Source organism: Pontibacillus litoralis JSM 072002 (assembly GCF_000775615.1).
GTDB lineage: Bacteria > Bacillota > Bacilli > Bacillales > BH030062 > Pontibacillus > Pontibacillus litoralis.
In genome coordinates this window covers 1-57,671 of record NZ_AVPG01000012.1, presented here as the reverse complement: position 1 = coordinate 57,671, position 57,671 = coordinate 1, and the positions used below count along the sequence as shown (strand labels likewise).

Annotated in this window: 64 protein-coding genes, 2 tRNA genes and 1 pseudogene (1 of these 67 running past the window's edge); 44 read left to right on the top strand and 23 right to left on the bottom strand. The window is 38.7% G+C overall.

Annotated elements, in window-relative coordinates:
• The 8 genes from N784_RS09185 to N784_RS09145 form a co-directional block, all read left to right on the top strand.
• Positions 1-371: the 3' portion of an ABC transporter permease gene (locus N784_RS09185; protein WP_052127229.1), read on the top strand. It extends 415 nt beyond the left edge of the window; 371 of the gene's 786 nt are visible here — the last part of the coding sequence; the start codon falls outside the window, past its left edge; the stop codon is at positions 369-371.
• A 17-nt stretch (positions 372-388) separates the two neighbouring features.
• On the top strand, positions 389-1,465 hold the full coding sequence (locus N784_RS09180; protein ID WP_232306000.1) for an ABC transporter ATP-binding protein: 1,077 nt from the start codon (positions 389-391) through the stop codon (positions 1,463-1,465).
• Positions 1,450-2,616 carry an extracellular solute-binding protein gene (locus N784_RS09175; RefSeq protein ID WP_036834339.1) on the top strand — a complete coding sequence of 389 codons (1,167 nt, stop codon included), beginning with the start codon at positions 1,450-1,452 and terminating at the stop codon, positions 2,614-2,616. The genes N784_RS09180 and N784_RS09175 overlap by 16 nt, the downstream gene beginning before the upstream one ends.
• The gene (locus tag N784_RS09170) at positions 2,613-3,434 is read left to right on the top strand and encodes an ABC transporter permease (protein WP_036834338.1); all 822 of its coding nucleotides are present in this window, start codon (positions 2,613-2,615) and stop codon (positions 3,432-3,434) included. The genes N784_RS09175 and N784_RS09170 overlap by 4 nt, the downstream gene beginning before the upstream one ends.
• 19 nt (positions 3,435-3,453) lie before the next feature.
• On the top strand, positions 3,454-4,731 hold the full coding sequence (locus N784_RS09165) for a hypothetical protein (RefSeq protein ID WP_036834337.1): 1,278 nt from the start codon (positions 3,454-3,456) through the stop codon (positions 4,729-4,731).
• The gene (locus tag N784_RS09160) at positions 4,731-6,239 is read left to right on the top strand and encodes a CehA/McbA family metallohydrolase (protein ID WP_036834336.1); all 1,509 of its coding nucleotides are present in this window, start codon (positions 4,731-4,733) and stop codon (positions 6,237-6,239) included. Before N784_RS09165 ends, N784_RS09160 begins: the two co-directional genes overlap by 1 nt.
• Positions 6,239-7,561 (top strand): MATE family efflux transporter, encoded by a 1,323-nt coding sequence (locus tag N784_RS09155; protein WP_036834333.1) that lies wholly within the window; start codon positions 6,239-6,241, stop codon positions 7,559-7,561. Before N784_RS09160 ends, N784_RS09155 begins: the two co-directional genes overlap by 1 nt.
• A 389-nt stretch (positions 7,562-7,950) precedes the next feature.
• Positions 7,951-9,000 (top strand): 2,3-butanediol dehydrogenase, encoded by a 1,050-nt coding sequence (locus N784_RS09145; protein ID WP_036834329.1) that lies wholly within the window; start codon positions 7,951-7,953, stop codon positions 8,998-9,000.
• Positions 9,001-9,118: 118 nt separating this feature from the next.
• Here the strand turns inward: N784_RS09145 and N784_RS09140 are convergent, their stop codons facing one another.
• The 9 genes from N784_RS09140 to N784_RS09100 all read right to left on the bottom strand — a co-directional run bounded on the left by N784_RS09140 (position 9,119) and on the right by N784_RS09100 (position 19,410).
• Positions 9,119-10,786: a glycerol-3-phosphate dehydrogenase/oxidase gene (locus tag N784_RS09140; protein ID WP_036834327.1), complete on the bottom strand. Its 1,668-nt coding sequence runs from the start codon at positions 10,784-10,786 to the stop codon at positions 9,119-9,121.
• A 225-nt stretch (positions 10,787-11,011) separates the two neighbouring features.
• Positions 11,012-12,127 (bottom strand): ABC transporter permease, encoded by a 1,116-nt coding sequence (locus N784_RS09135; protein ID WP_036834326.1) that lies wholly within the window; start codon positions 12,125-12,127, stop codon positions 11,012-11,014.
• Positions 12,124-13,368: an ABC transporter permease gene (locus N784_RS09130; protein ID WP_036834325.1), complete on the bottom strand. Its 1,245-nt coding sequence runs from the start codon at positions 13,366-13,368 to the stop codon at positions 12,124-12,126. The genes N784_RS09135 and N784_RS09130 overlap by 4 nt, the downstream gene beginning before the upstream one ends.
• Positions 13,369-13,379: 11 nt before the next feature.
• The gene (locus N784_RS09125; RefSeq protein WP_036834324.1) at positions 13,380-14,312 is read right to left on the bottom strand and encodes an ABC transporter ATP-binding protein; all 933 of its coding nucleotides are present in this window, start codon (positions 14,310-14,312) and stop codon (positions 13,380-13,382) included.
• A 111-nt stretch (positions 14,313-14,423) separates the two neighbouring features.
• Positions 14,424-15,065, bottom strand: coding sequence for a response regulator transcription factor (locus tag N784_RS09120; protein WP_036834323.1), 642 nt, complete (start codon positions 15,063-15,065; stop codon positions 14,424-14,426).
• 17 nt (positions 15,066-15,082) lie between these two features.
• Positions 15,083-16,156, bottom strand: a complete 1,074-nt coding sequence (locus tag N784_RS09115) for a sensor histidine kinase (RefSeq protein ID WP_036834322.1) — start codon at positions 16,154-16,156, stop codon at positions 15,083-15,085.
• A gap of 126 nt (positions 16,157-16,282) precedes the next feature.
• Entirely contained in the window at positions 16,283-17,773 is a 1,491-nt protein-coding gene (glpK, locus tag N784_RS09110) for a glycerol kinase GlpK (protein ID WP_036834320.1), read from the bottom strand.
• A 39-nt stretch (positions 17,774-17,812) separates the two neighbouring features.
• Positions 17,813-18,643 (bottom strand): MIP/aquaporin family protein, encoded by an 831-nt coding sequence (locus N784_RS09105; protein WP_036834317.1) that lies wholly within the window; start codon positions 18,641-18,643, stop codon positions 17,813-17,815.
• Between the two features lie 221 nt (positions 18,644-18,864).
• On the bottom strand, positions 18,865-19,410 hold the full coding sequence (locus tag N784_RS09100) for a glycerol-3-phosphate responsive antiterminator (protein ID WP_036834316.1): 546 nt from the start codon (positions 19,408-19,410) through the stop codon (positions 18,865-18,867).
• Positions 19,411-19,559: 149 nt separating this feature from the next.
• On the opposite strand from N784_RS09100, the gene N784_RS09095 reads away from it, so the two are divergent.
• The 3 genes from N784_RS09095 (at position 19,560) to N784_RS09090 (ending at position 21,741) form a co-directional block, all read left to right on the top strand.
• Positions 19,560-20,672 (top strand): NAD(P)/FAD-dependent oxidoreductase, encoded by a 1,113-nt coding sequence (locus tag N784_RS09095; protein ID WP_036834314.1) that lies wholly within the window; start codon positions 19,560-19,562, stop codon positions 20,670-20,672.
• Between the two features lie 99 nt (positions 20,673-20,771).
• Positions 20,772-20,942, top strand: a complete 171-nt coding sequence (locus N784_RS16820; protein WP_198134414.1) for a hypothetical protein — start codon at positions 20,772-20,774, stop codon at positions 20,940-20,942.
• Positions 20,943-21,015: 73 nt separating this feature from the next.
• Entirely contained in the window at positions 21,016-21,741 is a 726-nt protein-coding gene (locus N784_RS09090) for a ZIP family metal transporter (RefSeq protein ID WP_036834312.1), read from the top strand.
• Positions 21,742-21,774: 33 nt separating this feature from the next.
• Here N784_RS09090 and N784_RS09085 read toward each other — a convergent pair whose 3' ends face one another.
• A complete protein-coding gene (locus N784_RS09085; RefSeq protein ID WP_036834311.1) occupies positions 21,775-22,533 on the bottom strand; it encodes a TrmB family transcriptional regulator in 759 nt (252 codons plus the stop codon).
• Between the two features lie 144 nt (positions 22,534-22,677).
• Here N784_RS09085 and N784_RS09080 point away from each other — a divergent pair, with 144 nt between their 5' ends.
• Positions 22,678-23,856, top strand: coding sequence for an MFS transporter (locus N784_RS09080; RefSeq protein WP_036834310.1), 1,179 nt, complete (start codon positions 22,678-22,680; stop codon positions 23,854-23,856).
• Between the two features lie 84 nt (positions 23,857-23,940).
• On the opposite strand, the gene N784_RS17245 is transcribed toward N784_RS09080, so the two are convergent.
• Positions 23,941-24,243, bottom strand: a complete 303-nt coding sequence (locus N784_RS17245; RefSeq protein WP_456299396.1) for a sunset domain-containing protein — start codon at positions 24,241-24,243, stop codon at positions 23,941-23,943.
• Between the two features lie 204 nt (positions 24,244-24,447).
• Here N784_RS17245 and N784_RS09070 point away from each other — a divergent pair, with 204 nt between their 5' ends.
• Together N784_RS09070 and N784_RS09065 are read left to right on the top strand one after the other, a co-directional pair.
• A complete protein-coding gene (locus tag N784_RS09070) occupies positions 24,448-24,993 on the top strand; it encodes an LOG family protein (protein ID WP_036834308.1) in 546 nt (181 codons plus the stop codon).
• A gap of 98 nt (positions 24,994-25,091) precedes the next feature.
• The gene (locus N784_RS09065) at positions 25,092-25,382 is read left to right on the top strand and encodes a YkvA family protein (protein WP_036834306.1); all 291 of its coding nucleotides are present in this window, start codon (positions 25,092-25,094) and stop codon (positions 25,380-25,382) included.
• Here the strand turns inward: N784_RS09065 and N784_RS09060 are convergent.
• Positions 25,354-25,950, bottom strand: coding sequence for a hypothetical protein (locus tag N784_RS09060; RefSeq protein ID WP_036834304.1), 597 nt, complete (start codon positions 25,948-25,950; stop codon positions 25,354-25,356). The two genes, N784_RS09065 and N784_RS09060, sit on opposite strands and share 29 nt — an antisense overlap.
• A 165-nt stretch (positions 25,951-26,115) precedes the next feature.
• Here N784_RS09060 and N784_RS09055 point away from each other — a divergent pair, with 165 nt between their 5' ends.
• The 4 genes and pseudogenes from N784_RS09055 to N784_RS09045 all read left to right on the top strand — a co-directional run bounded on the left by N784_RS09055 (position 26,116) and on the right by N784_RS09045 (position 28,660).
• Entirely contained in the window at positions 26,116-26,925 is an 810-nt protein-coding gene (locus tag N784_RS09055) for a ZIP family metal transporter (RefSeq protein WP_036834303.1), read from the top strand.
• A gap of 252 nt (positions 26,926-27,177) precedes the next feature.
• Positions 27,178-27,627: pseudogene (locus N784_RS16920) on the top strand (DUF2254 family protein).
• A complete protein-coding gene (locus N784_RS15980) occupies positions 27,581-27,838 on the top strand; it encodes a hypothetical protein (protein WP_052127225.1) in 258 nt (85 codons plus the stop codon). The pseudogene N784_RS16920 and the gene N784_RS15980 overlap by 47 nt, the downstream one beginning before the upstream one ends.
• A gap of 15 nt (positions 27,839-27,853) precedes the next feature.
• Positions 27,854-28,660, top strand: a complete 807-nt coding sequence (locus N784_RS09045) for a DUF368 domain-containing protein (RefSeq protein ID WP_036834302.1) — start codon at positions 27,854-27,856, stop codon at positions 28,658-28,660.
• A 45-nt stretch (positions 28,661-28,705) separates the two neighbouring features.
• Here the strand turns inward: N784_RS09045 and N784_RS16305 are convergent, their stop codons facing one another.
• The gene (locus N784_RS16305) at positions 28,706-28,855 is read right to left on the bottom strand and encodes a YjcZ family sporulation protein (RefSeq protein WP_084600209.1); all 150 of its coding nucleotides are present in this window, start codon (positions 28,853-28,855) and stop codon (positions 28,706-28,708) included.
• A gap of 90 nt (positions 28,856-28,945) precedes the next feature.
• Here N784_RS16305 and N784_RS16625 point away from each other — a divergent pair, with 90 nt between their 5' ends.
• A complete protein-coding gene (locus tag N784_RS16625; RefSeq protein WP_156965216.1) occupies positions 28,946-29,086 on the top strand; it encodes a hypothetical protein in 141 nt (46 codons plus the stop codon).
• Between the two features lie 88 nt (positions 29,087-29,174).
• Positions 29,175-29,498 (top strand): thioredoxin family protein, encoded by a 324-nt coding sequence (locus tag N784_RS09040; protein WP_036834300.1) that lies wholly within the window; start codon positions 29,175-29,177, stop codon positions 29,496-29,498.
• A 246-nt stretch (positions 29,499-29,744) separates the two neighbouring features.
• Here the strand turns inward: N784_RS09040 and N784_RS09035 are convergent, their stop codons facing one another.
• Positions 29,745-30,416: an SIMPL domain-containing protein gene (locus N784_RS09035; protein ID WP_036834298.1), complete on the bottom strand. Its 672-nt coding sequence runs from the start codon at positions 30,414-30,416 to the stop codon at positions 29,745-29,747.
• 135 nt (positions 30,417-30,551) lie between these two features.
• The gene (locus N784_RS09030; RefSeq protein WP_036834296.1) at positions 30,552-32,138 is read right to left on the bottom strand and encodes a BCCT family transporter; all 1,587 of its coding nucleotides are present in this window, start codon (positions 32,136-32,138) and stop codon (positions 30,552-30,554) included.
• A gap of 311 nt (positions 32,139-32,449) precedes the next feature.
• Here N784_RS09030 and N784_RS09025 point away from each other — a divergent pair, with 311 nt between their 5' ends.
• Positions 32,450-32,689 carry a DUF2164 domain-containing protein gene (locus N784_RS09025; protein WP_036834295.1) on the top strand — a complete coding sequence of 80 codons (240 nt, stop codon included), beginning with the start codon at positions 32,450-32,452 and terminating at the stop codon, positions 32,687-32,689.
• 50 nt (positions 32,690-32,739) lie between these two features.
• Here N784_RS09025 and N784_RS09020 read toward each other — a convergent pair whose 3' ends face one another.
• From N784_RS09020 to N784_RS09010, 3 genes are all read right to left on the bottom strand, one after another.
• Positions 32,740-34,854, bottom strand: a complete 2,115-nt coding sequence (locus N784_RS09020; RefSeq protein WP_036834293.1) for a heavy metal translocating P-type ATPase — start codon at positions 34,852-34,854, stop codon at positions 32,740-32,742.
• Entirely contained in the window at positions 34,847-35,224 is a 378-nt protein-coding gene (locus tag N784_RS09015; protein WP_232305999.1) for an ArsR/SmtB family transcription factor, read from the bottom strand. The genes N784_RS09020 and N784_RS09015 overlap by 8 nt, the downstream gene beginning before the upstream one ends.
• Before the next feature lie 172 nt (positions 35,225-35,396).
• Positions 35,397-36,071 carry a VOC family protein gene (locus N784_RS09010; RefSeq protein WP_052127224.1) on the bottom strand — a complete coding sequence of 225 codons (675 nt, stop codon included), beginning with the start codon at positions 36,069-36,071 and terminating at the stop codon, positions 35,397-35,399.
• A gap of 318 nt (positions 36,072-36,389) precedes the next feature.
• Here N784_RS09010 and N784_RS09005 point away from each other — a divergent pair, with 318 nt between their 5' ends.
• Both N784_RS09005 and N784_RS09000 read left to right on the top strand, forming a co-directional pair.
• The gene (locus tag N784_RS09005) at positions 36,390-37,724 is read left to right on the top strand and encodes a TrkH family potassium uptake protein (RefSeq protein WP_036834290.1); all 1,335 of its coding nucleotides are present in this window, start codon (positions 36,390-36,392) and stop codon (positions 37,722-37,724) included.
• An 80-nt stretch (positions 37,725-37,804) separates the two neighbouring features.
• A complete protein-coding gene (locus N784_RS09000; protein ID WP_036834288.1) occupies positions 37,805-38,266 on the top strand; it encodes a MarR family winged helix-turn-helix transcriptional regulator in 462 nt (153 codons plus the stop codon).
• 126 nt (positions 38,267-38,392) lie between these two features.
• On the opposite strand, the gene N784_RS08995 is transcribed toward N784_RS09000, so the two are convergent.
• A complete protein-coding gene (locus N784_RS08995; RefSeq protein ID WP_036834286.1) occupies positions 38,393-39,490 on the bottom strand; it encodes an SDR family oxidoreductase in 1,098 nt (365 codons plus the stop codon).
• A 276-nt stretch (positions 39,491-39,766) separates the two neighbouring features.
• Between N784_RS08995 and N784_RS08990 the strand changes: the two genes are divergently transcribed.
• Together N784_RS08990 and N784_RS15975 are read left to right on the top strand one after the other, a co-directional pair.
• Positions 39,767-40,024: a glutaredoxin family protein gene (locus tag N784_RS08990; protein WP_036834284.1), complete on the top strand. Its 258-nt coding sequence runs from the start codon at positions 39,767-39,769 to the stop codon at positions 40,022-40,024.
• A 75-nt stretch (positions 40,025-40,099) separates the two neighbouring features.
• Positions 40,100-40,525, top strand: coding sequence for a YppG family protein (locus tag N784_RS15975; RefSeq protein ID WP_052127223.1), 426 nt, complete (start codon positions 40,100-40,102; stop codon positions 40,523-40,525).
• Between the two features lie 36 nt (positions 40,526-40,561).
• Here the strand turns inward: N784_RS15975 and N784_RS08980 are convergent, their stop codons facing one another.
• Entirely contained in the window at positions 40,562-41,416 is an 855-nt protein-coding gene (locus tag N784_RS08980) for a DegV family protein (protein WP_036834283.1), read from the bottom strand.
• A gap of 64 nt (positions 41,417-41,480) precedes the next feature.
• A complete protein-coding gene (locus N784_RS08975) occupies positions 41,481-42,392 on the bottom strand; it encodes a DMT family transporter (protein WP_036834282.1) in 912 nt (303 codons plus the stop codon).
• Positions 42,393-42,615: 223 nt separating this feature from the next.
• On the opposite strand from N784_RS08975, the gene N784_RS08970 reads away from it, so the two are divergent.
• Positions 42,616-44,139: a DEAD/DEAH box helicase gene (locus N784_RS08970; RefSeq protein ID WP_036834281.1), complete on the top strand. Its 1,524-nt coding sequence runs from the start codon at positions 42,616-42,618 to the stop codon at positions 44,137-44,139.
• A gap of 186 nt (positions 44,140-44,325) precedes the next feature.
• Here N784_RS08970 and N784_RS08965 read toward each other — a convergent pair whose 3' ends face one another.
• The gene (locus N784_RS08965) at positions 44,326-45,099 is read right to left on the bottom strand and encodes a rhomboid family intramembrane serine protease (protein ID WP_036834280.1); all 774 of its coding nucleotides are present in this window, start codon (positions 45,097-45,099) and stop codon (positions 44,326-44,328) included.
• Between the two features lie 126 nt (positions 45,100-45,225).
• Here N784_RS08965 and acpS point away from each other — a divergent pair, with 126 nt between their 5' ends.
• The 15 genes from acpS (at position 45,226) to N784_RS08895 (ending at position 56,529) form a co-directional block, all read left to right on the top strand.
• Positions 45,226-45,585, top strand: coding sequence for a holo-ACP synthase (acpS, locus tag N784_RS08960; RefSeq protein ID WP_036834278.1), 360 nt, complete (start codon positions 45,226-45,228; stop codon positions 45,583-45,585).
• A 162-nt stretch (positions 45,586-45,747) separates the two neighbouring features.
• Entirely contained in the window at positions 45,748-45,882 is a 135-nt protein-coding gene (locus tag N784_RS17080) for a hypothetical protein (RefSeq protein ID WP_269745330.1), read from the top strand.
• An 86-nt stretch (positions 45,883-45,968) separates the two neighbouring features.
• Positions 45,969-46,985, top strand: coding sequence for a LolA family protein (locus N784_RS08955; protein ID WP_036834277.1), 1,017 nt, complete (start codon positions 45,969-45,971; stop codon positions 46,983-46,985).
• A gap of 141 nt (positions 46,986-47,126) precedes the next feature.
• Positions 47,127-48,287 (top strand): alanine racemase, encoded by a 1,161-nt coding sequence (alr, locus tag N784_RS08950; protein WP_036834276.1) that lies wholly within the window; start codon positions 47,127-47,129, stop codon positions 48,285-48,287.
• 176 nt (positions 48,288-48,463) lie between these two features.
• Positions 48,464-48,739: a CopG family ribbon-helix-helix protein gene (locus N784_RS08945; RefSeq protein ID WP_036834274.1), complete on the top strand. Its 276-nt coding sequence runs from the start codon at positions 48,464-48,466 to the stop codon at positions 48,737-48,739.
• A 4-nt stretch (positions 48,740-48,743) separates the two neighbouring features.
• On the top strand, positions 48,744-49,094 hold the full coding sequence (gene ndoA, locus N784_RS08940) for a type II toxin-antitoxin system endoribonuclease NdoA (RefSeq protein WP_036834273.1): 351 nt from the start codon (positions 48,744-48,746) through the stop codon (positions 49,092-49,094).
• A gap of 281 nt (positions 49,095-49,375) precedes the next feature.
• Entirely contained in the window at positions 49,376-50,254 is an 879-nt protein-coding gene (locus N784_RS08935; RefSeq protein ID WP_036834272.1) for an RsbT co-antagonist protein RsbRA, read from the top strand.
• The gene (locus tag N784_RS08930) at positions 50,251-50,607 is read left to right on the top strand and encodes an STAS domain-containing protein (protein ID WP_036834270.1); all 357 of its coding nucleotides are present in this window, start codon (positions 50,251-50,253) and stop codon (positions 50,605-50,607) included. The genes N784_RS08935 and N784_RS08930 overlap by 4 nt, the downstream gene beginning before the upstream one ends.
• A gap of 4 nt (positions 50,608-50,611) precedes the next feature.
• A complete protein-coding gene (locus N784_RS08925) occupies positions 50,612-51,013 on the top strand; it encodes an anti-sigma regulatory factor (protein WP_036834268.1) in 402 nt (133 codons plus the stop codon).
• 13 nt (positions 51,014-51,026) lie between these two features.
• Positions 51,027-52,037: a PP2C family protein-serine/threonine phosphatase gene (locus N784_RS08920; protein WP_036834267.1), complete on the top strand. Its 1,011-nt coding sequence runs from the start codon at positions 51,027-51,029 to the stop codon at positions 52,035-52,037.
• A 57-nt stretch (positions 52,038-52,094) separates the two neighbouring features.
• Positions 52,095-52,436, top strand: a complete 342-nt coding sequence (locus tag N784_RS08915; RefSeq protein WP_036834266.1) for an STAS domain-containing protein — start codon at positions 52,095-52,097, stop codon at positions 52,434-52,436.
• The gene (gene rsbW, locus N784_RS08910) at positions 52,436-52,915 is read left to right on the top strand and encodes an anti-sigma B factor RsbW (protein ID WP_036834264.1); all 480 of its coding nucleotides are present in this window, start codon (positions 52,436-52,438) and stop codon (positions 52,913-52,915) included. The genes N784_RS08915 and rsbW overlap by 1 nt, the downstream gene beginning before the upstream one ends.
• A complete protein-coding gene (gene sigB, locus N784_RS08905; protein ID WP_036834262.1) occupies positions 52,887-53,678 on the top strand; it encodes an RNA polymerase sigma factor SigB in 792 nt (263 codons plus the stop codon). Before rsbW ends, sigB begins: the two co-directional genes overlap by 29 nt.
• The gene (locus N784_RS08900; RefSeq protein WP_036834261.1) at positions 53,675-54,283 is read left to right on the top strand and encodes a SpoIIE family protein phosphatase; all 609 of its coding nucleotides are present in this window, start codon (positions 53,675-53,677) and stop codon (positions 54,281-54,283) included. Before sigB ends, N784_RS08900 begins: the two co-directional genes overlap by 4 nt.
• Before the next feature lie 80 nt (positions 54,284-54,363).
• Positions 54,364-56,529: a Tex family protein gene (locus N784_RS08895; protein ID WP_036834259.1), complete on the top strand. Its 2,166-nt coding sequence runs from the start codon at positions 54,364-54,366 to the stop codon at positions 56,527-56,529.
• Positions 56,530-56,551: 22 nt separating this feature from the next.
• On the opposite strand, the gene cmpA is transcribed toward N784_RS08895, so the two are convergent.
• Entirely contained in the window at positions 56,552-56,662 is a 111-nt protein-coding gene (cmpA, locus tag N784_RS16620) for a cortex morphogenetic protein CmpA (RefSeq protein ID WP_156965214.1), read from the bottom strand.
• A gap of 88 nt (positions 56,663-56,750) precedes the next feature.
• Between cmpA and N784_RS08890 the strand changes: the two genes are divergently transcribed.
• From N784_RS08890 to N784_RS08880, 3 genes are all read left to right on the top strand, one after another.
• The gene (locus N784_RS08890; protein ID WP_036834257.1) at positions 56,751-57,197 is read left to right on the top strand and encodes a SprT family protein; all 447 of its coding nucleotides are present in this window, start codon (positions 56,751-56,753) and stop codon (positions 57,195-57,197) included.
• 266 nt (positions 57,198-57,463) lie between these two features.
• Positions 57,464-57,538: transfer RNA gene (locus N784_RS08885), tRNA-Asn, on the top strand.
• A gap of 4 nt (positions 57,539-57,542) precedes the next feature.
• Positions 57,543-57,633 (top strand) — tRNA-Ser (locus N784_RS08880).
• Positions 57,634-57,671 lie beyond the last annotated feature (38 nt).

Sequence of the window (57,671 nt, the reverse complement as noted above, 5' to 3'; positions counted from 1 at the left end):
ATATGACCTGGATCCCTTCTGCGGCGTTTAAGAATGTACATGCTTCTCAAGAGGAAGCTGCTCGAGATGCAGGGGCATCACCTTTTAAAGTATTTTGGCATGTCACGTTGCCGATGGCAGCACCCGGTATTATCGTGGCCTCCATATTTACTTTTTTATCATCACTTGATGAGGCACAAGGAACTTTGTTAGTAGGTATTCCTGATTATCAAACAATGCCTGTAGTTATGTACTCCATTATAGCTGATTACCCAAGTACAGCTGGTTCCGTGTTCTCTATCATATTAACTTTGCCTACCATCATTCTCTTATTAGCAGCTAGAAGATTTTTAGGAGCAGATGCAATGGCAAATGGATTCCAAATGAAGTAAAGGGATAGGTGGATTAAATGGATATTCAATTAGATGTAAAAAATTTGACTCATGTGTTTAAAACGGGGGAGGGGATAAGGGATATAAACTTTCAAATCAAGCAAGGCGAGTTGTTGACGTTATTAGGTCCATCAGGTTGTGGAAAGACGACTATACTGCGTTCAGTAGGTGGATTTATACAAAATCAGCAAGGGAAAATTATCGTAGGGCAAGAGGATATAACATCTTTATCACCAGAAAAAAGGCCTACTGCGATGGTGTTCCAAAGCTACAATTTATGGCCGCATATGACTGTTTTCGACAACTTGGCATTTAGTATGAAATTAAAGAAAATGTCTAAAGATCATATTAATGAAAGAGTTCAATGGGCGTTACGTCTAATCAGGTTAGAAAATACGGCAAAGAAGTATCCATCTGAATTATCAGGTGGGCAGCAACAGCGTATCGCATTAGCGAGAGCACTTCTCTTAAATCCAAAGGTATTATTGTTAGATGAACCATTCTCTGCTCTTGATGCTAAGTTAAGATACGAGTTAAGAGAAGAATTAAGAGAAATTCAATCTAAAGAAAATTTAACCATGCTCTTTGTTACACATGACCAAGAAGAAGCGTTATCTATCTCTGATCGAATTATCGTAATGAACAAAGGGGATATTGAACAAATGGATTCTCCACGTTCCATTTATAACGAACCTAATACGTTATTTGTTGCGAAATTCATAGGGAAAATGAATTTTATCGAAATTCCTATAGCCGACCATAAAGCTTCAATCGGAAATAATATGTATCATTTTAGTCATACGAATAGCTCGAAGCTAACGGCAGCCATCCGTCCAGAAGATATTACAATTCAGGAAGGTAAAGGGGATTGGTTAGCAAGCATCAAAAAAATCATGATACTTGGACATTACGCAGAAGTAACGCTTGAAACAGAAGACGGTATATTAAAAACATTCGTAGAAAAAAGGAAACTAGAATCACTTCATGTTCATGACCAAGTCTCAATCTTATTACAAGATGTTCGATTTTTTGAAGGAAACGACTGGATCAAATACATTAAAAAAGAGGAGCTACCAACATGTATAACCGTGTGAAAAAACTTGCTAAAAAATCAGCTGTATTAGGAATGACAGGATTATTCGCATTATCATTAACTGCTTGCGGAAGTAGCGAAGATGCGGCTACTACTTCGAAAGAGTCAGAGCAAGAAAAAACGGAAATTTCCTTATACACCGGTGGATCATTAAATGTAAAAGAATTTTGGCAAGAAGTGATTCCGGCATTTGAAGAAGAGCACCAAAACATCGATGTCGAGCTAGTGTTTCTTCCTGCAGGTCAAGGAGGACAGTCAACTATGGATCGTTTAATCGCTGCAAAGAAAGCGAATAAAGATTCAGAAGTAGATATTTATGAAGGTGGTTTAGCTGACATCGTTGTAGGAGAAGAAGAAGGCCTATTTACAGAGTTGAATGAATCAAATATTCCTAATCTTGCGAATGTAAAGGCGGAGAATTTAGAAGGAACGAATGGTTTGGCTGTTCCTCACCGTGCATCCTCGGTTGTATTAGCGTATAACAGTGACGTAGTTAAAGAAGTACCAGAAACACCTGAAGAAATGTATCAGTGGATTAAGGATAACCCTGGTCGCTTTGCTTATAATGATCCTACAACAGGTGGATCAGGGTCTTCCTTCGTATTAACAACCATTTATAACCAGCTTCCTCCTGAAGCAATGAACGTTCAAGATGAAAGCATTATGGAAGATTGGGATAAAGGATTCGACATTCTAAGTGAGCTAGACTCTTATATGTACCGCGAAGGAGTATATCCGAAGAAGAACCAAGGAACTTTAGACTTATTGGCTAACGGTGAAGTAGATATAATTCCTGCGTGGTCAGATATGGCTTTAGAACAGCTTGATAAAGAGCTTATACCAGAAAATATTAAATTGAAACAGTTGACTCCTGGATTTACTGGAGGACCTGCCTACATGATGCTAGCAGATAATGGAGAAGAAGAAAGAACAGAAGCAGCAGAAACATTTTTGAATTACGTCTTAACACCAGAAGTTCAAGAAACAGTTGTTAACAAAATGTACGGATACCCAGGTATTGAGTGGGAGTTCCTTGATGAAGAAATGCAGAAGAATTTTGAAAGTGTATCTGGAGATTACCGCATATTTAATGGTGGGAAACTAGGAGAAGAAGTTAATAAGAGATGGCAAAAGGAGATTGCCTCTCAATGAGTAAAAGAAAAGAAAATTTATTAGGGATAGCGATGGTTATGCCATCGTTTATCTCCCTTCTTATATTAGTTATATGGCCGGTTATGATTTCAATTAAAGAAAGCTTTATGAATGGAGAAGGACAGTTTTCTTTTGAGAATTATATATATGTATTTACAGAACCAATGATGCTTAACAATATAAAGCATACGGTCGTTGTTACGCTAATTTCGTGTATCATTGTATTATTTATTAGCTATTTTATTGCCATCTATTTACGATTTACTTCAAGTAAAATCGCTAACTTCATAAGAAAAACGTATTTCATCCCAATGTTTGTTCCAGGAATTATAGCAATCTATGGATTTATTAATACGTACCGTGATAATGGATGGATTGCTAGATTAATTGGGCAAGAAAACCTTCCTGTGCTTATGTATGACATTAAAGGGGTAGTCATGATGAATATGTGGTTTAATATTCCATTTACGACTATGCTGTTAGTTTCGGCATTATCGGCGATTCCTGATTCTGTTATAGAAAGTGCGAAAGACGTCGGTGCTACAAAATTAAAGATTTTCTGGAAGTTTATCTTTCCTTTATCTTATAAAACGATGTTAGTAGCAACTACATTTCTATTCATGGGTATTGTAGGGAGTTTTACAGCGCCGTTTCTAGTTGATAGTAATGCTCCTCAAATGCTCGGTGTTTCTATGCAACAGCATTTCTCTGTATATCATGAATTTGGTCAAGCTAGTAGTATTGCAGTCATTATGTTTATTATGTCAGCTGGAATTGGATATTTATACATTCACAGCATGATGAAAGAAGAGAAATAGTACAGAAAAGAGGAAATGTATGATTATCGTTAAAGAAGAATTGCTAAAGAGTGAAGAGGCTTGTACTTACTCCTTTTCACTTGAAGAAGCTGGTTACTATAGTATCAATGCTCAAGTTACTTCAGATACAGACTGGGCCATCAAGGGAAATGAATCTTGTTTAGTAGAAGTCATGCTTGATTTAGAGAATGGGGATGTCATGCGTTTCCATTTTGTTACGTATATGGGCAAAGTATCTCATAACTATAAGGTAAATTTCGGTTACTTACAGCAAGGATCCTATAGCGTGACGATCCGCAATGTTAACAATGCCGTTTGTAACGAGGCGGATATGTATTTGCATCAACTAGAATTAGCTCGTATACCGTTAGATAAGGAACTAACTCTAGTATATAAGCATGCTCCAGTGTTGTATGGTCGAAATCATTTTACAACGTATGATGGCTGTTATACGGATACACCTTTAGCGTTAATGTATTCTTATTACCTCAATGAAGCAGGGCAACTTCAAATTGATTATGAATTTGTGTTTAGTCATGAGGATGAAGGTACGCCAGGTAAGTTACTCATGTCGAAGTGGGGACGTAATACAGATATTGAGTGGTGCTATACCGTTAAATTAGATGCTGATCATTTCGGAGTAATCGAACGAAGTTATCAAGGACCGGAGCATGAATATCGACTCTTTACAGGAGATTTTCTATTACATACGCAGCGACCAATTTTACAAGTGCGTACAACGAATGGAAATTTTGATCACAAGCTGGATTCCAATTATTGTTTTGCGCTTCACCCGGATATTAAATGGGACAAGAAGCTTGAACCACGCGAGAAGTTTATGAAGCAATATAATTACATCAATACCATTATGATCAAAGAAGCCGAACGTCAATTAATAAATCATGAAGAGGATAAACATCGAATTGCACATCCAACAAAATATGTATATGCATTCTTTTATGTTAATGAAGAACATAGAAATGCTGTTATTGATTTAGTATATAAAACAGAAACGGATCGTTATATTAGTTCAGCGCATGATTTTTACCAACCTCCATTCGGATATGGTTCTTATACTGGTGGCTTTGCAAAATTTTTAATTGCTATGGAAATGGATCTAGATTGGTCTGTTCAAGATTTACACGTTCGGTTATTAGATGGAGAGCGTATGGAAATACAAAAAATGGAATTCTATGCTTTACGAGCAAATGGTGCTTTAGAGGAGTTATATAGAGTGGAAGAATCGATTACATTAACGCAAGTAGGAGATTGTAAGCGGGTAAAGGAGGGAGTGTAATGACGCAACTTCATGAATGGAAGACGACTAATTTGTTTGAGACGACAATGTCACTGAATAAAAGTGCGGACCAAAGTCATGTTATGTTTCGTTTCTTTGTGCCTAATGGAATGGATAACATCGAAATAGAATTCTCTTTTGATCCTGTAATGGAAGAGCATTATGAAAATGTGAAAGAAATGATTGAAGAGCACGTTAAATATTATGACCCTAACTTATTAAATAATGAAAATGCTATAAAGAAAATGATGCCCTTGAGAAATTTGTTGACTATCTCAGTTGATGACCCAATAGGTTTTCGAGGGAGCTGCCACCGTTGGGAGCCAATTTCTAAAATTGTCGTTCAAGATGAAGACTCAACACCAGGAATGTTAAATCGAGAAACAAAAAGCGGAATGTGGAATATAATTGTGAATTGTCACTCAATTGTAACGGATGAGTGTAAAGTACACGTGAAAATTGATGGAAAGCATAAAGAATCGTTGACAAAGCGATGGTATCATCAGCCGTTACACGCACCACAATTCCCATTAAAAACGCATGAGGCTATCAGCGATTCAGCAAGAGAAGAATATGTATGGACGAAATCAGAAATACATACCCATACGAATCATAGTGACGCTTCTCAAACGATAAACCAATTGTTAGAGAAAGCTAAACAACTGGATATTCAATGTGTGGCGGTCACGGACCATAATACAATGAGTGCAGTCGAGCACGTTCAGCGATTGGAAGAGCAGTATGGTATAAGAATTATAAGAGGCATTGAATGGACAACATTTTACGGGCATTTATTAACACTAGGCTATGATCATGTGACAGCAATTAATTGGAGTAAAGTAGGACCTATTTCCTTAGAAGAGAGTATACAGGAAATAAAGAAAGAAGGAGCCATTGCAGGTATTGCCCATCCGTTTCGACCAGGATCTCCTTTTTGCACTGGATGTCATTGGGAGTATGCAATGGATAATATTTCACAAATCGATTTTATAGAAGTGTGGAATGGGGAAAATCCTCATAAAGATAAGTATAATATGGAAGCTTTCCAATTGTGGACGGACTTGCTGAATAAAGGCCATCAATTGGCGGCTACATGCGGGAGAGATTGGCACAACCAAGATACGGATAAAGAGATTGCATTCTTATATACGAATGTACCTAGCACTTATTCAAATAAAGATTTTCTTCATGCTATTGTACAAGGACACTCATTCATTACATTAGGTCCGACTATTGATTTTCGTTTAAATGATTGTTATATACCTGGAGATAAAGTGAGTATTTATGATGGGGAAGTACTTTCCTTCAACGTAAGCATTGGTAATAGTATAGAAGATTACACCGTCATAATTGATTCCAATATAGGGATAATTGGTAAGGAAACATTAAATCATTATGAGAAGGTATTGGATAATAGTGAGGATATAATTTGGGTTAGAGCTTGTGTGTATTCATTCAATAAAACATTAATCGCTTTTACCAACCCAATATATATAATGCATAAATAATGAGTAAACGTACAAATCCCACATTAATCTCTTTCGCAAGCATTATTTTTATTGAACAAATATTTAGGGTAATTCAGGGTAACATTGATATTCTAGTACTTGGTCGCGTATCTCATGACGCGGTCGCTGCAGTAGGTGTCGTAAATCAAATCATTGCAATTTGCATTGTAGTGATTAGTATTGCATCAATTGGTACGAATGTAATATTAGCTCAATATGTAGGAGAATATAACTTTACTAAAGTAAAGGTCGTATTATTCAACGGTTTATTTATGGCCATCGTTATGGGAATGGCTCTAGCAGTCGTTACATTTAGTTTTGCGGATTCTTTACTTGAATTAATGGGGTTAAGTGGAATACACCTAACTTATGGAACGTATTTCCTTAAAATCGTTTCCGTCTCTCTATGTTTACATGCTGTTAATATGATTTGTTTAGTGTATTTACGTAACATGCAGCAAAAGAAGCTAATTATTTCTACTTTATGTTTAGCTACACTGATTAATATCACAGGTAACATTGCAGGAGTATATTTCTTTGAACAAGTAGAAAGCATTTTAATATGTGTTGCTAGTATGACGGTATTGTCTCATTTATTAACATGTATAGTATATAGCTATGTACTTATCTCTAACAAAGTTATTCCGTTTAAAACAACTATAATGAATAAAAAGCACATGAAAAGCATTGCCTCTATTGGTGCTCCTTCGGCTGCTGAACACTTTTCTTATTTGTTCTTTCAGTTGTTCCTATCTTGGATTATTATTCAATGGGGGATAGATCAATTAAAAGCAAAAACGTATATGCAATCATGGGCTGAATATATATTTCTTGTCTCTATTACAATTGGGCAGGCTACGCAAATACTAGTAGGACAGAAAATTGGTGAAAAAAAATATAATGACCTTCGTTCTATCGTAAACAAAAGTGTACGGATCAATATTGTTCTTTCCACAACGCTAAGTTTATTCTTATATGCTATTAGTGATTTTGTTATTGACTTTTATGATATACATGATGACATTGCGCGATATATAAAGCCAATCATATTACTAACGATACTTATTGAGCCATTGCGAGCTATTAATGTAAATATGGTTAGCTCTTTATACGCTACTCGTGATACAAAATATCCAATGGTAATTAACGTTTTATCATTATGGGGAATAATGGTTCCGTTCATTCTTGTGTTTAACGGTCATTTAACGATCATATCAGTATGGGTGATGATGATCGTTGATGAGTTCCTTCGCGCAATACTCCTTTCAATTAGATGGAGAAAAAGAGTTTCAAGAATAAGCCATACCCATCAAGTGGTTTAATTAGAAAACGCAATCTTTATGGTTGCGTTTTTTTGCATGGTATAATGTACATAAATTAGGAATGGGGAGGTTCTTTCATGAAATTAAATTCATTTGAGAAATTTGAGTTTATAGCACATATTGTTATCTTATGCTTAGCTCTTGCTAGTATAGCTTCTTATGTTATTGGATATTTTGGATGGTTGTATCTTATAGTTGGGATTTTGCTTGCTGTGAATAGTTTTATAAGGTTGTACATTGTTGTGAAGCGGGGAATGTTAAGGTCTGAAAGGACTCACTCCTAGCTTGTTAAGAAATTGTTACTAATTTGTGAAATTTGCCTTTTGAAAGCGTTTATATAGTATAATATTGGTGTAACATCATTATAAGACTAGTGGAGGGAATTAGCTATGAAAAGTGCACGTTGGCATGCAGCTAAAGACATAAGAGTAGAAGAGATTCCAGCACCTGAGGCAACTGAAGGTAAAGTCAAAATTAAAGTTAAGTCAGCAGGTATTTGTGGTAGTGACTTGCACGAATATACGGTTGGACCTATCTTTATCCCAGTAGGCGAGAATCATCCAGTCAGCCAAGATAAAGCGCCAATTGTTATGGGGCATGAGTTTGCTGGAGAAGTAGTAGAAGTAGGTGAAGGTGTTACAAAAGTAAAAGTAGGCGATAACGTTACTGTTGAGCCATTATTATATTGTGGTAAATGTGATGCTTGTAAACAAGGTCGTTATAACATTTGTGAATCAGTTGGTTTCCACGGTTTAGCTGGTGGCGGCGGTGGTTTTGCTGATTATACGACAGTTGATGAACATATGGTACATAAAATGCCTGAAGGATTGTCCTTTGAACAAGGAGCACTTGTAGAGCCAGCGGCAGTAGCTTTACATGCTGTTCGTTTAAGTAAAATAAAAGCAGGAGATACAGCTGCTGTATTTGGAGCAGGACCAATTGGGTTATTAGTTATTGAAGCATTGCGTGCGGCAGGTGCATCTGAGATTTACGCTGTAGAGCTATCTGAAGAGCGTGCGGCAAAAGCATTAGAGATTGGTGCAAAAGCAGTAATTAATCCAAAAGAAGAAAATGTTGTAGAAAAATTAACAGAACTTACAGCGGGTGGAGTAGATGTTGCTTTTGAAGTAACAGGTGTTCCGATCGTACTTCAACAGTGTATTGATTCTACTAACCATGCTGGTGAGACGATGATCGTAAGTATTTGGGAAAGCGGCGCGGAAATTATGCCAAATAATTTAGTATTAAAAGAACGCTCTATTAAGAGTACTTTGGCATATCGTAACGTATTCCCGGCAGTTATGGAATTGATGATGCAAGGTTACTTCCCAGCAGAGAAACTTGTGACAAAGCGTATCTCTCTTGATGAAATAGTGGAAGAAGGCTTTGAAACATTAGTAAATGAAAAGACACAAGTGAAGATCTTGGTTCAACCATAAAAGAAGTAAAAGCTGCTTACCTATGAAAAGGTGAGCAGCTTTTTTACGTTCATGTAAAAGGTTTTTTGGCAATAAAAGAGCTTTCCCTTCATAGCAGGAAAGCTCTCATCAATAATGTTTATGCTTTTTCTGTTGTCGGTGTAACAGCTTCTTCAAGAAGGATATCTAGCTGTTGTGTGTAGCTTGTCACTTGTTCATCATTCCAACCGAACTGTTCAGCCATGTACTGGATAACAGATTGCTTGTGTTCCTGTACCCAGTGAATGTTAAAGAAAAGTGCTCCTGTGCGACGGATAAAGAAGTCGACAGGTTTCGCTGTACTTTCTTCGTGGATAGCGTAAGTGAGCATAGCGTAAACAAGTGGATCTAATCCTGCTTGTTGTGCTTCCTGCTGCTTGTGACGATACGTATCGAACACTTTATCTACGTTTGCTCCGTATAATTGGACAAGAAATCCAGCTTGTTCAGAAGATAATCCAAAGGCAGCAGCTTCTTCGATTTTACGTTGTTTGAATTTCTGGAATCCTGCTGCTCCACCTACTTCACCACCTGCAATAGGCATTTCTTTTGTTTGTGTTCCAGGGTACTGCTGATTGTTTATATCTTTCAAATAACCTACAACACGGTCAACGACGCTTTCTGCCATTTTGCGGTATCCTGTTAATTTACCACCTGCAATAGATAAAAGGCCTGAGTCCGATTCGAATATCTCGTCTTTTCTAGAGATTTCAGATGGGTCTTTGCCTTCCTCGTGAATGAGTGGACGTAAGCCAGCCCAACTTGACTCTACATCATCAGCTGAAATAGATAAGGAAGGGAACATATAGGCAATGGCTTTAAGAATATAGTCACGATCCTCTTGTGTCATGGTTGGATGCGCTATGTTTCCTTTGTATACCGTATCTGTTGTTCCAACGTATGTTTTTCCATCTCGCGGAATAGCGAATACCATGCGACCATCTGGCGTATCGAAGTAAATCGCTTGTTGTAATGGAAATGTTTCTTTATCAAAAACAAGGTGTACGCCTTTTGTTAGTTGAAGGGTTTTGCCACGTTTAGAACCGTCGATTTCACGAAGCGTATCCACCCATGGACCACCAGCATTGACGATTTTCTTGGCGTATATTTCATGCTGCGCACCGTTTAACTGGTCTTCTATTTTAACACCAACTACCTTACCGTCTTTATAAATTAAATCGGTTACTTTTGCATAGTTTAGAGCACGCGCTCCTTTTTGTACGGCTTTCTTCATTACTTCAAGTGTTAATCTTGCATCGTCAGTACGGTATTCAACATAGTAGCCACTGCCACGAAGACCTTCTTGCTTTAATAATGGTTCGCGTTTCTTGGTTTCTTCTTCGGATAACATTTTACGACGTTCGTGCTTTTTAACGCCTGCTAAAAAGTCATATACGCGTAGTCCAATATTCGTGGAGAATGGTCCGAATGTTCCCCCTTTGTGGAATGGAAGCAGCATCCATTCAGGTGTAGTGACGTGAGGCCCATTTTGATACACGATTTCACGTTCTTTCCCTACCTCTGCGACCATTGCTACTTCAAACTGTTTCAAATAACGAAGTCCGCCATGAACGAGTTTCGTAGAGCGGCTTGATGTACCAGCGGCGAAGTCTTGCATTTCTACTAGACCAGTAGAAAGTCCACGTGTAGTAGCATCTAATGCAATACCTGCTCCTGTAATTCCTCCGCCAATGACTAAAACGTCTAAATCATTCTGTTTCATCTCTTCATAAAGTGCATCACGCTGTAAACTAGAAAAATGATTCATTTCCCATCGCTCCCTGTTGTAAGTGTTAATCGGTGTTCAAGTGGCAGGGCTATAAAGTATTTGTCGTGTTCATTTCTCTGTTATAAACACAAAAAAGAGACCACAAATCGCTTTATAGCTCTAGCCATAAAGGACTTGTGGTCTCTCCATTTCTCCCACCGAGTCATGTTAACTTGTTGATTTCATTATAGCACACATTGCTGTAATATCCAATCCATTGCTTAACTAAATGTGCCTTCTTTCCATGAAATGAATTCCTATCCCCATCATGACAACACCCATTAATAATAATATGCTAATTGGATAGAGCAGTTGCTCGAAAGAATAATTATACAGAACGGCTCCTTTTAGAATTTCCATCCCGTATGTTAGTGGGTTTATTTTCGATAATGTGATAAGAAGTGGAGATTCTACGATTTCTAACGGCCAAAATGCACCACCAATCATCGCCATGCTGACTGCAACAATAGGAACGACTGCATTGAATTGTTGGACCGTCCTCACGGTGGCAGTAATGAAAATGGCTAAAGCAACAATTGTGAAGACGTATGGAATTAATAGGGTCAATGTGCTCATAAACTTTTCGTGAAAATCTACTTTGAATATAAACTTGAAAATGCTAAAAATAAGGACCGTTTGTATATAACCTTGGAAAAAACTAAAAATTAAATTAGCGGTATACATTTCCCACTTTTTCACGGGGGATAGTATCATCCGATCCCATATTCCGTCCTTTTTGTCTAGTAAAATAGGAAGGACGTTGTAGCATATCGTGTAAATGATGAAGAAAAGGCTATATCCAAATAATCCTTGAAATGTGGAGTTATATTGCTTTGTTTCTGTGTTTTGAAAGTTGTTGTAATCAATCGTGAATATCGGTTGATTTACCGCTTGATTCATATTGTTGAGTAGTGCTTCCGCTTGCTCCTCATTCGTAATATTCGCTGCATTAAGAATATTTTGTTGTTGAGAATGGTTCATGTAAGCCTGACGTATTGTACTTTCAACTAATTGTGTGTTAAAGGAGTTTACCCCTACAATTAATTGGAAGTTATCTTCATTTAATTGCACACCGACCTCTGCTTTATGTTTTTCTATAACCTGCTCCATTTCCTCTTGGTCCATTTCCTTAAATTCAAAAGCAGTTGATTGCTGAAGGGATTCTATGATTGATGTACTTCGTATACTATCATCTGTGATTGTAATAGGTACTGTAATGCTAGAATTTCCGCCTGTCCCTCCTATCATGAGGGCAAACCCGATGGCCATCGCTGTAAAAATAAGAAATGTCCAAGGATGTCTCATAAACTGCGTGCACTTTATCCTTAATATAGCTCTCATATGCTTTGCCCCCTTTTCGGAAAACTAGTGGCAGCAATGACTGTCATTGTTAATCCAAATAAGACGAGATAGATTATGTGTGTGCTTACATCCATGAACGACTCTCCTTTTAAAATGCTGAGATAAGCCGTCATTCCAGCTCCATTGGGTGTTATCGTTCCTAAAGCATGAACTAATGATGAATAATTCCCGAAAGGAAAGAAGCTTCCTCCGACAAAAGACATTAAAACAACGATAATATTGGAGAATACATTGGTAATGGTTTCAGAGTGTAGTCGATAACTAACTGCTGTTAACAATACCGTGATTCCCCCTACGGCAACAGAGAAAGCTAAGGATACCAGTAACATATCTGAAATATTAGGCCAACTAACATCTAAGACGGTCCAAGAAAAGGTGAAAATAATCATAATTTGAAGGAAGCTGAAAAGGATACCAGAAAATAATACCCCAGTGAAGAATACCCATCTAGATATGTCCCCTATAATTATTCGATTAAATACGTACATTCTCTTCTCCATAAATGCTACAGCACCAATTGTGGATGCGATGTATAATACATTCATTACGGTCATTCCTACTGTATAATAGGCTGAAGCTGAAATTGTATTGGTTTGATTAATGGTTTTTTTTGTAGCATTGAAAATCGAGGATTCCACGGCAAGTGCTTGTTGATCAATGGATTGCTGCTTTAAAAAGGCTTGAAGTGTTAGTTGGTGTTGAAAGTTATCAACAAGATCACTGACGATGCTAGTAGCAATCGGCTGTTGTTCATTCTCATAAATGCGTAGCACAGGTGCCTCGTCTTTTTCTAATAATGAGTGGCTTAACAAATCGTATGTGAAAGATGGTGGTACCTCAATGATGGCAGTATAGGATTCATCCTGTAATGCGTTTTGTTTTTGTTCTAAAGGTATTTGTTCTACGGTAATTATTTCTTCTAATGATTCATGTTGCAAGAGAGAGGTGAAAGCTTGTATAGGAGTCATCCCTATTGCAGTATGTTCGTTGATTGGTTCGCCATTTGTTTCGTCTAACAGTTGTTGTATCTGCTTTGTTTCGGATTGGTGCTCTATTATAGCAATTTTGGCGTTTATAGGAGAGGAACTTCCGTCCATTGTTCCACCTAAAGCATTCCCTAATATAAAAATGAGTATAATTGGTAATCCAATAAGTAATACTATCTGCATCGGATTTCTAATAAATAAAAGCGCTTGTTTTTTTATAATTTGTTTAATCACTTTTTATCACCTCAATCCCTTAATGCTCTACCAGTAAGATGTAGGAATACGTCTTCTAAGGTAGGGGTTTCTACATGGATAGAAAGCAATTCAATCGACGCTTCTTCAGTCATGTGGATAAGAATAGGGAATAGGTTCGCTTTTTTGTCAACTGTAATCTTAATTTCTTTCCCTTTCATTTTGATGTTATTCACTAATGGATGTTCTGATAAAGCGTGTGTAAATGTTTCTTTCACGTTGGTGACTTGAATTGAGATTATTTTTTCAGAAGAAAGGATTTGTTTTAATTCTTCTTTCGACCCAGCCGCAATAAGCTGCCCTTGATCCATAATGTATATCCGATTACAGAGAAACTCGACTTCCTCCATGTAGTGACTTGTGTAAATCACAGTCATATTCTTTTCTGTATTTAGTCTTTGTACTGTTTCTAGAATGTGCGTGCGGGATTGAGGGTCAATACCGACAGTGGGTTCATCCATAATTAGTAGTTCTGGTTCGTGTAATAAAGCAACACCAATATTTAATCGGCGCTTCATCCCGCCGGAGTACTCTTTTACAAGATCTTTGCTTCTTTGGGTTAATCCAATCACGTCTAACACATCAGCTATTCTTCGTTTTAATGCTTTGCCTTTCAGTTGGTATATTCGTCCAAAGAAAGCTAAGTTTTCTTCTGCGGTTAAATCGTCATATAAAGCAATTTCTTGAGGCACGATTCCGGTTACTTTTCGTAGTGGGGAAGGTGACTTTAAAATGCTTTTGTGAAGATAACGTACATCGCCTGTTGTCGGTGTAATGAGAGAAGACATCATGGAAATGGCAGTTGATTTTCCAGCTCCATTAGGACCGAGTAATCCAATGACTTCTCCTCTTTCAATAAACATATTCATATTTTTGACGGCATACGTTTGATGGAATTTTTTTGATAAGTCAACAAGTTCTAACATATAGCAACTCCTCCTCTACCAATAGTGTACGGTAAGAGGAGGGGGATGGCATACTATCTTAAGTCATAAAAAGCTGCATAGAGGGGTGACGGAGGTCATTCTTTTCCGATGCTAATCAATCAAATCATGCTTAACGGCATAAATCGCAAGTTGTGTACGGTCTCTCAAGTCCGTCTTGTGTAGCACTTTTGTGATATGGTTTTTCACAGTTCCAATGGATAAATGTAAGACGGAAGCAATCTCTTTGTTAGTTTTCCCCTCACCGACTAATTTCGTAACGGCAAGTTCTCTTTCCGATAAAGCAACTGTTAAAGGTGGTGTAGCATGTGCAGGACGCTTAAGCAACTTAGGCATTACTTTTGCGGCTACATCATCATGAAGAATCATGCCACCATTCATGCAGCTATACACAGCTTCAATCAATTTGTTTGATTCCGCAGTTTTTAGTAAATACCCATTTGCGCCTTCTTTCAGTGCTTCGATAACATACTCATCATCATTAAAAGTGGTTAAGATTAAAATTTTGATAGATGGCCATTTTTGTTTAATCATTCTGGTCGCTTCAATGCCATTCATAACAGGCATACGAACGTCCATCATAATAAAATCCACAACATACTTATGTAATAGTTCCATTGCTTCTTGGCCGTTACTTGCCTCGTGAGCGACAATGATACGATTATCTTGTTCTAGGATAACCTTTAATCCTTGTCGCACGATAGGTTGATCTTCTACTAATAGTACTCGTATCATGATGATGCTCCTTTACTTTATGGAATAGTACCAAATACAATAAATGACTCATTTGTTTGCTGGATGGTTAAGGTTCCTTCCACTTCTTCTATTCGTTTCTTCATGTTAGTTAACCCGAACCCATATGAAAAGGATACGGGTTGGAAGACAGCATTCCGTATCTCAAAAGACAAGTCTGAAGTGGCGGAAGTTGCTAACGTTACTTTCGCTTCGCGTGCTTGAGAGTGTCGCATAGCATTTGTTAAAGCTTCTTGAATGATGCGATAAAGGACAACACTCTTCTGATTTGTTAAAGGGAAAGATAGGGCACCTTGTTTAATCGTAAATTGTACATGTAAATGACTTTCTGCCTCTAATTTTCTTATTAATTGAACAACAGATGAAATCCCTTCATGTTCTTCTGTTTGTAATGCTGTGACAGCTGTTCGGGTTTCTTCTAGGCTATTTTTGGCCATTTTCTTAAGCTCATTATAGTTAATGTGTGGGTTCTGAATGGATAGTACTTCTAATTTCATAATTAGGGCGGTTAACTGATGACCAACAGAATCATGAATATCTCTTGCAATTTTGGCTCGTTCCTCAATTCTTGCATTATTATTAGCTGTAACATTTAAACGTTTTGCTTTGCGATATTCCTCTAATAAATCTTCGTACATCATTTTTCGCTCATTACGTTCAAAGACAATTTGGTGGTAAGTTACCAAGACAATCATAAATAGAGAGACGATAAGGATGGATTCAATAATTCGTTCTCCTGTTATGAAAGCAGTTAGTATGGATAAACTTCCATTTACCGCTAGTAAGACCTTCAAAAGAGAAGGAGAGAGGTGGTAAGTTGCATCGATTGTTAACGACTGAACATACAAGATTGGTAGAAGGGAACCATTTCCTAATACAAGTGCATGCCCTAGCCCGATTAAAGTAAGGAAAACATAGATGGTTGTGGTAGCTCTTCGTAATGAAATAAGAAAAAATAAGCTTAGAGATAAACTGAAGAGAAGGATGCTAAGGGCGACGTATGTACTATCTGTTGAAATAAGTAAAATCCATAAGCTGCTGAAAAAAATAGTCCTCATTAGAAATATTTTCATGCGTGCATCAAACCTTTCCGGAAGGTATACACCATAAATATACCAAAAAACGGTTGAAATGAGAATGGTAGGTATAAGAAAACCTCTATGATGTATAGGAAATCATAGAGGTTAATAGAAGATATTTTATTTAAACGCTTGTGCTGCTTTTACAGCTTTCTTCCATCCTGAGTAACGCTCGTCACGAAGCTCTTTAGAAATAGCTGGTTCGAAGGATTGATCTACCTTCCAGCGTTGCTGAATTTTATCTTTGTTATCCCAGAAGTCAACAGCAAGACCTGCTAAGTATGCGGCACCAAGTGCTGTTGTTTCATTGACAGTTGGGCGTTCAACTTCTGAATCAATAATATCACTTTGGAATTGCATAAGGAAGTTATTCTTTACTGCTCCACCATCGACGCGGAGTTTCTTTACTTCAAGTCCAGAGTCATTTACCATGACATCTAAAACGTCTTTCGTTTGATAAGCGATAGACTCTAGCGTTGCACGGATAAAATGATTTTTAGATGTACCACGAGTTAAGCCAAATACCGCTCCTCTTACATCACTATCCCAGTAAGGTGTTCCAAGTCCAACAAATGCAGGAACAACATAAACCCCTTCTGTTGAATCTACTTGGGTTGCGAAGTCTTCACTTTGTGGAGAGTCTTCGATCATTTTTAAGCCGTCTCGTAACCATTGAATAGCAGAGCCAGCTACGAAAATACTACCTTCTAACGCGTATTCTACTTTTCCGTCTAAGCCCCATGCAATTGTAGTTAATAGTCCGTGTTTAGAAGGGACCGCTTCTTCTCCAGTATTCATTAACATAAAGCACCCAGTACCATATGTGTTTTTCGCCATGCCTTTTTCGAAGCATGCTTGCCCGAATAATGCCGCTTGTTGGTCCCCTGCAACTCCTGCAATTGGTACTTCATTGCCAAAGAAGTGGTAATCAATTGTATGTGCATAAATCTCAGATGACGGGCGAACTTCTGGAAGCATAGACATTGGCACGCCAAGAATATCTAGTAATTCTTCATCCCATTTTAATTCATAAATGTTATACATTAATGTACGAGAAGCATTGGAGTAATCGGTAACGTGTGCTTTTCCACCTGACAGTCGATAAATAAGCCATGTATCAATAGTACCGAACATGAGCTGGCCATTATCTGCTTTTTCACGCGCGCCTTCTACGTTATCAAGAATCCATTTTACTTTTGTACCGGAGAAGTAAGGATCTAATAGTAGACCAGTTTTGTCACGGAACTTCTCGTTTAAGCCTTGGGCACGAAGCTCGTTACAAATGTCTGCCGTTTGACGTGATTGCCATACAATCGCCTTATAAATAGGTCGACCAGTTTCACGATCCCATACAACTGCTGTTTCCCGTTGGTTCGTGATTCCAATACCAACGACTTGTTTTGCTTCAATTTCCGCTTTACGCAGCACTTCTGCTATGACAGCGAGTACCGATGTCCAGATTTCATTAGCATCATGCTCTACCCAGCCTGGCTTAGGGAAAAATTGCTGAAATTCCATTTGTGCCGTTTCAACAATATCACCATCATGATTAAACAGAATAGCTCGTGAGCTCGTTGTCCCTTGATCAATAGATAAAATATATGTTTCCATATTTCCCATCTCCCTTTTGTAAATAATATATCCTTATGTTTATGCGCTAGCGCTTTCAGAATGATGCTTTGATGTTTTTGCCTTCTGGATTTCTTTCTGAGCTGCTAGTAAGAAGATTGCTAGAATGATTGCAGTAAAGGCCCAAAAGGTAACACTATATTCTCCAGTGAAAATCGCTTTGTAAAACAAAGCACCGTAAACCCCGCCAACAATAGGTCCAAATAATGGAACCCAGGCATAACCCCAATTCGATCCGCCTTTTCCAGGTATCGGTAATAGCATATGAGCAATACGAGGTCCAATATCACGGGCTGGGTTAATCGCATAGCCAGTTGCTCCTCCTAGTGACATACCAATTGCTACAATCAATAATCCTACTATAAATGGATTTAATCCTTGAGTAAATTCATTCGCACCAATAAATAATAATCCCATAACAAGCATAAATGTACCGATTATTTCACTAACGAAGTTTGATAAAGGACTGTTGATTGCAGGATCTGTTGAGAAAACAGCTAGTTTTGCCCCTTTGTCTTCTGTTGCATTCCAATGAGGTAAGTAGTTTAAAAAGACAATAACCCCACCAAGGAAAGCCCCGATAAATTGCCCTGCTAAGAAAGTAGGTACTTGACTCCATGGAAATTCCCCAATCATGGCAAAGCCAATCGTAACCGCAGGATTAATATGGGCACCGCTTACATTTCCTACTGCATAGACACCCATTGTTACAGCTAATCCCCATCCTAACGTAATGAGCACCCATCCAGTACCTTCTGCCTTTGATTTCTTTAGTACGACGCCACCGACGACACCGCCACCAAAAATTATTAAGATCATTGTACCAATCAATTCGGCTAAAAATTCTGTCATCTCAACACACCTTCCTTATATAAAACCGTTTATTAGTAGGGACAACTAAAAAAACCACACGTTACAATGTACACTTCTCTTGTTGAGATGTACATAGGAAACGTGTGGCTCTCCAATTCTCCGCACTTTGTTAACTTAATATATACTTTAACGTAAACTTGTAAGCGGTGTCAACACATTTTTGTCACTAATCTGTAACTTTTCAAACACATTAAGGCGTATTAGAAGTCAAAGAGTTCTTTTACAGATGATGTAACTGCGATGGCGCCACCATCAATAGCGTTTTGCACATCCTCTTCCGTACGAATAAGTCCGCCAGCGATAACAGGAATTTGTACTTTGTCATAAATTTCTTTAATCAATTTCGGGACTAGGCCAGGTAGCACTTCAATATAGTCTGGTTGCGTCTTTTGAATAAGAGATAAATTGTGTTCAAGCGCGTGTGAATCTAACAAGAATAGGCGCTGAATAGCGATTAGTTTCTGTTTCTTTACGCGAGAAATAACGTTTGCACGTGTAGAAATAATTCCGTGGGGTTTAATTTCATTACATAGAAACTCAATAGCATATTCATCCGTTTTTAGACCTTGAATTAAATCAGCGTGGATAAGCACTTTTTTGTTGTGCCGTTTTGCAAGGTGGACGAGACTTTTCACTTGAGAAACTCGAACTTCAAGCAAAATAATAAATTCGGCGTTCGATTGAATTAGCTTCTCGAAATCTTTAATATTACGTGCTGCGGGTAGGACGCGGTGGTTGGAAAACATGTTATACACCTTCCTTTCTAACCAGTCATAATAACGAATTATATTCTATCATAATGGATGACATAAATTTAAGCGAGAAATTGAGTTGTCGCAAGTTCTCTTGTACAATGACATACAGTATAAAGATTTTTACGAAAAAGGTGTTGTGTATGCAATATATTGTCATAGGTGGAGGAATACTAGGGGCTTCCGCAGCTTATCATTTAGCTAAGTCGGGTGCTTCTGTTACGATAGTCGATCGGCAAGATAAAGGGCAAGCTACAGAAGCAGCTGCAGGAATTATATGTCCTTGGCTTAGTCAGCGTCGTAATAAGAAGTGGTATGCACTCGTAAAAGGTGGAGCGAAATATTATCCACAGCTTATTCAAATGTTGAAAGAAGATGGGGAAACGAATACAGGATACAAGAAAGTCGGAGCACTGAGTTTACATACGGAAGAGAAGAAATTAGATCAAATGATGAAGAGGGCGATGAAACGCAGAGAGGATGCCCCGGAAATTGGCGAGATAACGAAACTATCACCTGCCGAAACCAAGGCGTTATTTCCACCATTGTCTGAAGAATATGGAGCGATTCATGTAAGTGGCGGAGCACGTGTTAACGGAAGTGCGCTACGACAAGCATTGCTAAATGCAGCACAAAAAAATGGTGCATTATATATAAATGAACATGCTGAAATTGTCATAGAACACAACAAGGCAATAGGAGTACGTGCTGGAAGACAAACCATTTATGCAGAGCACATCATTGATACTGCCGGTGCATGGTCTAAGCAGTTGCTACAACCACTTGGTGTGGATTTTGCTGTAACACCACAGAAAGCACAAATTATTCATATCGATTTGCCTAATGTAGAAAATAAAGATTGGCCAGTGGTTATTCCGCCGACAAATAAGTACTTACTTACCTTTGGTGGAGGGAAAATGGTGATAGGCGCTACCCATGAAGACGATAAGGGGTTTGATGAACGTGTAACGGTAGAAGGAGTGTTCGATATTCTTGATAAAGTTATCGCAATAGCTCCTGGCTTAGGCGATGCTACGTATGAAACTACGAAAGTCGGTTTTCGCCCTTATACCCCGGATTTCTTACCTGTATTTGGGTTCCTTCCTGGCTATGAAGGCATTTCTCTAGCGAATGGATTAGGGGCGTCAGGATTAACGAGTGGACCGTATTTGGGAGCAGAATTAGCAAAGTTTCTTCGTGGTGAGGCTACAGAGCTAGATCCTAGTCTTTATAACGTATCAGAAGCAATTAAGTAAGAGAAAGCAGCATCCTTTAGATGGGGTGTTGTTTTTTTATTTTCTGTTCATTTCTTGCTTCCTATATGAATATCCTACCTATGAAAGGTGGGGCTTTCTATGGAAGTGCAAATGGTGGAATGGTGGACATTGGCGCTCTTAAATGCAGCGCTTGCGCAATTGAAACAACGTAGCGGCTTGAATTGGTTTCTGTTGTCTGTGTTTATCGGTCCTCTTGCGACATTGTTGCTCGTTTTTTTGGATAGAGATAAGGGAGAAATTGAAGAATAGGATATGTGTAATAATTATTCATGCAGCACAGCCTGTCCTCATATACTAACGTTATATGGGGAGGGGGAAGGCAATGTTGTTTTGGTGGGGAATCGTCTTATCGGCATGCGTCACAATCATCGGGGCACTTCCTGTTATATGGCTACGTCACTTGTCGCACCGTGGTAAAGATATAGTGCTAGCATTTACAGCTGGAATTATGGTCGCTGCCTCTACGTACGGTTTAATTCCCGCGGCATTACAACTGTCCAACCTTTATGTATTGGTTATCGGTATTTTATTCGGAACCATTGTGTTGATGATTCTTGAAGTGATTGTACCTCATCATGATTTAGAGCATACGTCACCACCGCGTGAAGATGTTCGTATCCTGTTGTTTTTAGTAGCCATGTCTTTACATAACGTACCTGAAGGATTGTCGGTCGGGATGAGTTATGCGAGTACTTATCAAGATCTCGGACCAATGGTTGCATTCGCAATCGGATTGCAAAATATTCCGGAAGGGTTTCTAGTAGCATTATTTCTTATTATGCAAAAGGTGAGTAAGGGAACCGTGTTTTTTTATACTGCTTTTACAGCGTTCATTGAATTATGTGCGAGCATGGTAGGTGTTCTCTTTGGTGGTATGATAAGTGATGTTGTTCCTTACGGGTTAGCATTTTCTGCAGGGGCCATGTTATTTATCGTTTATAAAGAATTAATACCTGAAAGTCATGGGGATGGAAATGAACGAATGGCTACCTTCTCATTTATTATGGGCTTTGTTGTTATGGTTGTACTTACTAATTTGTTGCGCTAAAACAAGGTGTACAAGCGTAATTTGTACACCTTGTTAATACCTTAGCTTTAATAGGACATCACGAATATATTCATCTGCTAAAATAGTATCTTTATGTTTTCGCGTTATTTCTGTTAATGCTACATCGTGGTAGAAGAATTCAGTGAAGAACTTGACCAGTGGACGTGATCTCGTTTGAATAGCGTGCCACTGTGTTTGTTCCATTCCAGCGAAAAGCATTTCTGTTTCATCTGTAATAATTATTCTACTTCTTTCCAACGTTTCATGTTGAGGGTCAGGTATTAATGTAGAGAGGCTAGAGATGGTTGTATCTAGTGTGCCGATGGAGTGAATAGCAACCGTTACACCATTTTCCTCTTTTGCTTCAAGGTCAGGAATGTATTGCCATAAGTCATCTGACCAACCAGAAATCGTAATAGAGGTAGTTGCTTGTTGAATCATGTTCTTAATTAAAACTTGAATGGATTGATTATCTTTCAACGACCATACGCGATCGTCTAGAGGTGTTTTTTGTGCTTTCGTCTCTCTTAATCTCTCCACATTTTCCTCGAATTTTGCTCGTAACTTTTCAATAACTGATTCTAAAGGCAAGGCTGTATAGAGTCGTTTATTCTGTACGGTTGACTCTAGTATCATGCCTTTTTCGCTCATACGTTGAAGTACTTCGTATACTTTTGCTCTTGGTACTTCGGAGTGTTTTACAATAGTCGAGGCGTCTAGAGGTGCTTTTACAGTAATAAGCGCCTGGTACACCTTGCTTTCATATTGCGTAAATCCAAATTGCTGCAACATATCATTTGCTCCTTATTTCGTGCGTTATTTATTTCATCATACCATAGATGTGTACTGTTTATATTCCGATTATCTGTTGCTATCTTGCTCTTGTGGTGCTAAAGTTACTATCATAGTAGTAACTAATTGGAGGGTGGGCGTAATTTGGATAAACGGGTATATTTACTTACAATCGTTTCATTTGTTGTAGGTGTGGTGGAATTAATTATTGGAGGAATATTGGATATCATTGCAATCGATTTAGGTGTTAGCATTGGTGCGGCAGGTTTGCTAATTACTGTTTTTTCCATCGTGTTTGCTTTATCGGCTCCGATATTACTCGTCGTAACTGCGAAAATAGAAAGAAAAAAATTAACACTTATCTCGATTACTGTCTTTTTAGTTGGAATCGTGGTAGCTGTATTTAGTACAACGTATACGATGTTAATGATATCCCGCATCATTACGGCAGCTAGTGGTTCATTACTCGTCTTATTAAGCTTGACGTTGGCTTCTAATATCGTACAGGAGCGTTATCGAGCTCGTGCCATAGGCGTTGTATTTATGGGAATTAGTGCTTCTCTCGTACTAGGTGTACCTGTTGGATTAATGTTAGGAAATGCATTTGGCTGGCGTGCTCCGTTTGTGTTGATTATGGGATTAACGGTTATTGCAATGTTAGGCGTATATATGTTTATGGAACCAATTAAACCGAAACCGCCAATTCCGCTTCGAGTTCAATTACGTACGCTAAAGGATCGGAAAATATTGATGGCCCAATGTGCTTCATTCCTCTTTCTAACGGGGCACCTTACATTGTACGCATACTTAACCCCGTTTTTAAAAACAATTGTGGGGCTAAGTGGGACGTGGGTAAGCATAGCTTATTTATTATTTGGCTTTGCGGCAGTTGCCGGTGGTGGTATAGGAGGTGTAATAGCAGATCGGTTTGGCTCTAAGCCTGCTATTATTGGTATTATTACGGCCTTTGGGATAACAATCTTTGTCATTCCTTATACAACTGTCTCTCTTCCACTGTTCCTTGTTGTTATGATTGTGTGGGGAATGCTAAGTTGGTCTATTACTCCAGCGATGCAAAGCTATTTAATAGAAGCGGCTCCGGAATCATCCGATATTCAACAAGGATTAAATAATTCTGCTCTTCATCTAGGGATTGCGTGCGGCTCTTCTATTGGTGCGATTGTCATTGAGCGGGCTTCCGTTGAGTATAATGCAACAGTAGGTGGATTGTTTATTATTTTGTCTCTTGGTGCTACGTTTCTATCAATGAAAAAAGTCAAAAAAGAAAATACAGCATTCATAAAGCAAAACACGAGCGCCTAAAGCTCGTGTTTTTGTGAGAAGAATCTACTTTATTCTACAAATGTTTCACGTGAAACGTCGATATTTTCTGTCATAATGCGCGTTCTAGCGTTTTGATCTTCTATACCCATTTGCTTGTGCTTCTTCTTCTGTTTGAAATGTTTCTACAGCGGTAACTCTTTCATAAAATTGTCCTCCTGGAATGTGATAAATTCGTTCTCCTTTTGCGTTTTTGTTTCCTTTAATGAGTGAATGCGGTGCTTCTTCTTCACACTTTGATATAATTTCTGCTTCCTGCACTGGTATCCGAATGGTATATCTGTTTTGCTTTCTTGATGAGATGTACCATAGTGTGGCCAAAACACCACTAAAAAAACATAGGCTATACGTGGCAATTTTACTGAGCATTTTCAATCTGATTGTCTCCTTTAGTCTACTATCATTCTTTTTCTGGACTCTACTTAATGGAACATTATAGATTAGTAGCATAATGTGCTTACGATAATCATATATATTTTTAACATTTACCTACTTTTAAAGTGTAGCAAAATACACTACACTTTTATAAGGTGTATTTCATAGTTTCCTATATAAAAGTGAAGAGGTGTTTGAATGAATCGAATAGCGGTATTTTGTGGCTCACGTTTAGGGAATCACGATGCGTATAAACAAGGCGCTATCGCGTTAGGTAAAGCTTTAGCGGAGCAAGGAATTACGTTAGTGTACGGTGGTTCCAGTGTTGGCTTAATGGGAGTGTTGGCGGATACAGTTCTAGAGAATGGTGGAGAGGCAATTGGTGTCATTCCAAACAAATTAGTAGAACGTGAAGTTGCTCATCATAACTTAACAGAATTACACGTTGTGGAAACGATGCATAAACGTAAAGCAAAAATGGCCGAATTATCTGATGCATTTATTACGATGCCAGGTGGAGCAGGTACAATGGAAGAGTTCTTCGAAGTGTATACGTGGGCGCAGATTGGTATTCATAATAAACCGATTGGCTTGCTCAATGTAAATCAATACTACACACCATTAATTTCCTTATTCGACCATATGGTGCAAGAGAAGTTTTTAACACAAGATAATCGAAATATGGCGATTTTAGAAGAAAATGTAGAGGTATTGCTACAGCGTTTAAGTAAATCACATGTGTAAAGGGAGGCTCTGTTAGGGAGTCTCCTTTTTTACGGTCTGCTGTTTCATCGTGATATAATAGAGGCATAAATGAGTTTAATGAGAGGTGTTCACAGAGAATGCGTAAAGTTTGGAAACGGTTGAGATTTGTATTTAATGTACGGAAGTCTATTCCTTTTTTATTTGCTTTTTTTCGGTCATATGAAGTGGGTAGGTCAAAGAAATGGTTAGCCGCTTTTTTTCTGTTTGGCTATTTCGTACTGCCATTCGATGCGATTCCTGATATTTTTGGTGTTATTGGTTTAATAGACGATATTGCTGTCTTTACATTTGTGCTGCAGCGCATCGTGAAAATGGCGCCACCATCCTTACGTAAGTTGTTTAACGTTGATGATGATCTTTATCGATAATGGAAATGGTAAAGATGTAAGCTAATTCCGCATTTTTCATATCTTTTAACTCTGTTGGTGTAATGCTTGGGGTAGACATGGAGTTCTCTGAAGAGCCTTGCAAGTAAGCTAAATGATACGTTTCCCCTTTTTCTAAAGATGTTTCTTCGGAAATGATACTCCCGTATGTGAAGGAGTTGAACTCGGTGGGAATGGGAATAGTACTGGAACTCAAGCTAGTATCAGAGCCAAATACTAACGTTTCTTCGGTATTTGAATGGTTATAGATTGAAGTAGAAAGTATGTAATCATCGTATTCCGTTTCTAAAAATCCATAAGAACTCATCTTCTCCGTTTGTTCTCCGTCTTCTATCTTCGTAACAGCTAACTTTAAGTCATCGGATTCGTTTAACATTCCATTCACTAAGAAGTATTCTTGCAACTCCGCTGGCTGTTGTTTGACCAATTTTTCTTCCCGTTCTGTTAGTTGTAACGGTTCAATCGTTAGCTTCGTTTCTCTCGTTCTCTCTTCCGCGTTGCATGCAGTAAGAAACAAAATCCCTATTATAATAAAGGCAAGCTTCTTCATGAACTCATCTCCTCCTTGTATTAAATAGTATACCATTGTAATAAGGACGTTTCCTTTCTTTTCACTGATTTTAGTTGACCTTTTTGTGTATTACCATATAAAATGTATGAAACAACAAAAATTGCACTAATGCAAAAGCGTAGTTCAATGAAGAGGTGAAGCATCATGATTGAAGCATTTGTAGAATTAAATCCAATTGTGCAAGCGTTAATTGGTACGTTATTTACGTGGGGGATGACGGCACTAGGCGCATCTTTAGTATTCTTTGTGAAAGGAACGAATCAGAAGTTTCTTGATAGCATGCTCGCATTTGCCGGAGGGGTAATGATAGCAGCCAGTTATTGGTCGTTACTAGCACCAGCAATTGAAATGGCAGAGGGTGGACCTGTTCCTTCCTGGGTACCTGCTGTGGTAGGTTTCTTGTTAGGAGGATTTTTACTTTTATTAGTGGACAAGATGCTGCCAGTTATTAATACAGATCGATATCTCCATGATATTAAAGATAATAAAGCGAAGAATCGTACGGCTTTATTGGTATTCTCGATGACGTTGCACAATATTCCAGAAGGCTTAGCAGTTGGGGTTGCCTTTGGCGCACTAGCCTCAGGTGAGACGGGAGCTACCCTAGCAGGTGCTGTTGCGCTAGCGATTGGAATCGGTATTCAAAACTTCCCAGAAGGTACGGCTGTTTCGATGCCGTTACACCGAGATGGGATGGGCAAGATGAAGAGTTTTCTATTTGGTCAGTTCTCTGGCATGGTAGAACCAATATCAGCGGTCATCGGTGCTGCTGCTGTTATATTCATTGAGCCGATTTTACCGTACGCTTTAAGCTTTGCTGCTGGAGCAATGATATTCGTTGTTGCTAAAGAAATTATTCCTGGTTCACATGAGAAAGGGAATGTGAACATTGCTTCCATTAGTTTAATGATTGGTTTTGCGGTTATGATGACATTAGATGTTGCCTTAGGATAAATAGATGATTGCTTTTTTACCCCTATGTTCTTTCTTTTTCGTTTATAGAAAGGACCTAGGGGTAAACTTGTATGGTAATATTCTGTAAGTGAATAAATTAATTGGCAAAATTCAAACCGAACCGATACATACGGTGGACCACCAGTTAATGACGCCTCATAAGTATGACGTTCATGCTCATTGGGATGAAGAAGTGTTACGACGACTATACGAAAAAGAAACGTATGAACGAGAAGTACAGAAAGTGGTAATGTGCAACATATTGATTATGAGCCTTTTATTCACTGGTCCAAACAAAATGACTTATTCATTTATGTCCATGTTCAAATTGGTGATTATCTTGAGGAAGGAATGCCGTTATTCTATTATCGATTTAAAAACGATAAAAAAGAATTGGACGACGATATATCATTAGATTATGTTATTATCGGTAAGGAGCGTACAAATGTTCAAGCTATCGAGTTCTCTATTCAGAAACTAGTGGAAATTGCGCTTCGTGCCATATAACCAGAAAGGAATGACCCTCATACAGCCATTAATGGTATTAACCGAATTGGTTCTATTTTGGCTAAGCTTGGACATAAGTATAGAGAAGACCGTTATTATACAGATGAAGATGGAGCGCTTCGTTTAGAAGTTGTTCCGAAAGCATATCATGAATTATTGTACAAAAGCTTCTACACAAATTCGATTGTACGGTAAGCACGATGTGTCCGTCATGAACGGAGTGCTAGAGGCATTGTATAAAATAGTGCTCGTAAATGATCAATCTATAAGACGCACTATATGGAATTTTGCATTGTATATACTTGATGGGATGAAGGAAGAAGCTTATCATAAAGGTGACTTAGATTTAATACGAAAGATAGCATGTAACTTGGCACAAAACTGCGGGGAAGAAAGCGCAATATAGAAGGAGATTACGTAGATGGAGTGGAGAAATATATATCGAGGTTTTTTGATGGGGACAAGTGATGTCGTTCCTGGAGTGAGCGGTGGAACGATTGCAGTTGTTTTAGGGATTTATGACCGTCTTATTGCAGCAATTGACGGTGTTTTTAGTAAGGAATGGAAGACGCACGTGCGCTTTTTAATTCCGCTCGGGATTGGTATGTTGTTGGCGATCTTCTCAATGGCGAACTTGATTACGTGGCTGTTAGAGGCATACGAGCAGCCTACGATGTACTTTTTCTTAGGGTTAATTATTGGTATTATTCCGTTTCTATTACACGAAGCAGATTATAAGAAGACCTTTAAACCAATACATTACGTGTTTATGATAATAAGTGCTTGCCTTGTAGCTTCTCTTGCTTTCTTACAAGAGGGTAACCCGCAAGCGTGGGGAGAATCGATTACAATAGGGCAATATGTAATTTTATTTTTTTCTGGTTGGATGGCAAGTATGGCGATGTTGTTACCTGGTATTAGCGGTTCATTTTTATTGTTGTTGATTGGAGTATATCCAATCATAACGACAGCAATTAAAGAATTAGATATGGCTCGAGTCGTGACAGTCGGATTAGGCGTTATGATTGGCTTATTGTTAAGTAGTAAAGGAATTAACTATTTATTTAAGCACTATCCTATTTATACGTTTGCAACAGTGATTGGAATGGTGTTAGGATCTGTTATTGTTATCTTTCCAGGAGTTCCTGTTGATATACTATTATGTGTCATTGCCTTGTTAGGTGGCCTTATTGTATCGAATCTGTTAGGGAAAATAGAGCATAATTAAAGAAAAGCCAGCATGTTTATGTGCTGGCTTTTCTTTATAGGAACATTAACGACAAACCGTTGCACCAACAATGATCAATAGGATGAATAGAACGACGATTAACACGAAGCTACCATAACCGTATCCACCGCCGTATCCACCGCCGTATCCGCCACCGCTATAACAACAATCATATCCACCGTAATATCCGTGCATATTCCCTTCCTCCTTTAAAATGTTTCCTGTCTGTGTTTGCCTCTAATGAAAGAGGTAGTGATGCTAATTGCTATTAGGAGCAGTGCGTTAATGAATATTAGAGTTAAACTGTATTTCAGTCAACATGTATTACGTAATGCACTATTACTGTATGCGAATGTCTGTTTTTTGGTCGATGGAAACGGCGAATTACCTGAAAATAGGCGTATTACTCAAACGTTTGATCAATAAAACAAAGCCTCTCTTAAGCGAGTATGTTTTCTTATAGGATCATCTATGGTTTAATGAATAAGAAGCAAGATTAGGAGGGAATAGAACGATGGAATTTATTCATGAACAAAGTGTATTTGACGAAACAATCACAAGCAAGCAACCTGTAATAATTAAGTTCTCCGCTGATTGGTGTCCTGATTGCAAACGTATGGACATGTTTATCGGCGATATAGTGGAAGCATATAACGCTTATCAGTGGTTTGAAGTAAATCGTGATGAACTACCTGAAATAGCACAGAAATATGAGGTTATGGGCATTCCTAGCATATTAATATTTCAAAATGGGGAGAAAATAGCTCACCTTCATAGCGCATATGCCAAAACACCTGATGAAGTGCAGTCCTTTTTGGCTGAAGCATTAACGAAATAAGTATTGTTTATGTGTTTTTCACTGAAATCATTGCCTATGTTTATTAAATGTTGTGCGAATGTTTGTGAAAAAAGACACTCATGCATCCTGATTGGAACGGAACGTGGCGACTCTAGCTGGAATAGCGGGAGGCGTGATTCCCCACAGCAAGCGCCCTGTTGAAGTGGAAATTGAATGTAATACATAAAATGTTTCACGTAGTAAAGCTGCACTTCTTATCAAATGAAGTGCAGCTTTACTTTTGTTCTAGCCACTGTAATAAAATTGCACGTTTACCTTGGCTGTGATCGTTAGTTGTCCAGGTTCTATTGGCGTTTCTGCATGACTAACAGCTTCTGATTTAGCGAAGGTTTGTAAAGGAACTGGTGCTTCATTGACTAGCTCGATAATTCGTGTAGGGGTAGGGTCTAAGTTGAGAGACATCGTAGTGGCGATCGTTTGTGCTTTGGACAGAGCATTTTGCAAGGAACGGCTTAATGCTTCTTGATAGAGGGAGGGCATGTCATCAAAGGTGAATTGAATATTGGATATACGATTTGCGCCATTTTTCACAGCTGTATCGATGACAATCCCTGTTTGATTGAGGTTGTTTATCGTAATCAATAGGGTGTGTGTTACTTGATATCCTTGAAATACTTGTTTGCCATCCGTGTAATCATATTTGGGGAAAATCGTATAGTCTTGGGTTTGAATGTTTTCTTGAGGAATACCAAGTTGCATCATAGATTCAATGACGTTTGTTGTCAGTTGTGCATTTTGTTGCTGTGCTTGTTCGAGTTCTTTATTCTCAGTAATGATGCCGATTTGCACGGTAGCTACGTTAGGGGTTGTCGTCACCGTGCCCACTCCTGTAACAGTCATGGAACGTTCACCAGATCGTTTATACTGTCTCACGTATGAAGAAGGATAATAGTACATCTATACACCGCCTCTCTATATTAAAGTAAATGATGAAAGGGAAGCGAATATGACTTAGCTTTGTCTTTCGTGTAAGTTGAATTAGTTAACTGAATAGCAAAAAGAGGCTGCCTTTGAAGACAGCCTCTTTCGTGTTTAAGAAGTTTTTAATTCTTTTTTACGTTCAATAGCTAGTTGCGTATTTTCATTAGCCACAAGCCCTTGTTCTTCCGCCATAATTTTGGCCACTTTTGGTGCTAACCATAATGGTGGTAGCAACAGAAGAGATACAGGCAATGCGGTAATGACGATAAAGTTTTGTAATGTTTGGATACTGTTTTCGCCGATGCTTAGTAAAGCTGCTGCAGTTAATCCGAACAATATTGCCCAGAACACACGCAAGAAGCGAGGTGGATGAGCATTTCCTGTTAGGGTAACAGCTACGGAGTATGACATAGAGTCGGCTGTCGTAGCTACAAATACAATTGTGATAATTAAGAACCCGGTTGCCATAATCATGCCGAATGGTACTTGCTCCATAATCGCCATTACAGCAGCTGGCATACCAGATTCATTTAATGCAGTTGAAACTGAACCAGGCGTTTCCATCTCGTAAAAGATACCGGCCCCACCAATTGCTGCGAACCAGAAGTTACTAACAATCGGAGCGGTTATTGCCACAGCTAGTATTAACTCACGAATGGAACGTCCTCTTGAGATGCGGCTAATAAACATTCCCATTGCTGGACCGAAGCCAATAAACCATCCCCAGAAGAATAGCGTCCAAAGGCTGAGCCACTCACTGTCATTTCGATATAAACTCATATCAATAAAGTTCTGAATAAGGTAAGCTTCTGAACCGATAAATGAATCAATGATGAACATCGTTGGTCCAAGGAATAGCATGCCGCCCATTAATATAACGGCAAGAATGATATTTATTCTACTTAGTAATTGAATCCCTTTATCAACACCTGTTGCGGCGGAGATTGATGAAATTAACACTAAGAATATAATAATCATAGATTGCATAAATAAAGTATCTGGTATATTAAATAAATATTCTAAAGCATATCCAACCTGTAAACCTAGAAAGCCTATTGGCCCAATCGTACCAGCAGAAACAGCAATGATGGATACAACGTCAGCGATTGTACCGATAGCATGATTCGGCTTAAAAATTTTCTTGCCGAATATTGGATAAAGCAGTGCACGTGGTTTTAACGGATACCCTTTATGATAGTGCACATACATAAATACGATAGTGGACACAGTACCTAGACAAGCCCATGCAAGAAATCCCCAATGCAAGAAGCTTTGAGCTAATCCTGGTATTACTGCTTCTGCCGCTGTCATCCCTTCATCTGCTGCTAAAGGTGGCGTCGTTAAGTAATGATACAGCGGTTCAGCAGCGGCCCAAAAAACACCACCACTAGCTAAAAGTGTACATAATATCATTGATAACCAGCGGAAATAACTGATTTCTGGTTTATCTAATTTTCCAAGTTTGGCTTTTCCGTATCTTGTTAAAGCTAAAGCAATTCCTACAACAAATGTGGCGAGTAATAGTAATTGCCAATATGCACCAAAGAATGTAACAGAAAAGTTAAACGCGCTTGTAATCCACCCATCCATTAATGTTCCGTTCAAAAAGGACATGAGTAGAAATAGAACAAGAAAGCCTCCACTTAAGCTTAAAGTTAGCCAATCGATCCTTGTTCTATTATTGGAATAGTCGTCCATTATTTTCCCCCTATAGTTTCGTTACTTTTGTAAGGTATTTTTAAATTAGTATTGTTTGCTATGATAATAATATGCAAGAGCGCGATGTGAACCTTAGAAAATCAGAAAACAGCCATCTCCTTTATTCTCGACTTAATAACTAATGCTCCATTATAGACAGTTGTATATTACTAGTCAAAAGCCGTATTATATAAAGATTTAAAGCAATGTATAGTATTTCATAGCTATTTGCTACATACATGGGGTTAGGAGATAATCTCACCGTATTTGACTGAATTTGATTTTTGGTATAAGAAAGGAGCATAAATATAATGAAATTTCCTAGAGAAAAGAAAGAGCAATTGATTGAACAGCTTCAAAGCTATTTTGCAATGGAACGGGGGGAAGAAATAGGGAGTATAGGGGCAGAGCAGCTGTTGGACTTTGTTATGAAAGAAGTGGAACCACACATTTATAACCAAGCTATTCGTGACGCGAAAAATATGGTGGAGCAAACGCTTATGAATGTTGAAGAGAACATCCTGTCGTTAGAAAAGGCAATCCATAAATAGAGAATGAAAAACGGAGATTCCATAAGAGGAGGATCTCCGTTTTATTGTCATTATTCTTTATGCTTGAGTAGTCTTAGACCGTTTAATGTAACGAGTAAGGTTGCTCCCATATCAGCGAAGATAGCAATCCAAAGAGTAAGCCATCCTGGAATAACAAGAAGTAAAGCGGCTAGCTTCACAATTAAAGAAAAGCTAATGTTTTGTTTAATAATACGTAATGCTTTCTTACTTAATGATATGGTGTAAGGGATTTTGTTTAAATCGTCAGCCATTAAAGCAATGTCTGCTGTTTCAAGAGCGGTGTCTGTGCCGCCACCTCCCATGGCAATGCCGACAGATGCTGATGCAAGTGCAGGGGCGTCGTTTATCCCATCGCCAACCATGGCAATTTTTCCATCATAGCCCTTTACAATGTCATATTTTTGTTGAGGCAATAGCTCCGCTTTTACGGTAGCGATATCAGCTTCTTTTCCAAGAGCTTGAGCAGTTTTCTCATTATCCCCAGTAAGCATCATGGTGTCTTTAATATTTAATTTATGCAAGGCTTTCATCATGGTAGGGACAGACGATCGTAATTCATCCCGTATAGCAACGGCTGCCTCAATGGTATCGGCTGTACCAGCTACAATAACGGTTTTTCCTTGTTGTTGCTTAGCGTTGATGAAACGAACAATTGGTGTAGCAAGATCAATAGATAAGTAATCGGTAAATAATGCTGGTGACCCAACGTAGTACGTCATCCCATCTATATCTCCTTGTAGTCCTTTTCCGGTAATAGATGTAAAGTTCTCCACAGGTACATTGTGAACTTCTTGTTGTTGTGCTTCGTGCATAATTGCTTTTGCTAATGGGTGCTGGGACATAGCTTCTAGACTGGCTATTTTGCTTAATACCGTTTTCTTGTCGTTTTCAAACACTTCAATATCGGTTACTTGTGGTGTTCCTTGCGTTAGTGTACCGGTTTTATCAAAGGCAATTGCTTGTATTCGTGAGGCTTCTTCTAGATGAACGCCACCTTTAATAAGAATACCGTTCTTCGCTGCATTTCCGATAGCTGTGACGATGGAGACTGGTGTAGAAATGACTAACGCACATGGACATCCAACAACGAGTACGGCTAATCCTTGGTATACCCACTCTGACCATGCTCCGCCGAATAAAGGAGGAATAATGGCTACAAGAAAAGCAACGACAATAATTGCTGGTGTGTAATATTTAGCAAATGTATCGACAAATTGTTGCGAAGGTGCTCGTTCTGCTTGCGCTTCTTCAACGAGGTGAATAATTTTCGCAAGCGTTGTATCTTCTGCTGTCTTTGTAACGGTAACTTCCAAATATCCTTCTGTGTTTAATGTGCCGGCAAATACTTCCTCGCCGATGGTTTTCTCCACAGGTACAGATTCACCTGTAATAGCAGCTTCATTAAGGAAAGAGCTACCAGTCTCAATTACGCCATCCATCGCAATTTTTTGTCCGGGCTTAACTAATAGGACGTCGTTAATCTTAATGTCCTCAACAGGAATCGTGATATCATTGCCGTTTCTTCTGACGGTTGCTTCTGATGGTGCTATATCCATCAAGGATTGAATGGAGGAGCGAGCTTTGTTCATGGAATATTTTTCTAACGCTTCACTGATTGCGAAGAGAACGACAACAACGGCAGCTTCTCCCCATTCACCAATTATAGCGGCACCAATAATAGCAATCGTCATTAGTGTACGCATATCAAATTCCAAACGAACTAAATTGCGTAACCCTGTGCGAAATAGAGTGATGCCAGCTGTGAATATAGCAGCAATGAATAAAATAACGGTTACATAATCTGCTTCACCTCTTGTTATAGAAGATGTGTATCCACCTATTATGAGCACAGCTGCCATGATTTCCTTCCAGTATCGCTTAAGGAATGGCTCTTTTATCGCATTAGCTTTCTTTTGATGAGCAGGGCGAACAGAGAGACGTTCGAACTCTCCCGCTTTTTCTAAATTCTCAATAGTAGTTTGACCATATACCGTCAATTTCGAAGCACCAAAGTTTACTTGGGCATCTTGTACGCCTTGTAATTGTTTCACATTGTTTTCGAATGTTTTGGCGCATCCTGCACAAGAAAATCCTTCAATTCGATATTCGTTACGTTCCGTTTGACGTGCAGTAGATTCAGACACGGTCGCTCACCTCCTGTTGGTGAGTAAAGGCAAGGTTGACAATTTGTTTGACGTGATCATCGTCTAAGGAGTAATAAGCTAATTTGCCGTCTTTTCGGTACTTGGCTAATCCTAGTTTTCGTAAATGTCTTAAATGGTGTGATGCAGTAGCAGTAGAGCAATCAACAATCGTTGCTATATCACATACGCACAATTCTTCTTCTGTTAGTAATGCGTACGCAATGGTTAAACGTGTCTGATCTGCTAGTGCTTTCAATAATACAGATACATCGGCTGTTGGAGCGTTTTGAATATGCTCTTTTGCACGATGGATTTTCTCGTCTTGTTCACACGTAATGTCGCATACGTCCTTTTGCTGGGGAACTGTCAATTTGATAACCTCCAATAACATTCAAACATTCATTTGATTATATTATATTCAAATGAGCATTTGAATGTCAATGAGAAATAAGCGGATGATTACTGGATAGATAGATTAAAAAAAGCAGGACATATCTACGTAAATAGATGTGTCCTGCTTCTATTGGAGGTGGGGTTTTATTCTAAAAGGTATCCATATGCTCCATTTTTATCCGAATCCCTCTTTCTTCTGTGAAGACAAGTTTCCCGTTCGCTAATAGCCATGTGGATGGATTGTTTGTTGCCTCTTTAAATGGATAGATCTTTTTCCATTTATTTATACTTTCCTGAATCTGGTCAACGCCAACGGATATACATTCAAAGTTTCGTGGATTTAATAAGTTATCGTCATCTGGTATATTTGGCTGTTCGTCCCATTCAATGAGGAAAGGAAGTACCTCGTGATCGAGAGAGGAGGTGGGGAACAACATGCGCCACTTCATTGTTGTTCCATCTGGCTTCGTGCGACTTCCGGCAAAAGGCCCTTCATATGGAATGTGATGTTCCTCCCAATAATGTTGAATACTATCTAGGTTATTTGTCCTTAGGGCAAATTGAATAACTCCTTCTCGTTTATGTTGGACTGCATCATGTAGTTGTCGAATAAGTGGGTTTGTGGATTGTCTCATCACTTCACTATTCTGCACGCCAATCCATTCAATATAAGTAATGTTATGAAAGAAGGCTAAATAATTAAACGTTCCCCACTCTTGGTGTTCGCCCCCCTTTGTTCCGATGATATTGTATTGTTGTGCGAAAGATTGTTGCGCCTGTTCTGGGTTGTTCGATAAGACAACAACATGATCAAAAGCTAACAAGCTATCCCTCCTCGTCTTTACACGGAGAAAAATCCCGCTATAAAGAGTATCATTGTAATGTTTTTTTGAATCGAAAATGGCATTCATCATAAATGCTTCTACATTATATGCTAGTGCAAGCCGTTCAAGTCATGCCACTTCATATAAATCCCCGCAGCTACTCATCATTCCTTTGCTTATTCTAATATTAGAGTGAACATGTTCTCATTGCAAAGAAGGCGAATAAACGAAAAATAATCGTTCTCTTTCTATAGAAACGTGATATAGTACTTATATCATTTAGCTAATAGAAACTTCCATAGAGAGGTGTGGCGAGTTATGAGAGAGAGGGAACGGTTATATAAGAAGAAGGTGAGTCCACCGCTTGTATTAATTGTTTTATTTCTAACTGTCGCTTTTGTCGGAGGGATACTGTTAAGCTTACCAATAGCACACGAGCAAGAGCCGGTAGCTTTTATCGATGCTTTATTTACGTCTGTCTCTGCTTTGACCGTTACAGGATTAGTGGTGGTAGATACGGGAACGACATTCTCGGTGTTTGGACAAGTTATAATTATGCTGCTCATTCAAGTAGGTGGCCTTGGAATTATGACGTTTGCGATCTTCTTTTTCTTTTTAATTGGCAAGAAGGTCGGTATCCAACAAAGATTAGTCGTCCAACAAGCTTTAAATCAACGGACAGTTGGCGGCATATTAATGTTAGCGAAGCGAGTATTATTGTATTCACTAACAATTGAAGGTGTGGCTTTTCTATTATTGGCTATACGTTGGGTGCCCGAATGGGGATGGAAGTTTGGGTTATTTACAAGTGCCTTTCACACTGTTTCCGCCTTTAACAACGCAGGGTTCTCTTTGTGGTCAGATAGCTTAACTAGATATGCTAGTGATCCAACCGTTACTATTATTATTACGTTATTGTTTATGATTGGTGGACTGGGATTCACCGTGTTAGTAGATCTATGGAAAACGAAACGATTTCAAGATTTAATGCTCCATTCTAAGATTATGATTGTTGCTACTATTTCCGTTACAATTGTATCAACGATCGTCTTATTTATAATCGAAATGAATAACCCACATACAATTGGTAGTATGAGTTTGGAAAATAAATGGTTAGCGTCTTATTTTCAAGCTGTGACACCAAGAACGGCTGGTTTTAATACAGTCGATATTAGTCAGTTAGAAGAGCCTTCTTTGTTCTTTATACTCGGTTTAATGTTTGTTGGGGCTGGTAGTGCTTCAACAGGTGGAGGGATTAAGCTAACGACTTTCGTTGCGTTAACTTTTTCGGTCATCACGTTTATTCAAGATCGTGAAGAAGTTCATTTGTACAAGAGAACGATCCCCGTAGCTATTATTATGAAGGCAATGGCAATCACATTATTGTCAATGGCAATCATTTTTGTAGTAGTGTTTATTCTCGAACTCACCGAAGAGGCACCATTTTTAATGATCTTGTTTGAAGTGGTCTCTGCCTTTGGAACAGTCGGCTTATCGATGGGCTTAACAACGCACTTAACTGTAATAGGGAAGCTGTTGATTATGTTCATGATGTTTGTTGGGAAGATAGGTCCTCTTACGTTAGCTTATATGTTCACTACAAAGCGTAAGTCAGTCGTTCATTATCCGCGAGAAGATGTGCTAACAGGCTAGTGATACTCGCTATATTATGAAGATTGTGGCATAATAGTACAACACCACCCGGGTAGTATTATATAGAAAGGCTGATTCATATGGATCAAGAGCAACTTTATTATAAGAAAAAACAGGATCCATCATTGAAACTGTTTGTCGTGTTATCCAAGGCCTATCGTGCTATTTCAGATCGAGTGGAGGAAGATGTGCGAACAAAAGGGTTAAACCCAACAGAATTCGGTGTGTTAGAATTGCTGTATCATAGAGGCGATCAACCACTTCAGAAAATCGGTGATAAAATATTGTTAGCAAGTGGTAGCATTACGTATGTGGTTGACAAGCTGGAGAAAAAAGGTCTACTAGAGCGTAAACCTTGTGACAAGGATCGCCGAATTACGTACGCATCTATTACGGAAGCGGGTCGAGAACTGTTGTATCATATCTTCCCGGACCATTGGAAGCGGATTGAAGAAATTACGGACGGTTTAACGGATGAAGAAAAGAAGCATCTAATCCCATTATTAAAACAATTAGGTCAATATGCTGACCGACTAGACTAATAAAGAAAAAAGCCTAAGGACGACTTGTCATTTTTTGGGCTTTTTTTATTGGTCAAACGTTTGATTAATTGATGATGATCCTATTCTAGCTAATGGTAACAGGGTGTAGCATTAGCTAGAAAGGTTTTATACGATGGTAATCTGTTTTTGATCATCGTATTTATTTCGATTGTAAAAATCAATTATGTTAGGAACAATATCACGGAAATCTGGACATGTGATACTTGTATTCAGCAAGTCTGCTTTAGCGTGGCTCGTATCAAAATGACAGTCATGAATAAAATATGGTAGAGCTTGTTTTTGCACGTGGAGCCATTTACGTATTGGTCGAACATTTAATGGAACTTGGGCAGCTTGAATAGGCAGTGTGAAGGTTGGAGTTCGACCAACGAAAGTTTCGGACAACATTTTATACACTTGTTGAATCGTATAAGGAGACGGATCGCTTAAGTGATACGTTCGACCAATGGACTGAGGGAGATGGCTCAAATAGATGGTAGCTTTTACGACATAATCCACTGGAACGAAATTAGCCTCTGCATTCCCTTTTCCGAAATACGGAATGATCTTTGCAAGCTTGAGGCGATCCAATAAATTTAAGATAAAATAAGGTCCATCAAATTTAGGGATTTCTCCTGTTTCTGAATGTCCAATGACGATGCTAGGACGAATAATCGTTGTTGGTAGCTGCCCTAACTGCTCTCTGACAATCATTTCTGCTTGATATTTCGTTGCTTCGTAGTAATTCTTAAAGCCGTACTCATGCTCTAAGTCATTTTCATAAATTACGTTAGGACGCTTACCAGCAACATAGGCTGTACTAAAGTAGGTATAATGTTGTAATTGAATAGCATCTTGAAGCCATTCATTGACATGTTTTGTCCCTTTCACATTTGTATGATAGGCAGGCTGAAGTGGGATGGATAAGTCATATAAGGCAGCTAAATGGTAGGCGTGCGTAATGGTAGTAAGTAAGTTGTGAGAAACCATTCGGTCAAGATTTAAATCCCTTTTCGTAATATCTCCTAATACTAATTCGAAATGGTCTGGCGATACGGCGTATTTGTGACATAGACTTTGAATTTTCATTGTTCCGATTGTTTCATGTTCAGGCAAAGCAAGGAGGTACATTTTATCAAAAGGGTATTGCTGATAAAGCAATTCTTCGATTAAATAATTTGTAATAAACCCTGGAAAACCAGTGAAAAAATAGACAGGCTTCATCCCCGTATTCCCCCTTTTATATAAGTGATTCGAGAATAGGTGCTTGATTCCTTCTACCCCTTTTTAAAAAAGTTATGAACAACGGAGTGTAAGATGTATGTATCCTATTTATATAAACGACTCCAGCGATTCTAAAAATAAACTAGGAAATAATAATTCTTACATTAAATTTGTTCGGATTTCAATAAAGCTAGTTTCATTTTGAAATTGATTCAAACAAATACTTTATGTAAGATTGAGATAAAAGAACTATTTTTTAAGTTGGGGGGTACATACTTGAGTAGGCATAAAGTATTTGTTTATACGAGTAGAGGGTGTCACTATTGTGAAAGGGTGCTGCAACTGCTTCGAGATAATAATGTAGAGTTTGAAGAGCGTAATATATCCGATCACCGGCCCTATTTTGATGAAATGAAAGAGTTCGGAATTTATGGTACCCCCGTCACGTTTGTTGGCGAAGAGAAAGTACTGGGGTTTCAAGAGAAGCAATTAAAGAAGAAGTTAGGTATTAATAGGACGAATATGCATAGTTAGTTGCATTATTTATCACGTTTTTGTCGCTTCTTACATAGGCTAAAGTGGAATATGTTTATGTAGAGGTGGGATGTTATGTATCGAATGCCGAAACGTCCAATGAACGCAGGTCCGTATTATGTTCCGCAGCCTCCTCCTACTATACCGCATCCGCACTATGCTACAAATCAAGTGGTAGGGTATGGGGCGCAATCGCCTTATATGTTTGCTTCGACATCATTTATTCCTCAAGAAGAGACGCCACAGCTACCAGCATTTAAAACCCCTTATGAACAATTTGCTAAACCACCACAACCTAAAGAGTGGAGTTCTCAGCAATGGGTGCCACAAAACGGACAACAAAATGCGCAGCAAACAAAGGGGATTATGACGTATTTCATGGATAAGAACGGCCAATTAGATTTGGATAAAATGCTATCCACAATGGGGCAGGTGGCAAATACAGCCAATCAGATTTCTCCTTTAGTAAAAGGGATAAGCACGTTTATGAAAGGAATATAAATAAATCCTGGCATAGGTAGCCAGGATTTATTTATGTTAATCACGGAAGAATGCCATTACGAAGCCGTCTTCACCAGCATATGTCGCACATAATGGCCCCATTTCCATTAGAAGCGTCTCCTTAAATGGATAACGTGCTTTAATTTCTTCTAAAAATGCTTCAGCTTTTTCACTTGTCGTACTGTAGGAAAGGGAATAGGTTTTGTTTTCGAAATTACTCGTATTGTCCGCAATTTGATCGACAAAACGGCGCATTGCTTTTTTGTTGCCACGAATTTTTTCGGCTACTTCTATCTTTCCCTCAGGGCTACCTTTCATGAGCAGTTTAATGTTTAATGTTTTGGCAATTGTCCCCTTCACACGGTCAAGACGACCACCTTTAATTAAATTCTCCACAGTGCGTAAAATAAATAACGTAGAAATCTTAGAAATACGTTCCTCTATATGATGGATAAGCTCATCGAAAGCCATTCCTTGTTTCACACATTGCCCCGCCTCATTTACTAATAAAGACATGCCAGAAGTAGCTGTTCTTGTGTTTAAGACGACAATTTGACGGTCTGGCTCTTCTTCTAAAATCATATCCTTTGCCATTAAAGCATTGTGATACGTCGTACTTAGTTCTTTAGAAAGGGAGAGCATCAAAATGGGCTTGGAAGCATCTACTTCCTTGTACGCCTCATAAAATGCATACGGACTTGGCGCAGAAGATCGTGGTAATTCTTCTTGCTCTCTCATTTTCTTGTAAAAGGTTTGGATATCTAAGTTTACGCCACTTACGTATTGTTCTTCTCCAAAATGAATATTTAAAGGAACAATCGTAACATCGTATTGATCTTTTACATGTTTCGGAAGGTCTGACCCTCCGTCGGTCATAATTTTAATTTGCATACATTCACCTGCTTATGGATGTTTTAAAAATAGGAACGTTTGTATATCATGTCAAACGATTCCACTATGAATTTGCATCATGAATAATGGTTACTTTATTTTGTTTAGATGTGCTAAAAATGAATAAGCTCAATCCAAAAATAACAATTGCTCCACCTAACCATTGAAAGCCAGATATCTTCTCTCCAAGTATAAAATAAGCTAACAAGGAAGCGCCAATTGGTTCAAATACGATGCTCATGGAAATGGAAGATGTACTGACCCATTTTAAAGCCCAATTAAACAACGTATGGCCAAAGAAAGTCGGTATAATCGCTAAAGCGAGGAAATACATCCAAGTCTCTGTTGAATAGCCTGTAAATGGTTTGGTTGTTATCACGTTATATAGAATGAGCGTGATGGAACTAATGCTGTACACAACAAACGTATACGTCATTAGCGACAGTCGTTTACGTACGTGCTGCCCAACTAGAAAATAACCAGTGACCATCACAGCACCTAACAAGGCGAGAATATCACCGAATAGTGCTTGGCCACTAATTTGAAAGTCACCCCAACTAATTACGACGCTACCCGTAATCGCTATAATCATACTAATGACAGCGCCTGCTGTAAACCGTTCTTTAAAAAAGAAATATGTACCTAAAAAGGCGAATATCGGCTGCATTGTTACAAGCACAACAGAACTAGCCACGGAAGTATAATTGAGTGACTCAAACCATAGAATAAAGTGGAAGGCTAAAAATACACCTGAAACACCCGACAACCACCAATCTTTTTTGGAAATGGAACGGAACTCTTTCGTTTTATAAAAAAGAATGTAAGGTGTCATTAGTAACACGGCAATGAAAAGCCTATAATTAGCGATGATAGAAGCCGGGGCATCTCCTGCAAGCTTAACAAGTACTGCAGACGTAGAGACGGAAAGCACCCCAATGGAAATTGCGAGATATGGATTAAATGGTGGTTTATCCAACGAACTCCACCTCCGATTATTCAAAGTCTTCGCTTTCCTATATTTTATCATTGATTAAATGGAAAGGGTACTTTAATATGAAGTGAATTGATGTTTATAAAGTAATGTGTTATTATAAACGTAAATCATTCGTACGGAGAGCCCTCTTCCAACTGTGAGGATGGCTTTTTTTTACGTGTTTTTCTTTCAAAGTAAAGAAAACGAAAAGGAGTAGAAAATAGAAGTGACAACATTTAATTCATTAGGTTTATCCAAATCAGTATTAAAATCAGTTCTGCAAATGGGGTTTGAAGAAGCAACTCCGATCCAAGAACAAACCATTCCACTCGCAATGGACGGAAGAGATGTCATCGGACAAGCTCAAACAGGTACAGGGAAAACGGCGGCGTTCGGTATCCCGATGATTGAGAAAATCAATCAAGATATGAAGAAAACGCAAGGGATTGTTATCGCCCCGACACGTGAATTGGCGATGCAGGTAGCAACAGAGTTAAATAAACTTGGTCAATACAAAGGTGTGCGTGTGCTACCAGTATACGGCGGTACAGATATGGGACGTCAGATTCGCGAATTGAAGAACCAACCGCAAATTGTTGTAGCAACACCAGGTCGTTTACTTGATCATGTTCGCAGAAAGACAATTAATTTATCTAACATTCATACGGCTGTTTTAGATGAAGCAGACGAAATGTTGAACATGGGCTTTATTGATGATATTAAAGCTATTTTGAATGCTATCCCAGAACAACGTCAAACATTGCTTTTCTCTGCAACAATGCCGAAAGAGATTCATGAAATTGCAACGAAGATGATGAAAAAGCCAGAAACAGTGAAGCTGAAAGCGAAGCAAATGACTGTAGAAAGAATTGATCAATATTTCGTTGAAGTAAATGAAGCGAAGAAATTTGATACATTAACTCGTTTACTTGATATCCATATGCCTGAATTGGCAATTGTATTCGGGCGTACAAAGCGTCGTGTAGATGAGTTAACAGATGGCTTAAATGCACGCGGATTCCGTGCTGAAGGCATTCACGGTGACCTTACACAAGGGAAACGTATGAGTGTTTTAAAGAAGTTTAAGCGCGGTGCATTAGAAGTGTTAGTGGCAACAGACGTAGCTGCACGTGGACTTGATATCTCAGGTGTTACGCACGTATATAACTTTGATATTCCGCAAGACCCTGAGAGTTACGTTCACCGTATAGGGCGTACAGGTCGTGCTGGTAAAGATGGCCACGCTGTTTCATTTATTACGCCAAGAGAAGTTGCTCAATTACACTTAATTGAGAAAACAACAGGTACAAAAGTGAAGCGCATGTCAATCCCTTCATCTGATGAAGCACATAAAGGTCAACAAAAAGTAGCGGTGGACAAGTTAGTACAATCACTTGAATCGAACAACTTAGATGCGTATCATGCTCAAGCAAATGAATTAATTGAGCAATATGACTCTGTATCTGTTGTTGCTGCTGCATTGAAAATGTTAACGAAGGAACGCAAAGACGTACCAGTTAAGCTTACTTCTTTGTCTCCAATTAGTGTAAAACAAGCAGTTCGTGATAAACATAAGAAAAACGGTAAACGTCAATACGACCGTAGAAAAGGTAACAACGGTAACGGTGGTAAAGGTGGATATAACCGTAATAACAAATCAAAAAGCTATGCTGGTAAACGTGGTCAAGGACAAAGTTCAGGACGTAATCGCGGATATTCGCAAAAGCGTAACCAAGGTAATAACCAATAATTTAGTTTACTAAATGCATAACAATAGAGCATTCCAATCGTAGTGGTTGGAATGCTCTATTCTGTATATAGATAAAAGATGAGGATGCAAGAATTGTAATGGAGTTTCCTGCGAGTATCGAGTGAAGAAAAGTATCCTACAAAAATAGCTGCATGCGCCGTTTATGAGCCTTTTGTTCGAACACTTTTATAGCCGTCCTAATAAGCCTAATACAACTAGTAAAACAATTATACCCCATAGTATTTTTGGTACGTGTTGTTTAAATGGTCGTTTTCTTTTATTGCTCCAGCGGTTTGGGTTAAAACCAATATCATCATCCTCTGTATAGTGCTGCTTTCGTGGTGAAGGATTGGAATAGGGCGAAAATGGCCTTGCGGTGCGTAAGACGATAGGTGCTAGTAATGTACCTCCTAACAACCCGAACATGTGACCGTAAACGTTGATTCCCGGGCTAATTAAGGTCATGATCACCCCAATGACGGCAATTGTGATGACAACTTGCGCATTTGCTTGGTCGATTAAATCTTTCCGGCTGTACACCATATACAGGTAAATGCCAAATAAACCAAAGATAGCTCCTGATGCGCCTAGATGAACGTATAATGTAGGTGCGAATACATACGTTCCAATGTTTCCCACAATTCCTGCTCCTATGTAGGCGAAAATGAATTTCCCCTTACCGAGCATTTGCTCCAAGGCAGGGCCGAATAACACTAAGGAAAAAGAGTTCATTAATGCATGCATGAAGTCTGCGTGTAAAAAAATCGGTGTGACCAGACGCCAATATTCCCCATTAGCAATTAATAAGTTGCTCCCTATCCCCAGTTTTTCAAGAGAAATGAAAAATGGTAAATGTAGAACATCGATAGCTACCCATAGAACAAGGTGCAACCCAACTAAAAAAGCTACAACTTGGTACGAGCGGATAAACTGCTGAAATGATTCAGTTCGGAAAAACATATAACGTACTCCTTAAAAAATTTATTTTCTACATATATTTATTATACAATGAAATAAGTTCATACATGATACGTACAGCTTAACAAATATTTGGAACGTTTATATATGAAGAGAGAGGTAGATCAAATGATAAAAGGGATTGGTATCGACATAGTAGAGGTGGACCGAATTGCGGCAGCGATGAAACGTAATAAACGGTTCATCAATCGCGTTTTGACATCAAGCGAGAGGCGGTTGCTACAGTCTATTCACAATGATCATCGAAGAGCTGAATTTGTTGCAGGTCGGTTTGCGGCGAAAGAGGCGTTTAGTAAAGCTGCAGGTACTGGTATTGGGAGTGTTTATGCTTTCCAGGATATTAGTATTGTCAAAAATGACGTAGGTGCTCCTATACTAGAAGTAGATAAATGCTCATATGAAATATGGGTTTCTATTTCTCACAGTCAATCTCATGCAATCGCTCAAGTTGTTTTAGAAGAAGTATAATCTCCTGTGAGGCTTGTTTGCATAATTGGAAAGTTTGTCTCATATATTTTAGTGCAGGTAGGAGGGAACATACAGTATGTGTTAGCGAGGATGACATGCACGAATGCGGTTTATAAACAATCAAAATGCGGATGAGTAAGAAGCTATAAGAGGTGTGTCTATATGGATATCGTTGAATCGTTTAATGGAAGAATAGGGGGGAGAGAAAGAGAGGGTGGAAAAAACGGACATGATGTAACGAAGAGAACCTTTTCTTCATGGTTGAGCAATCAACGTGATAGAAGACCAAATCATTGATTGTTTGTAGCATCGCATTTTGTGCATGGAATAGCCGGCAGGTATGTTCCCTTTGTCCTTTGAAATGAGACAAAGGAGTTGTGATTATGAAGAGAACTATGTGGATGGTTATCGTCGCATCCTTCGTCCTACTTCTAGCAGCTTGCGGGGAGAAGACGAAAGAGGATGTCGTCCAATCACTTGATAAGAAGTTAGAGCAAACGAATGGCTACAAAGTGAAAGCTACCATGAGTTTGAAAACAGGAGAAGACGCTCAGAAATACAATATTGAGGTGTGGCATAAGAAGAAAGATTATTATCGAGTGCTGTTAAGCAATGAAAAGGACGAAAAAGGAAGCCAAATTATTCTCCGTAATGAAGAAGGGGTTTACGTGTTAACACCAGCATTAAATAAAAGTTTTAAATTTCAAAGTGAATGGCCGCAAAACAGTAGCCAACCTTATTTATTCGGCTCTTTAGTAGAGGATATTAAGCAAGATTCTGACTCTACCTTTGAAGCAACAGAGAATTATTACGAATTCACAACGAAAACCAATTATCAAAACAGTCAGAACTTACCTAATCAGAAGATATATTTTCACAAGAAGGATTTAACACCTGTGATGGTACAAGTGTTGGATAAAGATAGTAATCCTGTTGTCGAGGTACAGTTTACTTCGGTTGAAATTGATCCAACATTTAATGAAGATGCTTTCTCGACAGAAAAAAATATGACAAGTGGTGCTCTAGGTGTTCCGGTGATGGCTGAAGAAAGCCCATCTGCTTTTAGTATTTTTTATCCAGAAGCTACAATTGGAAATGAGCAGTTAGAAGAAGAGAAAATAATTGATATGGAAAATGGGAAGCGTGTCATCCAAACGTATAAAGGGGATAAATCTTATACACTTATACAAGAATATTACGAAACAAAGCCAGCGAGTGCGACTGTTCCGGTTTCTATTGTAGGCGACCCTGTGAATTTAGGTTTTACAATGGGAGCTTTAAGCAGTTCAAGATTAGAGTGGTCATATGGTGGGAAAGACTTCGTATTAGCGAGTGAGGAGTTAACGAAAGAAGAAATGGTAGAAGTTGCTCAATCTGTTCAAGGTACTGCAATTAAATAGATGGATCGATGTGGATGGCAGGCTCGCAGTTTAAATTAAAAGAGTCTGCTTTTATTTCTCTTTTAGGAAGGTAGTTCGAATTGACATGCTAATTACCAAAGTGAATAATAGGTATATTGATTCGAGGAAAGGTGATCGTCATTGTCTATAGAAACTTATTACAGAGATACTTGGGTAGAGATCCAATTAGATGCAATTAAACATAATATACAATCTTTAAACGACTATCTTCCTGATAAGACAGGGATATATGCAGTAGTGAAGGCGAATGGATATGGTCATGGCGATATTCAAGTCGCGAAAACCGCTTTAGCTTCTGGTGCTCAAGCGTTAGCGGTTTCTTTATTAGATGAAGCATTGAAGCTTCGAAAGGCGGGGATTTCAGCGCCAATTCTTGTGTTAGGTTGGGTTCGGCCTTGTGATGCACCGTTAGCAGCTGCGCATAACATTATGCTAACGTTCTTTCAAGAAGAGTGGTTGCAACAAGTGAAACAATACAAATTTAAAGAGCGCTTAACTCTTCACATGAAATGGGATACAGGTATGGGACGAATCGGTGTACGTACGATAGAAGAGATGGATGCTTTATTAACGGAATTGGATGATCCGCGTTTACATTTACAAGGGGTGTTTACCCATTTTGCATCGGCTGATGAGTGCAACCTTGCGCACTACACGAAACAAGTGGAACGATTTCATGTATTGTTACAAGCTTTTTGTCGTAGATGGAAGTATCCAGTTGAACTGCATACAGGAAACAGTGCTGCTAGTATGAGGTTCCCTGAACAGATGCATCATAAGGTTCGGTTTGGTATAGGGATGTATGGGCTTCCTCCTTCAGACGTTGTAAAAGACTTACAATTGATTCAACTACAACCCGCTTTTTCCCTGCATAGTAAGCTTATTCACGTTAAAAAAGTAGAAAAAGGCGAGTCGATTAGCTATGGAGCAACTTATACAACTGAAGAGAATGAATGGATCGGGACTGTGCCGCTCGGGTATGCTGATGGCTGGATGCGTAAATTACAAGGTATAGATGTGTTGATAAATGGAAAACGTATGCCTATAGTCGGTAGAATATGTATGGATCAACTAATGGTGAAGCTAGATCAATTTTACCCAATCGGCACAAAGGTTACTTTTATTGGTAAGCAAGGCGATGATATAATAAAAGTGGAAGAGATAGCACGTTATGCCGATACAATTAATTATGAAATTACGTGTATGATTAGCTATCGTGTGCCGAGAGTTTATGTGGAAAATGATGCTGTTGTACAAGTTGATCATGTAACTTCTTATTGATGGTTGTTTTGCTGTGTAATAGTATGTGTCATTCATGGATCCTAACTTGACAGAATTACACGAGTTTTGTAGACAGATATCGTAATAAGCCTTTGCAAACACTAGGTATAGGTGGTATGATTATTTTAGAAATAATCGACCAAATGGTGTTTAGTTAATGGTGGAGGTGCATTTTTGTGTCCGAAAGTTCACAAGAAATTGTAGTTAAGTTACCGCAGCAATTATTAAGCGAACTTGATGGTGTACTAGAGTTTGAAAATAGTGACCGTAGTGATTTTATTTATCAGGCTACTAAGATGTATTTAAGTGAACGTAAAAAGCGTCAAACGAGAGAGAAAATGCGCAAGGGTTACATGGAAATGGCTAAAATCAATTTGCATATTTCTTCAGAGGCTTTCCAAGCTGAAGGAGAGGCAGAGACAACCTGTGAACAATTAGTGAGCGGGGTGTAATGCATTGATCGTAAAAAGAGGCGATGTCTACTTTGCCGATTTGTCACCAGTAGTTGGGTCTGAGCAAGGTGGCGTTCGCCCTGTTTTAATCCTTCAAAATAATATCGGTAATCGTTTTAGTCCGACAGTTATTGTAGCAGCTATCACAGCACAGATTCAGAAAGCTAAATTACCTACACATGTAGAAATCGATGCTAAGAAATATGGTTTTGAACGGGATTCTGTCATCTTACTTGAACAAATTAGAACAATCGATAAACAGCGATTGACGGATAAGATTACCCAACTGGATGAAGTTATGATGGGAAGAGTAGATGATGCGTTACAAATTAGCCTAGGATTGATTGATTTCTAAGACAGAAGCTACTCTAGTATAAGGGTGGTTTTTGTTTTTTTATTTGGAAGTATAGATAAGCGTAGTTTATTGTAAAGAAACAATAAACTACGCTTTTTTTATTGCTTAAAGTAAGTGGAATTGTATAAAAAGGGTTCTTAATGGAGGTATTTGGCAACTATGTGGTAAGGTATATGTACGAATAGTGAATGAAATAAGTACTTGTCCCATTGCTATTGATAGACAAACCTGTGACAATAAAAGTATTAACTATTTTACACGTTCAAGTTGAGGTGGATAAGATGGAGAATCAGTTGTTTAAAGTTGTGTTAAATCATAGTGATGAAATTGTCCGTTTATGGATGGACGAAGTATATAAGAATCGGGAAAAAGATTATACTGCGACTATTTCAAATGAGTTGTTTGAGAGTACCAATAGGGAATTCGTTAATGTTATTTTCTCAAGCATAGAAAATCATGGTCAGACGAATGGTATTGAAAACTTTGCAGAACGACTGATTTATTTAGGATGGCCATTGAGCTATTTGACGGATGGAATGCAAGTATTTCGTCGGGTGACGGTTCATTATATATTGAAACAGTTAGATGCCATTGATGTAGAGATGTGTATGGAAATTATTTCAGGAGTAGATCATTGGATTGATCCGATTATTAATCAACTTGTAAATGAGTATTCCGGTAGTTGGGAGCATACCGTTTCGTTACAAAAGTTAGCTTTGCAAGAGTTATCTGCACCGCTTATTCCAGTTATGGACAATATCACGATAATGCCGTTAATTGGAACGATTGATACGGAGCGCGCTAAGTTAATTATGGAGAACTTATTAAACGGTGTTATCAAGCATCGGGCAGATGTAGTATTAATTGATATTACAGGTGTTCCCGTTGTGGACACGATGGTAGCCCATCATATCATACAAGCGGCCGAAGCTGTGCGACTCATTGGATCGACATGTATTCTAGTAGGCATAAGACCAGAGATTGCGCAAACTATTGTTAATTTAGGGATAAACTTGGAGAAATTCCCGACGAAGAGTTCGCTGAAGAGAGGGATTGAAACGGCGTTAGAGCTGACAAATAGTAAAATTGTAAGCATTAGCGATAACCAACAAGGTATTGAAGAGATACTTGACTCTTTGGATAGGGAGAGAGGAAAATGAGAATTCCGATACTAAAGTTACATAATTACTTATTAATATCTATCCAAATGGACTTAGATGATCAAACGGCCATTCAATTTCAAGAAGACTTACTACGTAAAATTCATGAAAGCGGAGCAACAGGTGTCGTCATTGACTTAACATCGGTAGATATTATTGATTCCTTTATTGCAAAAGTATTAGGAGAAGTTGTATCCATGTCTAGCTTAATGGGGGCGAAAGTTGTCTTGACTGGAATTCAACCTGCAGTCGCTATGACATTAATTGATCTCGGAATCCATTTACAAGATGTGCCTACAGCATTAGATTTAGAACAAGGATTGATTAAACTTCGACAGGAATTGGAGGATTGAGTGAATGGACTTCCAATCCTGCGTTACTATTACAAAAGAATGGGATATAGTTGGTGCTCGTCAACTTGGTAGAGATATTGCTAAGAAAATAGGGTTCGGTACAGTAGATCAAGCACGTATTGCTACTGCTATATCGGAACTTGCTAGAAATATTTATCTGTATGCTGGCACAGGGAAGATTTGTTTTGAAACGATGGATAACTTAAATTCGAAAGGGCTACGCATCATAGCGATTGATAATGGACCAGGTATTCAAGATTTAACTCAAGTGATGACAGATGGTTTCTCCACATCAGGTGGTTTAGGAGCTGGCCTTCCTGGTGTTAGAAGACTGATGGATGAATTTGATGTACATTCTCAAGAAGGAGAAGGAACGGAAATAAACGTTGTGAAGTGGCTCCGTTAGAGGGGGAGAATAGATGAGCACGTTAAAACTTGATGTAAATAGTTATCGAGACTTGTTAAAGCAATATATAGAGTATCAGGATGAACAAGCATTATATCGCGCAGAACAATTTAGTAAACAAGCAATCCAGCATAATATATCTCCAGATGAAATCGTTGATGTATATATTCAGTCTTTATTGGATTTGTATCCTGATTTATCACCGAGCGTTAAACATTCTTTAAACTTTTTATTGGAAACGATGATTTCTTTTGGAATGGCTTATCAAGAGTTTCAAGCATTACGTGAGAAACAGCTAGAATTACAATCAGAAATCTCTGTCGCTGCCAACATGCAACAAACGTTACTTTCTACAACGAAACCAAATATCCCCAATATGGATTTAGGGGCTATTAGTGCACCTGCTAAACAAATGAATGGAGATTATTATCATTTTGTGGAAGATGAACAAGGCTCTCTAGGGATTGCTATTGCCGATGTGATTGGAAAGGGAGTCCCTGCAGCGTTGTGTATGTCGATGATTAAATATTCTATGGAGAGTTTCCCTCATAGCCGCATGGAACCAGGAGTTATATTAGAAGGTATGAACAGAGTAGTTGAGCGTAATGTTGATCCGAGTATGTTTGTGACGATGTTTTACGGTTTATATGATGGGCGTAACCATGAATTTCATTATTCTTCAGCGGGGCATGAGCCGGGTTTTTACTATTGTGCGGCAGAGGATGCTTTCTATGATATCGAAGCAGAAGGGCTTGTATTAGGCGTTGATCGAAAAGTGACTTATCATCAATACGTCCAACAAGTTGCACCGGGGGATATGGTTATTCTGTTGACAGATGGGGTTACGGAATGCCGGGTGAATGACCGATTTATTGAACGAGAGGAAATCTGTGAGGTGCTTAGTCAATATAAGCACTTATCAGCTCAAGAAATGACAGAACAAGTGTATCGCTATTTCGAACGATTGCAAGATTTTCATTTACGCGATGACTTTACGATGATAATTTTACGAAGGGACGTTTAACGGCAATTTTAAGCGGGTAATTTTCTTGTATGTACACGATTAGGGGGATGTTTGGTAATGGATTTAACTATTGAAGTTGCACATGATGAACATGAACAGGTCAGGAAAGTCGTCCTTATAGGTGAGATAGATGCGTATACTGCACCGAAATTAAAGGAAACAATTGTGCCACTTACGGAAGAGAATGGTGTTGAAGTGGTTATTGATATGCATGCTATATCTTACATGGATAGCACTGGCCTCGGTGTGTTTATTAGTGCGCTAAAATCAACGAAAGAGCATGGAAGTAGTTTGACGTTCATGAACCCACAAGAACGTGTGTATCGATTATTTAAGATCACGGGGCTCACAGAAATCATGAACATACAAACGGATTACACAGTACGAGGTGGCATGTGATGAAAGAGTCATTTGATTTTATCGAAGTGAAAGTGCCGGCGAAAGCAGAATATGTAGGTGTCGTGCGTTTAAGCATTTCGGGAATTGCCAACAGAATGGGTTTCCATTATGAGGAAATTGAGGATTTGAAAGTTGCCATTTCTGAAGCTATTACCAACGGTGTTAAACATGCATATAAAGGGATAGATGAAGGGGAGATAACGGTAGGCTTTGGTGTGTATGAGAATCGTTTGGAAATCATGGTTGCCGATCACGGTGGCAGCTTTGACTTGAGCAAAGTGAAAGAAGATATTGGCCCATTTAGGGAGGAAGACTCCATTGATGAGTTGAAGGAAGGTGGGTTTGGTCTTTTTCTAATCGATGCTCTGATGGATAAAGTTGAAATTAACAACAGAAGTGGTGTGATCGTTTTAATGACGAAATATCTCCATGAAAACGAGGTGGCGATTAATGGCGACCAAATCTCAACCACACAATAGACATGATGGAGATATTTATCAATGGATTCAGTTGCTGAGAGATCATCCTAGTGATGAAGAAACACAAGAAAAGGTTGTACTTCAATATCAAGATCTTGTTCACTCGCTTGCAAAAAAGTATTCCAAAAATAGTTTGATCCATGAAGACCTTGTACAAGTAGGGATGCTTGGTTTGCTAGCTGCTACTCGCCGATACGATCCATCTTTCGGAAAGTCGTTTGAGTCGTTTGCAATCCCGACCATTATTGGTGAAATAAAACGATTTATTCGTGATAAAACGTGGAGTGTGCACGTGCCTCGCCGTATAAAAGAACTTGGTCCGAAGATTAAGCGTGCGGTAGAAGAATTAACGACACAATTACAACGCTCTCCATCTGTTGCAGAAATCGCGGAATATTTAGAAGTTTCAGAGGAAGATGTTTTAGAAACGATGGAGATGGGGAAAAGCTATAAAGCTCTTTCTGTTGATAAACAAATCGAAGCAGATTCAGATGGCAGTACAGTGACGATAATGGATCTCATTGGTGATCGTGATAAAGGTTTTGAAACAATCGACAAGCAAATGTTATTAGAGAAAATCCTCCCTATTTTATCAGAACGAGAGCAAGAGATTTTAAAGTGCACCTATTTTGATAATTTAAGTCAAAAAGATACCGGGGAAAAATTAGGTATATCTCAAATGCACGTATCCCGCTTGCAACGTAGAGCCTTATTGAAATTACGAGAAGCGTTACAAGCAGATAATGTGGAGGCTTTTAAGTGAGTGTCGAGCATGGAAATGGAAGCGCAAGAGTAGAAGTAATAGCCCATCAAGAAGCAAAGCATGGTAACTATTGTTGTGGTGACAGTTATTTTTATAAAGAAACGGATAAAGAATTTGTATGTGCCTTGGCAGACGGATTAGGGAGTGGTCCGTATGCTTTAGAGTCTTCTCAAGCTGTCGTCAACGTAATTGAACAACATATGCACCAATCGATTGATTTTATTATTACTAAATGTAATGAAGTATTGCTCAATAAGAGAGGTGCCGTGCTAGGAATATTACGAATGAATTTTCATTCGGAGCGGTTTTCTTTCACGTCCATCGGTAATATTGGCATAGTCATGATAACGCCAAATGGGGAGAGGAAGCGGAATATACCAGTTGGTGGATTTCTATCGGGAGTACCTCGGCTGTACAAAGTGTTAGAAGACAAATTAATCCCTGGTTCTTCTTTCTTTATGTTTACAGATGGTGTAAATGATCGAACGTTATCGGCCAAGACGTTTGCTTCACACCGATTAGACTTCATTGTGGAATCGTTTGTAAAGCAAAAGGCGATTCGTAATCAAGATGACACGACCTTTATTGCGATGAAATATAAGTAGATGACACCTTGACCATTCTATGTAGGTCGAGGTTTTTTGTTACAATAGTAGAAGTAAGTATAGGTATAGGAGGAAATGAAGTGAGTGATCATAACGAAATTGTTCAATGGGTAGCAAAAGAGACGAACGTAAAGACTTCGTTAATTGATAAAGTAATCGCCTTATTAAATGAAGGGAATACCGTACCTTTTATCGCTCGTTATCGTAAAGAACAAACAGGTGGATTAGATGAGGTACAAATACATTCCATACAAGAGAAATGGGAATACGGATTGAATCTGTCTAATCGTAAAGAAGAAGTCATTCGCCTAATTGAAGAACAGGGAAAATTAACTGATTCATTAAAGCTAGAGATTCTTCAAGCGCAGCAATTGCAGAAGATTGAGGATTTATATCGCCCTTATAAACAAAAGCGTCGTACAAGAGCTACTATTGCAAAAGAAAAAGGATTAGAATCTTTAGCGCTAAAATGTTGGCATCAGGAAAGCTTTCCGATTTACGAAGAAGCAAAGCAGTACCTTTCAGTAGAGCACGAATTAGAAACGGTCGAGGCTGTATTAGCGGGTGTAAATGATATTCTGGCGGAATGGATTTCAGATGAACCTTCTTACAGAGAGTACATACGCAGGATAACGTTTGAAAAAGGGAGTCTACGCACAGAAGCGAAGGAAAAGGATCAGGAGAAAGACGAGAAAGCTGTATTCGAAATGTACTACGACTACCAAGAACCTGTACGTACCATTGCTTCACACCGCGTATTAGCTGTAAATCGCGGAGAGAAAGAAGGAATATTAAAGGTGGCCGTTATTCCACCGGTGGAAGTCATTTTAGATTACGTTCGTAAGCAGTTAGTCCAGCACGGAGCACCAGAACGAAACCAAGTGCTAGAAAATGCGATAGAAGATGCTTATAAACGCTTAATTCAACCTTCTGTAGAAAGGGAAATACGAAGCGCTTTATCAGAAGTAGCTGAAGAAAAAGCAATTAATGTGTTTTCACAAAATGTGAGGAATTTACTCCTGCAACCACCACTTAAAGGAAAGGTTGTCTTAGGGGTGGACCCAGCCTATCGAACAGGTTGCAAACTAGCTGTTGTGGATGAAACAGGTAAGGTTCATGCCATTAAGGTGGTTTACCCAACGCCACCGAAAAATGATAAACAAGGAGCAGAGCGTACGATATTATCCTTGATTCAACAGTTCCCTATCGAGCTAATAGCAATTGGAAATGGTACAGCTTCAAGGGAGACGGAACAGTTCATCGCTGAAATGATTCAGAGTCACCAACTAGACATTGCATACATGATTGTGAATGAAGCCGGTGCTAGTGTGTACTCCGCCTCAACATTAGCACGTGAAGAATTTCCTGATTTACAAGTTGAAGAACGAAGCGCTATATCGATTGCTCGGCGAGTACAGGATCCGTTAGCGGAGCTAGTAAAAATTGACCCGAAGTCGATTGGCGTTGGACAATATCAACATGATGTTAGTCAGAAGAAACTAGGGCAATCGCTCACCTTTGTTGTAGAAACAGTGGTAAACCAAGTCGGGGTTAACGTCAACACAGCTTCTCCGTCCCTTCTCCAATATGTATCAGGACTTAGTAAAGCAGTTGCAAATAATATTGTCAAAGCTCGAGAGGAAAATGGGAAGTTCACAAATCGAAAGCAACTCAAGAAAATCCCTCGCTTAGGTGCTAAAACGTATGAACAAAGTATTGGGTTTTTACGAATTCTAGATGGGGATGAACCACTTGATCGAACTTCCATTCACCCAGAAAGCTATCATGCGACGAAACAGTTGTTAAAAATGAAAGATATGACAACAAAAGACTTAGGCTCAATGAAACTTGAAGCATATGTAAAGGAGCTGCAGACAACTCAATTAGCTGAACAATTAAGTATTGGAGTTCCAACGCTTGAAGATATTTTGAAATCATTAGTTCAACCAGGCAGAGACCCACGGGATGATTTACCTAAACCGTTATTAAAGAAAGATGTTCTGTCATTAGAAGATTTGCATAAAGGCATGGAACTCCAAGGAACGGTTCGGAACGTAGTTGATTTTGGGGCGTTTGTCGATATAGGGGTTAAGCAAGATGGCCTTGTGCACATCTCTAAATTATCGAATCGCTTCGTTAAACACCCACTTGACGTAGTAGCAGTAGGAGATGTTGTTACAGTTTGGGTAGAAGATGTTGACACAACTAAAGGGAGAATTGCGCTTTCCATGCTTCCATCGCAATAGTCACAGGAAGAGCACTGCTGCTTTAGCAGTGTTTCTTTCTATATACATACCAACATTGATTTAGCATTTTAATTTGATTGATATTTTTTTCTAAGTAAGCTTTCATTAGTTGATGCTTTAACCATTTAGGCATGGAATTAGCCACCTTTCTAATGCATTTAAAACGCTCTTGCTATACAATATGTAAAGAAAAGCCCAATTGTGAAAAAGGGGAGTTAAGGATGGAACAAGAGACGTTACATGAATGGGTGAATACTATTTCAAAAGAATGGTTTCATAAACCGTTTATTCACGAAGTAACAATGAATCATCGATTACGTACAACAGGCGGACGCTATTTGCCAAGCTTTAAACGAATCGAACTAAACCCAAAGTATTTAAGTGAGTTAGGTGAAGCGGAGTTCGAGGGTATTATCAAACACGAGCTCTGTCATTATCATTTACATATTGAAGGAAAAGGGTATCAACATCGAGACAAAGAATTTAGAGATTTGTTAAAGAAAACAAATGCACCTCGTTTTTGTGCATCACTACCTTCTAAACAAACCTTAACACTACATGAATATAAGTGTGAACGATGCGATGCGGAATTTAGAAGAAAGCGAAGAGTTGATTTGAATAAATATAGGTGTGGAAAGTGCAAAGGTAAGTTAAAAAAGATTGAATAAAATGATTGACTCTTTTTTAACTACATGTTAAATTGTTATAGCTGCGTTAAAAAACAGTATGAAAAGAAGATATGTATTTTGAATGAAAGTATTGACTTTAATATGCTTTTGTTGTAACATATTTAACGTCGTAAGTTGATTGTTTCTAAGCGAATACATCTATTTTGGGAAAAGATTTTTCATAATAAGGTCTTGCTAAATAAATAATCATCTGATATAATTTGAAAATGTCGCTACTCATTTGGTGGTTGTGGCATTGAACTTATTCCAACGTAGCTCAGTGGTAGAGCTATCGGCTGTTAACCGATCGGTCGCAGGTTCGAATCCTGCCGTTGGAGCCAATACGGAGAAGTACTCAAGTGGCTGAAGAGGCGCCCCTGCTAAGGGTGTAGGTCGTGTAAGCGGCGCGAGGGTTCAAATCCCTCCTTCTCCGCCATTTTTTATTTTGGCCCGTTGGTCAAGTGGTTAAGACAC

Coding starts and splice junctions, on each gene's coding strand:
- N784_RS08920 (WP_036834267.1), top strand. CDS start 51,027: ATGAGCACGTTAAAACTTGATGTAAATAGTTATCGAGACTTGTTAAAG.
- N784_RS15975 (WP_052127223.1), top strand. CDS start 40,100: ATGTATCGAATGCCGAAACGTCCAATGAACGCAGGTCCGTATTATGTT.
- N784_RS08915 (WP_036834266.1), top strand. CDS start 52,095: ATGGATTTAACTATTGAAGTTGCACATGATGAACATGAACAGGTCAGG.
- N784_RS09055 (WP_036834303.1), top strand. CDS start 26,116: ATGATTGAAGCATTTGTAGAATTAAATCCAATTGTGCAAGCGTTAATT.
- N784_RS09125 (WP_036834324.1), bottom strand. CDS start 14,312: ATGTTAGAACTTGTTGACTTATCAAAAAAATTCCATCAAACGTATGCC.
- N784_RS09140 (WP_036834327.1), bottom strand. CDS start 10,786: ATGAATCATTTTTCTAGTTTACAGCGTGATGCACTTTATGAAGAGATG.
- N784_RS16305 (WP_084600209.1), bottom strand. CDS start 28,855: ATGCACGGATATTACGGTGGATATGATTGTTGTTATAGCGGTGGCGGA.
- N784_RS15980 (WP_052127225.1), top strand. CDS start 27,581: ATGAATTATTGTACAAAAGCTTCTACACAAATTCGATTGTACGGTAAG.
- N784_RS09040 (WP_036834300.1), top strand. CDS start 29,175: ATGGAATTTATTCATGAACAAAGTGTATTTGACGAAACAATCACAAGC.
- N784_RS17080 (WP_269745330.1), top strand. CDS start 45,748: ATGGATATCGTTGAATCGTTTAATGGAAGAATAGGGGGGAGAGAAAGA.
- N784_RS09000 (WP_036834288.1), top strand. CDS start 37,805: ATGGATCAAGAGCAACTTTATTATAAGAAAAAACAGGATCCATCATTG.
- N784_RS09105 (WP_036834317.1), bottom strand. CDS start 18,643: ATGACAGAATTTTTAGCCGAATTGATTGGTACAATGATCTTAATAATT.
- N784_RS09145 (WP_036834329.1), top strand. CDS start 7,951: ATGAAAAGTGCACGTTGGCATGCAGCTAAAGACATAAGAGTAGAAGAG.
- N784_RS08890 (WP_036834257.1), top strand. CDS start 56,751: ATGGAACAAGAGACGTTACATGAATGGGTGAATACTATTTCAAAAGAA.
- N784_RS08995 (WP_036834286.1), bottom strand. CDS start 39,490: ATGAAGCCTGTCTATTTTTTCACTGGTTTTCCAGGGTTTATTACAAAT.
- N784_RS09095 (WP_036834314.1), top strand. CDS start 19,560: ATGCAATATATTGTCATAGGTGGAGGAATACTAGGGGCTTCCGCAGCT.
- sigB (WP_036834262.1), top strand. CDS start 52,887: ATGGCGACCAAATCTCAACCACACAATAGACATGATGGAGATATTTAT.
- N784_RS09165 (WP_036834337.1), top strand. CDS start 3,454: ATGATTATCGTTAAAGAAGAATTGCTAAAGAGTGAAGAGGCTTGTACT.
- glpK (WP_036834320.1), bottom strand. CDS start 17,773: ATGGAAACATATATTTTATCTATTGATCAAGGGACAACGAGCTCACGA.
- rsbW (WP_036834264.1), top strand. CDS start 52,436: ATGAAAGAGTCATTTGATTTTATCGAAGTGAAAGTGCCGGCGAAAGCA.
- N784_RS09065 (WP_036834306.1), top strand. CDS start 25,092: ATGCGTAAAGTTTGGAAACGGTTGAGATTTGTATTTAATGTACGGAAG.
- N784_RS09030 (WP_036834296.1), bottom strand. CDS start 32,138: ATGGACGACTATTCCAATAATAGAACAAGGATCGATTGGCTAACTTTA.
- N784_RS09135 (WP_036834326.1), bottom strand. CDS start 12,127: ATGAGAGCTATATTAAGGATAAAGTGCACGCAGTTTATGAGACATCCT.
- N784_RS08955 (WP_036834277.1), top strand. CDS start 45,969: ATGAAGAGAACTATGTGGATGGTTATCGTCGCATCCTTCGTCCTACTT.
- N784_RS09170 (WP_036834338.1), top strand. CDS start 2,613: ATGAGTAAAAGAAAAGAAAATTTATTAGGGATAGCGATGGTTATGCCA.
- N784_RS08980 (WP_036834283.1), bottom strand. CDS start 41,416: ATGCAAATTAAAATTATGACCGACGGAGGGTCAGACCTTCCGAAACAT.
- N784_RS16625 (WP_156965216.1), top strand. CDS start 28,946: ATGAATATTAGAGTTAAACTGTATTTCAGTCAACATGTATTACGTAAT.
- N784_RS09120 (WP_036834323.1), bottom strand. CDS start 15,065: ATGATACGAGTACTATTAGTAGAAGATCAACCTATCGTGCGACAAGGA.
- N784_RS09100 (WP_036834316.1), bottom strand. CDS start 19,410: ATGTTTTCCAACCACCGCGTCCTACCCGCAGCACGTAATATTAAAGAT.
- acpS (WP_036834278.1), top strand. CDS start 45,226: ATGATAAAAGGGATTGGTATCGACATAGTAGAGGTGGACCGAATTGCG.
- N784_RS09160 (WP_036834336.1), top strand. CDS start 4,731: ATGACGCAACTTCATGAATGGAAGACGACTAATTTGTTTGAGACGACA.
- N784_RS09085 (WP_036834311.1), bottom strand. CDS start 22,533: ATGTTGCAGCAATTTGGATTTACGCAATATGAAAGCAAGGTGTACCAG.
- N784_RS09045 (WP_036834302.1), top strand. CDS start 27,854: ATGGAGTGGAGAAATATATATCGAGGTTTTTTGATGGGGACAAGTGAT.
- cmpA (WP_156965214.1), bottom strand. CDS start 56,662: ATGCCTAAATGGTTAAAGCATCAACTAATGAAAGCTTACTTAGAAAAA.
- N784_RS09060 (WP_036834304.1), bottom strand. CDS start 25,950: ATGAAGAAGCTTGCCTTTATTATAATAGGGATTTTGTTTCTTACTGCA.
- N784_RS08935 (WP_036834272.1), top strand. CDS start 49,376: ATGGAGAATCAGTTGTTTAAAGTTGTGTTAAATCATAGTGATGAAATT.
- N784_RS09005 (WP_036834290.1), top strand. CDS start 36,390: ATGAGAGAGAGGGAACGGTTATATAAGAAGAAGGTGAGTCCACCGCTT.
- N784_RS08965 (WP_036834280.1), bottom strand. CDS start 45,099: ATGTTTTTCCGAACTGAATCATTTCAGCAGTTTATCCGCTCGTACCAA.
- N784_RS17245 (WP_456299396.1), bottom strand. CDS start 24,243: ATGCTCAGTAAAATTGCCACGTATAGCCTATGTTTTTTTAGTGGTGTT.
- N784_RS08930 (WP_036834270.1), top strand. CDS start 50,251: ATGAGAATTCCGATACTAAAGTTACATAATTACTTATTAATATCTATC.
- N784_RS09070 (WP_036834308.1), top strand. CDS start 24,448: ATGAATCGAATAGCGGTATTTTGTGGCTCACGTTTAGGGAATCACGAT.
- N784_RS09180 (WP_232306000.1), top strand. CDS start 389: ATGGATATTCAATTAGATGTAAAAAATTTGACTCATGTGTTTAAAACG.
- N784_RS16820 (WP_198134414.1), top strand. CDS start 20,772: ATGGAAGTGCAAATGGTGGAATGGTGGACATTGGCGCTCTTAAATGCA.
- N784_RS09115 (WP_036834322.1), bottom strand. CDS start 16,156: ATGAAAATATTTCTAATGAGGACTATTTTTTTCAGCAGCTTATGGATT.
- N784_RS09175 (WP_036834339.1), top strand. CDS start 1,450: ATGTATAACCGTGTGAAAAAACTTGCTAAAAAATCAGCTGTATTAGGA.
- N784_RS09025 (WP_036834295.1), top strand. CDS start 32,450: ATGAAATTTCCTAGAGAAAAGAAAGAGCAATTGATTGAACAGCTTCAA.
- N784_RS09035 (WP_036834298.1), bottom strand. CDS start 30,416: ATGTACTATTATCCTTCTTCATACGTGAGACAGTATAAACGATCTGGT.
- N784_RS08925 (WP_036834268.1), top strand. CDS start 50,612: ATGGACTTCCAATCCTGCGTTACTATTACAAAAGAATGGGATATAGTT.
- N784_RS09090 (WP_036834312.1), top strand. CDS start 21,016: ATGTTGTTTTGGTGGGGAATCGTCTTATCGGCATGCGTCACAATCATC.
- N784_RS09155 (WP_036834333.1), top strand. CDS start 6,239: ATGAGTAAACGTACAAATCCCACATTAATCTCTTTCGCAAGCATTATT.